This window comes from Rathayibacter sp. AY1C7 (assembly GCF_002931865.1).
In the GTDB taxonomy this organism is placed as follows: Bacteria; Actinomycetota; Actinomycetes; order Actinomycetales; family Microbacteriaceae; genus Rathayibacter.
Genome location: NZ_PSWB01000006.1, coordinates 1 through 57,671, shown reverse-complemented (window position 1 = coordinate 57,671; position 57,671 = coordinate 1). Strand labels below are relative to the sequence as shown.

The window sequence follows — 57,671 nt, the reverse complement described above, 5'->3', positions numbered from 1 at the left end:
TCGCTCATGATCAGTTCACGGGCCGTTCTGCCTGTTCTCTATGGTGTGATCGTGCGCTGCTCCGGCCCCTCCGGTCGAGGGGCCGAGCCGGTCGGATCGTGCGATGTACTGCTCCAGCTCGCTCGCGTCCACGCTCTCGCGTGTCCGGAACGCTCTTCCGAACGCGCGGCGCTTGACCGCGAGCTCGTAGCAGTCGGCTGTGTCGTGGAGCCACGCTCCCCGACCAGGACGGACGGCACGCGGGTCTACCGCGAGGACGTTCGAGTGGAGGACCAGCCTCAGAAGAGAGGCCCGGGGGGCGCGCAGACGGCAGCCGACGCACGTTCTGACGGCTTCCACTCTACTCCCTCCCCTCCGGGACCGCTCCCCCGCACGGCCGATGCTCGGGCATCACTCCCCGTCCATCACCGAATCGGGCTGGATGTCGATCTTCGCGCCGGTCAGCTTGGCGGCGAGGCGGGCGTTCTGGCCCTCCTTGCCGATGGCGAGCGAGAGCTGGTAGTCGGGGACGAGCGCGCGGACGGCCTTGAGGCTCTGGTCGATCACGAACGCGCTGGTCACCTTGGCGGGCGAGAGCGCGCTGGCGACGAAGGTCGGCAGGTCGGAGGAGTAGTCGACGATGTCGATCTTCTCGTTGTTGAGCTCGGCGGTCACCGCGCGCACGCGCTGGCCGAGCTCGCCGATGCAGGCGCCCTTGGCGTTCACGCCGGGCTCGGTCGCGCGCACCGCGATCTTGGTGCGGTGGCCGGCCTCGCGGGCGAGGGAGACGATCTCCACCACGCCGGACGCGATCTCGGGGACCTCGAGGGCGAACAGCTTGCGCACCAGCGACGGGTGGGTGCGGGACACCTGGACCGACGGGCCCTTGGGTCCGCGGCCGACGCTCGTGACGTAGACGCGGATGCGGCGTCCGTGGCTGTAGTCCTCGCCGGGCACCTGCTCCTCGGGCGAGAGGATCGCCTCGATGGAGCCGAGGTCGACGTGGATCATCCGCGGGTTGGGGCCCTGCTGGATGACGCCGGCGACGATGTCGCCCTCGCGGCCCTTGAACTCGCCGAGCACGTGCTCGTCGGCGATGTCGCGCAGGCGCTGGTTGATGACCTGCTTCGCGGCGAAGGCGGCGATGCGGCCGAAGTCGCGCGGGGAGTCCTCGGCCTCGCCCACGACGGCGCCCTCCTCGTCGAGCTCGGGCACGAAGACCGAGACGTGACCGGTCTTGCGGTCGAGGTGCACTCGCGCGTCGACGGCGGTGGCCTTGTCGGCATCGTCGGCCTGGCCGATGTGCTTGAGGTAGGCGGTCAGGATCGCCTGCTCGATGATCTGCACGAGTTCCTCGAAGGGGATCTCGCGCTCGCGCTCCATGAGTCGCAGAACGCTCAGGTCGATGTCCACGGGCGGGCCTTTCTCTCTATTCACTTGGATGCCGCGGTGGTGACCGCGGTCGTTCGCCTGCCGGGCTCTCACCCGGATCAGCCCTCAAGGGTACCCGACGCGGCCCGGGGTTCCACCCGCGGATCCTGCCGACGCACGGAGGGCCCCGCCTGCCACGGGAAGCGGTGGCGGGGCCCTCGGCGTGTCGGGTCTAGGCGCCCAGCCGGGCGAGCGCCTCGGCGACCGGGAGCTGCTCGCGCTCGCCGGACCGGCGGTCCCACAGCTCGACGATCCCGTCGGCCGCTCCTCGGCCCGCGATGACGATCACGGGCACCCCGATCAGCTCGGCGTCGCCGAACTTGACGCCGGGCGAGACCTTCGGGCGGTCGTCGATCAGCACGTCGCGGCCGGCGGCCTCGAGGGAGGCGCCGACCGACTCGGCGAGCTCGAGAGCCGCCGCGTCCTTGCCGGTCGCGATGACGTGCACGTCGAACGGCGCGACGTTCGCGGGCCAGAGCAGTCCTCGGTCGTCGTGGGTGGCCTCGGCGATGATGGCGAGGATGCGGGTCACGCCGATGCCGTAGGAGCCCATCGTGACGGTGACGAGCTTCCCGTTCTCGTCGAGCACCTTCAGCCCGAGGACGTCGGCGTACTTGCGGCCGAGCTGGAAGACGTGGCCGATCTCCATGCCGCGGGCGGTCTCGATCGGGCCCGAGCCGTCGGGCGCCTCGTCGCCGGTGCGGACGTCCGCGACCTCGACGGTGGCGTCGCCGTGGAAGTCGCGGCCGGCGACCAGGTCGAGGACGTGCTGCCCGGAGACGTTGGCCCCGGTGATCCAGGCGGTGCCGTCGACCACGCGCGGGTCTAGCAGGTAGCGGACGCCGGTCGCCGACTCCTCGCCCAGGACGGCTCCCTCGGCCGACCAGGGTCCGATGTAGCCCTTGACCAGTCCGGGGTGCTTCGCGAAGTCCTCCGCGGTGGCGGCCTCGACCTCGGCCGGGGCGAAGGCCACCTCGGCGCGCTTGAGGTCGACGTCGCGGTCGCCGGGCAGGCCGACGATCACGAGCTCGCGGGTGCCGTCGAGCGCGGTGAGCGCGAGGACGACGTTCTTCAGGGTGTCGGCGGCGGTCCAGGCGCGGCCGTCGGGGCGGGGCTGCGTCGCGTTCGCCAGGTCGACGAGGGTCTGGATGGTCGGGGTGTCGGGCGAGTCGAAGACGCGCGCCTCGGGCAGGCCCTCGACGGGCAGCGCCGCGGGAACGGGCGTGCGGTACGCCTCGACGTTCGCCGCGTACCCTCCCGCCGACCGGACGAAGGTGTCCTCGCCGACGGGGGTGGGGTGCAGGAACTCCTCGCTCCGGGAGCCGCCCATCGCTCCGGCGTCGGCCTGCACGATCACGTACTCCAGGCCCAGACGGGCGAAGATCCGCTCGTAGGCGTCGCGCTGGCGCTGGTAGCTCGCGTCGAGGCCGGCGTCGGTGTAGTCGAAGGAGTACGCGTCCTTCATCGTGAACTCGCGGCCGCGCAGGAGGCCCGCGCGGGGCCGCGCCTCGTCCCGGTACTTGTCCTGGATCTGGTAGATCGACAGGGGCAGGTCCTTGTAGGAGGAGTAGAGGTCCTTCACGAGCAGCGTGAAGAACTCCTCGTGCGTGGGAGCCAGCATGTAGTCGGCGTCCTTGCGGTCCTTCAGGCGGAACACGCCGTCGCCGTACTCGGTCCAGCGGCCCGAGAGCTCGTAGGGCTCGCGGGGCAGGAGCGCGGGGAAGTGCACCTCCTGGGCGCCGGCGGCCTCCATCTCCTCGTGGATGATCCGCTCGATGCGGCGCTTGACGCGCAGTCCCAGCGGCAGCCAGGCGAAGACGCCGGGCGCCTGACGGCGGATGTAGCCCGCGCGGACGAGGAGGCGGTGGCCCGCGACCTCGGCGTCGGCGGGATCCTCCCGGAGCGTGCGGACGAACAGATGCGAGAGACGGGTGACCACGAGGGACGATCCTATCCGCTGCGCTCCCCCGGCTCGCGAGGGCGCCGGGAGCCTCAGTCGGGGATCCGCGAGAAGACGACCGCTCCGCCCGTGCCGTCCAGCAGCACGTCGTCGGGGGTGCCGCCGATCGTCATCGGGCCGGAGAGGAGCGCCCGGAGCCGGATGGCCTCGGGGCTCGGCGTGTCGGAGCAGGTGTCGGAGCCGGTCACCTCGTCGCCGGGGATCAGCACGCCGTCGGCGATCCGGTAGGCGGCGCTGACCACGAGGCAGCCGGTGCCGACGACCAGGGTCGGCGCACCCCCGACGCTCTCGGAGCGGAGGCGGACGCGGGCGTCCTCGACCCAGGCCGTGTACGGGGTCTCCCCCTCGGCCGCGGTCAGCACCCAGCGGTCGCAGCCGAAGGGGTCCTGCGGGCTGCGGCTGTCGATGCATTCGCCGGCCTCGGAGGACGGGCCGCTGCGGAGCGCGGCGACACCGGAGGCGAGGAGCGCGGCGGCGACGACCACGAGCGCGAGGCGCAGTGCGGGGCGGACCACGTCGATCCGCCCCGCGCCGTCAGTTCGCGCCGACGGTGACGACCGGGGCTCCGGTCGAGGTGTCGTCGGCCGGCATCTCGGCGGCCAGGCGGTTGGCCTCCTCGATGAGGGTCTGGACGATCTCGGCCTCGGGGACGGTCTTGATGACCTCGCCCTTGACGAAGATCTGGCCCTTGCCGTTGCCGGAGGCGACGCCCAGGTCGGCCTCGCGGGCCTCGCCGGGTCCGTTGACGACGCAGCCCATGACGGCGACGCGCAGCGGGACGCTCATGCCCTCGAGGCCGGCGGTGACGTCGTTGGCGAGCGTGTAGACGTCGACCTGCGCGCGGCCGCAGCTGGGGCAGGAGACGATCTCGAGCTTGCGCTCGCGGAGGTTCAGCGACTGGAGGATCTGCAGGCCGACCTTGACCTCCTGCGCGGGCGGGGCCGAGAGGGACACGCGGATGGTGTCGCCGATGCCCTCGCCGAGGAGGATGCCGAAGGCGGTGGCGGACTTGATCGTCCCCTGGAACTCGGGGCCGGCCTCGGTGACGCCGAGGTGGAGGGGCCAGTCGCCGCGCTCGGCGAGCTGGCGGTAGGCCTTCACCATGACGACGGGGTCGTTGTGCTTGACCGAGATCTTGAAATCGTGGAAGTCGTGCTCCTCGAAGAGGCTGGCCTCCCAGACGGCGCTCTCGACGAGGGCCTCGGGGGTGGGCTTGCCGTACTTCTGCAGGATGCTCGGCTCGAGCGAGCCGGCGTTGACGCCGATGCGGATCGAGACGCCGGCGGCCTTCGCGGCGGCGGCGATCTTGCCGACCTGGTCGTCGAACTTGCGGATGTTGCCGGGGTTCACGCGGACCGCGGCGCAGCCGGCGTCGATCGCGGCGTAGACGTAGTTCGGCTGGAAGTGGATGTCGGCGATGACCGGGATCTGGCTCTTCTTGGCGATGATCGGCAGCGCCTCCGCGTCGTCGCGGCTCGGCACCGCGACGCGGACGATGTCGCAGCCGGACGCGGTGAGCTCGGCGATCTGCTGGAGGGTCGCGTTGATGTTCGTCGTCGGTGTGGTGCACATCGACTGGACGCTGACCTGCGCGTCACCGCCCACGAGCACCTTGCCCACCTTGATCTGGCGGGACTTGCGGCGGGGGGCGAGGGTCATGGGGACCTTGGGAAGACCCAGATTCACTGCTGGCACGCGCCCCATCGTACGCGCGCCGCGGGACCCCTCGTCCGCTCGCCGCACCTTCCCAGCCGCCGCCCCTCCTGCGCGCCTCGGAACCCGTCCACCGCACCTGCTCTCAGCCCGAGACCGCACGACGATCCGCGGTCGCCTCGCTCCCGAGCCGAACCGCCGATCCCGTCCGAGCGACCGGCCCCAGCCGCCCGCACCCCGCTCCACCCACGCCCCACCCCGAGAAGCCGACCGCGCCACGCCGGGCGAGGCCCGGCGTGGTATCCAACTCAGAACAGCGTGATCGGCTTGACGATGTCGGCGTAGATGAGGAGGGCGCTCATGCCGCCGAGGACGAGGACGACGACGTAGGTGAGCGGGAGCAGGCGGGCGATGTCGACGGGGCCGGGGTCGCGGCGTCCGAAGAGCTTGGCGATCCGGCGGCGCAGGCCCTCCCAGAGGGCGCCGGCGATGTGGCCGCCGTCCATGGGGAGCAGCGGCACCAGGTTGAAGACGAGGAGGGCGACGTTGAGCGAGGCGAGGACGCCGACCATCGTCTGCACCTTCGACACGACGGGGAGCTGGTCGGAGGCGGCGATCTCGCCCGCGATCCGGCCGACTCCGACGACGCTGATCGGGCCGTTGGCGTCGCGCGCCTCCGAGCCGAACGCCGCCTGGGCGACGTCGATGAGGCGCTGCGGCAGGTTGAGGATCACATGGGCGACGCTGGTGATGTTCGACCAGACCGTCTCGGGCACCGCGGTGACCGGCTGCTGCGCGAGGGCCGACGTGGGCGAGATGCCGATGAAGCCGACCGTCTGCGTCTCGATCGCACCGGAGGCGTCGGTGACGGGGGCGCCGTTCGCGTCGGTCACCGCGACCTCGTTCTCGGCGGGGGTGATCGTGAGGGTCAGCGGGGCGCCGTCGCGCTGGACGGACACGCTGAGCGGGACGCCCGCGGAGCGCTGGATGATCGGGGTCAGGTCGTTCCAGGTGCTCACCGGAGTGCCGTCGATCGCCGTGATCGTGTCGCCCGGCAGCAGGCCGGCCGCGGCTCCGGGTGCCAGCGGGTCGTCGGCGGTGCAGGTCGCGGTCGCGCGCTGCGACTCCGGGACCACGCACTGCGAGACCGCGGCGAGGGTGCTGGTGCTCTGCGGGATCCCGATGCCGCAGAGGAGGACGGTGAAGAGGACCGTGGCGATCACGAGGTTCATGAAGGGGCCGCCGGCCATGACGATCACGCGCTTCCACACGGGGAGCCGGTAGAACGCGCGGTGGTCCTCGCCGTCGCCGATCGTCTCGGCGCTGGCGGCGCGGGCCTCGTCGATCATCGTGGCGTAGGCGCCGCGCCGGGGCTCCTCGAGCTGGGCCTCGGAGGACGCCAGGCCGTTGAAGAAGCCGGTGCTCGACTCCGTGGGCCGGTCCCCCGGGTGCTTCGGCGGGTACATGCCGATCATGGCGATGTAGCCGCCGAGCGGGATCGCCTTGACGCCGTACTCCGTCTCGCCGCGGCGCCGGGAGAAGAGGGTCGGCCCGAACCCGATCATGTACTGCGTGACCTTGACCCCGAACAGCTTGGCGGGGAGGAGGTGCCCGACCTCGTGCAGGGCGATGGAGAGGGCGACGCCGACGGCGATGATGACGACGCCGAGGACGAAGAGCAGCACGGATTCCACCGACACACTGTAGGCCGGGCCCGCCCGTCCACGCTGGGGTGCGCCTGCATGGATCCGATGAACTCCGCGGCCGAGCGGATCAGCGGAGCGACGTCCGCCGACACGGGTCCGCGGAGACGGAGCCCGTCCGGATGACCCCTGGTCAGACTCCGGCGATCCGCTCGTCCGCCGTGCGGCGCGCCCACTCCTCCGCCGCGGCCAGCGACTCGCGGGTCAGCACGCCGTCGACGCTGTGCGCGTCGACCACCGCCTCCACCGTCTCGAGGATGTCGAGGTAGCCGATCCGCCCGGCGTGGAACGCCTGCACGGCCTGCTCGTTCGCCGCGTTGAACACGGCCGGGTAGGAGGCGCCCGCCTCCCCGACGCGCTTCGCGAGCCGGACCGAGGGGAACGCCTCCTCGTCCAGCGGCTCGAACGTCCAGGAGTGGGAGCGGGTCCAGTCGAGCGGGACGCCGACCCCGGCGACGCGATGCGGCCAGTCGAGGCCGAGCGAGATCGGGAGCCGCATGTCCGGCGGCGAGGCCTGGGCGACCGTCGAGCCGTCGACGTACTCGACCATCGAGTGGATCACCGACTGCGGGTGCACGGTGACGTCGATCCGGTCGTAGGGGACGTCGAAGAGCAGGTGCGCCTCGATCACCTCGAGCCCCTTGTTGACCAGGGTGGAGGAGTTGGTCGTGACGACCAGGCCCATGTCCCAGGTCGGGTGCGCGAGCGCCTGCGCCGGGGTGACGTCGCGGAGGGAGGCGCGGTCGCGTCCCCGGAACGGCCCGCCGGACGCGGTCAGCACGAGGCGGCGGACCTCGCGGTGCTCGCCCGCGAGGAGGGCCTGGGCGATCGCGGAGTGCTCGGAGTCGACCGGCACGATCTGGCCGGGACCGGCGAGCGAGGTGACGAGCTCGCCGCCGACGATCAGCGACTCCTTGTTGGCGAGGGCGAGCGTCCTGCCCTCCTCGAGCGCCGCGAGCGTCGGGCCGAGCCCCACCGAGCCGGTGATCCCGTTCAGCACGACGTCCGCGTCGACCGAGCGGATCAGCTGCTCGGCCTCCTCCGCGCCGAACGCCGTGTGCTCGACGCCGAACGCGGACGCCTGCTCGGCGACCGCCGCCCGGTTCGAGCCGGCGGCGAGGCCGACGACCTCGAACCGCTCGCGGTTCGCGCCGATGACGTCGAGAGCCTGCGTGCCGATGGACCCGGTCGAGCCGAGGATGATGACCCTGCGCATCCGCCCATCCTGGCACGGAGCACCCAGCGCCTCCCGGTCAGCTGATGGCGAGGATGTCGACCACGAAGACGAGGGTGTCGGTCCCGCTGATCCCCGCGTTCTGGTTGCCCTGGTCGCCGTAGCCCTTCGACGGCGGGATGGTGACCAGCACCTGCGAGCCGACGGTCTGGCCGACGACGGCCTCCTTGAAGCCCTCGATCACGTCGCCGGTGCCGAAGGCGGCGGGAGCGGGCTTCCCCCAGCTCTGGTCGAACACCTCGCCGGTGCCCCAGACCACGCCCTGGTACTGCACGATCAGCTGGTCGCCGTCGGCCACGGTCGCGCCGCTCCCCTTCTTGAGGACGGCGAGCTGCAGGTCGGCGGGCGGGTCGGTCGAGGGGATGGTGACGGTGGGCGCCCCGTCCTCGGCGAGCGCCACCGTCGGCAGGCCGTCGACCGGGGGCTGCGGCTCGCCGTCGGCGGCGGTCGGCACGATCTGCTCGACGTCGATCACCATGACGATCGAGTCGGTCGCGGCGATGCCGAACTGGCTCTGCCCGGCGTCGCCGAACGCGTCGGCCGGGGGAACGACGGCGACGACGCGCGAGCCGACGGTCGCGCAGTTGACGGCCTTCACGAGGCCGGCGAGGTACTGGTCGGTGTCGACCTCGAAGGCCGCGCGGCCACCGGACGCGTAGCTGCTCGCCGAGAACTCGGCACCGCTCGTCCCGTTGTAGAGCGTGTAGTCGACCAGCACGGTGTCGCCCTCGGCGACCTCCTCGCCGGTGCCCTCGATCGCGACCGAGCGCTCGGTGACGTCCACGCTGACCGGGCTGGGGAACACGGTGACCGGCTTGGTGGCGAAATCGCCGCTGGTCTGCACCGCGGCGGTCGCCTCGCCCTCGGTCGCGCAGCCGAGCGGGGTGGCGGAGGCGGACGGCGCTGCATCCGGCTCCCCGGGGGTGCAGGCCGCCAGGCTCAGGGAGGCGCCGAGGACGGCGAGGATCGCGAGGGTTCTGCGCACAGGGGCACCTTTCGTGACCGGCGGCGGCCGGTGGACGTTCGGGGATCGCCTCCATCCTGCACGGCGCGCCTCGCAACGCGCTGGGTGCGGGTCCTCGAACGGTCCCAGGCCTACCATCGGGGAATGCGTGAATTCTCGGTCCCCCAGTCCCGAGAGCTCGTCACCGAGCTCCCCGGCCCGCGCTCCGTCGCCCTCCAGGAGCGCCGCGTCGCCAGCGTCTCCCGCGGCGCCGGGACGCTCGCGAACATCTACATGGACCACGCGTCGGGCGCGGTCCTGGTCGACGTCGACGGCAACCGCCTGATCGACCTCGGCTGCGGCATCGGAGTGACCACCATCGGCCACGCGCACCCCGCGGTCGCCGCGGCGGCCGCCGCGCAGGCCGAGAAGCTGACGCACACCCTCTTCACCGTCACTCCGTACGAGAACTACGTCCGGGTCGCCGAGAAGCTCGCCGAGATCACCCCCGGGGACTTCGAGAAGCACTCGATCCTGGTGAACTCCGGCGCGGAGGCGGTCGAGAACGCCGTCAAGATCGCGCGGAAGTTCACCGGCCGCCGCGCCATCGCGACGCTCGACCACGCCTTCCACGGCCGCACCAACCTCACGATGGCGATGACCTACCGCCCCTGGCCGGAGCGCGCGGGCATGGGCCCCTTCCCGGGAGAGATCTACAGCCTCCCGATCAGCTACCCGTTCCGCGACCCCGAGGGCATGACGGGCGAGGAGGCGGCCGAGCGCACCATCGACTACATCACCACCCACATCGGCGCGCAGGAGCTGGCCGCGCTCTTCGTCGAGCCGATCCAGGGCGACGGCGGCATCATCATCCCGGCGCCGGGCTACTTCCGCCGCCTGTCCGAGTTCTGCACCGAGAACGGCATCGTCCTCGTCGCGGACGAGATCCAGGCCGGCATCGCCCGCACCGGCACCTGGTACTCCATCGAGCACCACGGCGTGGTCCCGGACCTCATCACGACGGCCAAGGGCATCGCCGGCGGCTTCCCGCTCGCCGCCGTCACCGGCCGCGCCGAGATCATGGACGCCGTGCAGCCCGGCGGCATCGGCGGCACGTTCGGCGGCAACCCCGTCTCCACCGCCGCGGCGCTCGCGACGTTCGAGGCGATCGAGTCCGAGGGCCTGCTGGAGGAGGCGCAGCGGGTCGAGCGCCTGCTGCAGGCGCGGATCGGCGACTGGGCCGAGCGCTTCGCGGTCGTGGGCGAGGTCCGCGGCAAGGGCGCCATGTGGGGCGTCGAGCTCGTCCACCCGGGCACGAAGAAGCAGTACCCGGAGGCGCTCACCGCGATCCTGAAGCACGCCACCACGAACGGCGTGATCGTCCTCGACGCGGGCAGCTGGGACAGCGTGCTGCGGATCATGCCGAGCGTGGTCATCAGCGAGGAGCTCATCGACGACGCTGCGACGGTCATCGAGGAGGCGCTCGCCCAGTTCGGCTGATCCGCCGCATGACCGGAGCGGCATGGACGCCCCGGTAGCTTCGTCGGAATGCGGATCGACGACGACCACGAGAGGCCGACTCCCCCGGGGATCGGCCTCTCCGCGCGTCTGGCGCGCCTGTCCATCGGCGGCGTCGGCCGGCTGGTCTACCGGCCGATCGTGGAGGGGCGCGACAACGTCCCGGCCGAGGGACGCGTGATCCTGGCGGCCAACCACCTCTCGTTCATCGACTCCCCGGTGCTGACGCTGCTCGCCCCGCGGCCGGTGCAGTTCCTGGCCAAGTCGGACTACTTCACGGGGACCGGCGTGCGGGGCGCCCTCTCGCGCGCGTTCTTCACGAGCGTCGGAGCCGTCGCGGTCGAGCGCGGCGCCGGCCAGGCCGCTCAGGAGGCGCTGGACCTCGGCCGGGCGATCCTCGAGCGGGACGAGGCGTTCGCCGTCTACCCCGAGGGCACCCGCTCCCGCGACGGGCGCCTCTACAAGGGCCGCACCGGAGTGGCGTGGCTCGCCCTCACCACGGGCGCGCCGGTGGTCCCCGTCGGCATGATCGGCACGCAGGAGCTCCAGCCGGTGGGCACGAGGGTGCCGCGCCTGCACCGGATCACGGTCCGCTTCGGGGCTCCGCTGGACCTCTCGCGGCACGGCTCCGCCGACTCCGGCCGCGCCCGACGCCACGCCACCGACGAGGTGATGGCGGCCGTCCACGCGCTCTCCGGGCAGGAGCTCGCCGGTGCGTACAACGAGTCGCCGCCGACGACCACGGTCGAGCGCATCCGCCGGGCGCTCCCGCACGAGCGCCGCTGAGCCTCAGCGCGCGGACGCCTCCGGCTCGTGGGAGACGGGGAAGTTCACCGAGTTGGCGATGAAGCAGAGCCGGGAGGCCTCGGCGTGCAGCGTCTGGGCGATCGCCACCATCGACTCCTCGGCGACAGTGACGCGGGGCCGGAGGGTCACCGAGGTGAAGCGGCCGCTCTCCCCCTCCTGCAGCATCGAGCCCACCGCGTCGTCCGTGTAGCCGGTGACGACGACTCCGTTCTTGACCGCCACGTGCAGGTAGGAGAGGAGGTGGCACTGCGCGAGCGCCGCGAGGAGCAGCTGCTCCGGGTTCCAGCGGTCGGCGTCGCCCCGGAAGGGCGTGTCGGCCGAGGCGAGGATGGGCGCCGGGCCCTCCGCCGTGACGGTCAGCTGGCGCCCGTACTCGCGGTAGCCGCTCGTGCCGGTGCCCCGGTCGCCCTCCCAGACGACGGACACCGCGTACTCGTGCTCGGACTTCATCGGGCTCCTCCTCGACGGCGGTGGATCAGGCCGGTCGCGCCGGTCTGGACCTCTGGACGCGGAACCCCCGCGGGTAGACTCCGAGGACCATGACAGACACGCTCGCCCCCCAGGTTCCCACGTCCGCAGTCCCCCAGGAGCGGCGCGTCGCGACCGAGATCCCCGGGCCGCGATCCCGGGCCCTGCACGAGCGCCGCCTCGCCGTCGTGCCCACCGGCGTCGGCACCGCGCTCCCCGTCTACATCGACCGCGCGCACGGCGCGATCCTGGTCGACGTCGACGGCAACAGCTTCATCGACCTCGGCGCCGGCATCGGCGTGACGACGATCGGGCACACCGACGACTCCGTCGTCGCGGCCGCCGCGGAGCAGCTCGCGCGCCTCACGCACACCCTCTTCACCGTCACTCCGTACGAGCCCTACATCCGCGTCGCGGAGCTGCTGGCCCAGCACACCCCCGGCGACTTCGCCAAGAAGACCGTCCTGGTCAACTCCGGTGCCGAGGCGGTCGAGAACGCCGTCAAGATCGCGCGCAAGCACACCGGCCGCCCCGGCGTCGCGGTGCTCGACCACGCGTACCACGGACGCACGAACCTCACGATGGCCATGAACTTCAAGGCGCTGCCCTACGGCCTGGGCTTCGGACCCTTCGCCAGCGACGTCCACCGTGCGCCGAGCTCGTACCCGTACCACGACGGCCTGTCGGGAGCCGAGGCCGCCCAGCGCGCGATCTCGTACCTCGAGAAGACCGTCGGCGCGTCCGCCCTGGCCTGCCTCGTCGCCGAGCCCATCCAGGGCGAGGGCGGCTTCATGGTCCCCGCCGACGGCTTCCTCCCGGCACTGCAGGAGTGGTGCACGGCCAACGGCATCGTCTTCGTCGCCGACGAGATCCAGTCGGGCATGGCCCGCACCGGCGCCTGGTTCGCCAGCGAGCACCTCGGCCTCGTCCCCGACCTCGTCCTCTCGGCCAAGGGCATCGCCGGCGGCCTGCCGCTCGCGGGCGTGACGGGTCGCGCCGAGATCATGGACTCGGCGCAGGCCGGCGGACTGGGCGGCACCTTCGGCGGGAACCCCGTCGCCGCCGCCGCCGCCGTCGCGGTCTTCGAGCGCATCGAGCGCGAGGGCCTCCTCGCCGAGGCCGACCGGATCGGCGCCCGCCTGGGCGCGGCGCTGCGAGGCCTGCAGGAGCGCTACGACATCATCGGCGACGTCCGCGGCATCGGCGCGATGATGGCGATGGAGCTCGTGCAGCCCGGCACCGCCGGCACCACGAAGGAGCCGAACGCCGTCGCGGTCCAGGCGATCATCGACTACGCCGCCCAGCACGGGGTCCTCGTGCTGAGCGCCGGCACCTACGGCAACGTGGTCCGCTTCCTGCCGAGCCTCGCCCTCACCGACGAGCTGCTCGACGACGCCGTGTCGGTCATCGCCGACGCGTTCGCCACCCTCTAGGCGCGATCCTCCGAAGGCCACCGCGGGCGCCGAGGAGCTCCCCGGTGGCCTTCGGCGTCTCCGGGAGCGCGGGACCGGTCGGCGCATCGGGCAGGATGGGGGGATGCCAGCAGGAACCTTCACCGTCGCCGAGTCCGTCGAGCTGGCCGTCGTCGAGCGATCCGGGTTCGTCGAGTCGCGCCACGCCGGCTCCGCCGTCCTCCTCGACTCCGAGGGCCGCGTCGCCCGCAGCCTCGGCACCCCGACGGCTCCCGTCTTCCCCCGCTCCTGCCTCAAGCCGTTCCAGGCCCTCGCGGTGATGACCGCCGGAGTCGAGCTGAACGGCGCGGAGGCGGTCATCGCCACCGCGAGCCACGCCGGCATCCCCCAGCACGTGGCGCTGGTGCAGAACCTGCTCTTCCGCGCCGGCCTGGACCACACCGCCCTGCAGTGCCCGGCCGACTGGCCCGGCGACTCCGGGACCCGCGCTCAGCTGCTGCGGGCGGGCGCGACTCCGGACCCGCTCTACATGAACTGCTCGGGCAAGCACGCGGCGATGCTGCTGGCCTGCGTGCAGAACGGCTGGAGCACCGAGGACTACCTCGAGCGGACGCACCCGCTGCAGCAGCACATCGTCGACACGATCGAGCGCCTCACCGGCGAGCGCGTCGTGGCCTCGGGGATCGACGGCTGCGGAGCTCCCGTGCACGCCCTTCCTCTGACCGCGCTGGCGAAGGGCGTCTCGCGGATCGTGTCCTCCTCCCCCGCCTCACCGTTCGGCCTCTACCGCCAGGCCGGCGTCCTCACGGCCGCGATCCTCGAGAACGCGTGGGCGATCGACGGCCCGGGCCGGGACAACACCGTCGTGATCGAGCGCCTGGGCCTGGTCGCCAAGCTCGGCGCCGAGGGCGTGCTCGTGATGGCCTCGCCCGACGGCACCACCGTCGCCCTGAAGATCCTCGACGGGAGCCTGCGCGCCGCGACCGTGGTCGCGCTGAAGCTCCTGGTCGAGGCGGACGCGGTGGACCGGACCGCGGCGAACGACGTGCTGGTGCGGCTGAACCCGGTCGTGTCGGGCGGCGGGCGCCCGGTCGGCGCGATCCGTGCCTCCTACGTCTGACCGCACCTCCCGGCACACCCTGAGCTACTGCTCGCGCGTGAGGCGCTTCGCCCGGGCCGCCGCGGAGACCTGCGTGATCACCACCACGAGGATCGCCAGGACGAACACCGCCGACGCGATGACGTTCGCCTCCGCCGGGATGCCGCGCGCCGCCGCGATGTAGATGTACTTCGGGAACGTGGTGACCGATCCGGAGTTGAAGTTCGTGATGATGAAGTCGTCGAAGCTCAGCGCGAACGAGAGCAGCGCCGCGGCGAGGATGCCGGGCAGCAGCAGCGGGAAGGTGATCCGCCAGAAGACCTGGTTCGGCGACGCGTAGAGGTCGCGTCCCGCCTCTTCCAGCTTCGGATCCAGGCTCGCCACCCGCGCCTTCACGGTGACCACGACGAAGCTGATGCAGAACATCGTGTGCGCCAGCACGATCGTGACCAGTCCCTTCTCGGCGCCCACGCTGAGGAACTGCGCGGCGAGGCCGGCTCCGAGCACCACCTCCGGAGTCGCCATGGGGAGGAACAGCAGCAGGCTGATCGCCGACCGGAACCGGAAGCGGAACCGCACGAGCGCGATGGCGATCATGGTGCCGAGCGCAGTGGCCAGCACGGTGGCGATCACACCGACCAGCAGGCTGTTCCCGAAGGCGGTCATCACCTCTTCACTGGTCCAGGCCGACACCCACTTGTCGAGGGTGAAACCGCGCCAGGCGAGGTTGCTCTTCCCCGAGTCGTTGAAGGAGAAGACGAAGGTGTACCCGATAGGGATGAGCAGGAAGAGCAGCGCCAGCGCCGTGTAGACGCCGAGCCCGAGGCCCCGGAAGCGGCGGCGGCCCCGGATCGGGGCGGGGGGCGGCGCGCCGAGCGCCTCCTGGGCGCTCGCGAGCGGACGGTCGGCCGTCGCGGTCACAGGAGGTCCTCCGTTCCACTGCGCTTCACGTAGAAGCCGACGATGACCAGGATCACGGCCATCAGCACGATCGAGAGCGCGGCGGCCGCCGGGTAGTTCTCGAGCGTGAGGAAGTTCGCCTCGATCGCGTTGCCCACCATCGAGGTCTGCGACGAGCCGAGGAAGTCCCGGCTCGCGTTGATGTAGTCGCCCGCCGCGGGGATGAACGTCAGCAGCGTGCCCGAGACGATGCCCGGCATCGACAGGGGGACGGTCACGCTCCAGAACACGGAGGCGGGGTGCGCGTAGAGATCCGACCCGGCCTCCAGGAAGCGCACGTCGAGGCGCTCGAGCGTCGTGTACAGCGGCATCGTCATGAACGGGATGAAGTTGTAGGTGATGCCGAAGATCACGGCGATCGGCGTCCCCGTGAGGTGGCCGTCGCTCGGCAGGACCGCCACGGCCTTGAGCGCCTGCACGAGCGGGCTCTCGTCCGCGAGGATCTGCTTCCACGCCAGCGTCCGGAGCAGGAAGCTGATGAAGAAGGGCGCGATCACCAGCGTGAGGAGCAGGTTCTGCAGCAGCGGCCAGGGCCGCGCCTTCACTCCGATGAAGTAGGCCAGCGGGTAGCTGATCACCAGCGCGAGCACCGTCGCGATCAGCGCGTAGCCGAAGGAGCGGAGCACGTGTGGCCAGTAGTCGCCCATCACCACGAGGTAGTTCTGCCAGGCGAAGCCGGGGGCGTACTCGCCGATGTCCCCGTCCGGCACCTCGGCCTGGAAGGACGTGAGCACGAGCGAGATCAGCGGCGCCAGGAAGAACAGCAGCATGTAGGCGATGCCCGGCAGCAGCAGGACCAGCGCGATCGTCGACCGCCGGCGGACCGGAGCGTCCTGAGGATCCGCCTGCCCCGTGGCGAAGGCGGCGAAGGCCATGCCTACGCTCCCCCGCTGCGACCGGCCAGGAGCCCCCGGCGCTGCACGGCGATGGCGCTGGTGGAGTCGTCCGCCTCGAAGCGCGGGACCGAGCCCGGTTCGTCCGCGAGTCCGAAGCCGTGCTCGGTGCTGAAGCCGACCCACACCTCCGCTCCCACGCCGACGACCGGCCCGAAGACCATGTTCTGCGCGAAGACGACCACCGGGCCCAGGCCCGGCATCCGGATCGTGTACTGGGTGCTGACCCCGCTGAAGGAGACGTCGACCACGCGGCCGGGCCCGAGCACGTTCCGGCCGGAGTCCGCCGGCGGCTCCTGCGTCAGCAGCAGGAGCTTCTCGGGGCGGACGCCGACCGTGATCTCCCCGCTCGTGCGGGCGCAGCGGGCGACGGGCACGACGATCCGGTGCCCGCCCGCGTCGACGGTGAGTGCGCGGTCGGTGCTGCCGACCACCTCACCCGTGAAGAGGTTGGACTGGCCGAGGAAGTTCGCGACGAACGCGGTGCGCGGGAGCTCGTAGAGCTCCTCCGGCGCGCCCATCTGCTCGATCCTGCCCTTGTTCATCACCGCGACGGTGTCGGCCATCGTCATGGCCTCCTCCTGGTCGTGCGTGACGTGGAGGAAGGTGAGGCCCACCTCCTCCTGGATCGACTTGAGCTCCAGCTGCATCTGCCGGCGGAGCTTGAGGTCGAGGGCGCCGAGCGGCTCGTCGAGCAGGAGCAGGGCGGGCCGGTTGACGAGGGCGCGTGCGAGGGCGACCCGCTGCTGCTGACCACCGGAGAGCTGCGCGGGGCGGCGCTGGGCGAGGTGGTCGAGCTCGACCAGGCGGAGCGCCTCGTGCGCCTTGCCGACGGGGTCGGCGATCCTCCGCCGCTTCAGGCCGAAGGCGACGTTCTCGAGGATCGACATGTGCGGGAACAGCGCGTACGACTGGAACACGGTGTTGACGGGCCGCTGGTACGTCTTCGTCTCGGTGACGTCCCGCCCGCCGATGAGGATCCGGCCGGCGGAGGGCTCCTCGAGCCCGGCGACCAGGCGCAGCGTCGTCGTCTTGCCGCAGCCCGAGGGGCCCAGCAGGGCGAAGAAGGAGCCCGCCGGGATGGTGAGGTCCAGGGAGTCGATGGCCGTGAAGCCCGGGTACTGCTTGCTGATCCCGACCAGCTGGAGGTCGGCGCCGCTCTCGGCGAAGGTCCCGATCGCCATCAGATGCCCAGGAGCACCTTCTGGAACTCGGCCTGGTACTCCTTCTCCTCCGCGGCGGTCAGGGTCCGGAACACGTGCGCCTGCGCGAGCGTGTCCTCGTCGGGGAAGATCAGCTGGTTCTCGGCCAGCTCCGGATCGATGCTCTCCATGACGTCCTTCGCTCCATCCACGGGGGTGATGTAGTTGACCCAGGCGGCCACCTCGGCGGCGACCTCGGGCTCGTAGTAGTAGTTCATCAGGGCCTCGGCGTTGGCCTTGCGCTCGGAGCCCATCGGGACCACGAAGGTGTCGTTCCAGAGCGCGCCGCCCGAGTCGGGGAAGGCGAACTCCCACTTGTCGCCGGCCTCGGCGTTGATCAGGGTGATGTCGCCGGACCAGCAGATCGCCGCGAGGGTGTCCTCGTTCTGCAGGTCGTTGAGGTACGCGTTCCCCTTGATGTTGCGGATCTGTCCGGCGTCGACCTGCCCGCGGAAGACGTCGATCGCGTTCATGTACTCGTCGTCGCCCCAGGAGCCGGCGATGTCCGTCCCCTGAGCGAGCATGATGAGCCCGATCGTGTCGCGCATCTCGCTCAGCACGCCGACGCGGCCGCGGAGCGACGGATCCCACAGCTCCTCGATGCTCGAGAGGCCCTTCGGCAGCTTCTCCCTGTTCCAGCAGATGCCCGAGAACCCCGCCTGGTACGGGAGGGAGAGCCGGCGGCCCGGATCGAAGTCGGGGTTCGCCAGCGAGTGGGTGAGGTTGGCGATGTTCGGGATGTTCGCGTGGTCGAGCTCCTGCACGTAGCCGCGGCGGACCAGGCGCGAGACCATCCACTCCGTCAGGCAGACCGTGTCGGCGCCGATGTACTGCCCGAGCGCGAGCTGGTCCTTCACCTTGCCGTAGTACGAGTTGTTGTCGTCGACGGCGACGTTGTAGGTCACCGCGATGCCCGTCTGCTCCTCGAAGCCCTGGAGCGTGGGGTGGTTCCCGTCGTCGTCCTCGTCCATGTAGGCGGGCCAGTTGTCCCACACCAGGCGCGGGTCGCCGGCCGATCCGTCGGCGGCGGCGGTCGGAGCGGCACGGGTCTGCGGGGCGCAGGCGGCCAGGGCGAGGGCACCCGCTCCGAGGCCGATCCCGCCGAGGACCGCCCGACGCGAGAGGACCGCCCGGCGCTCGCGCTCGTGCGAGCGTGCCGCGGCGACGGCCCGGCGGAGGACGGGATCCCTCGGGAGGGGACGGGTCATGGCGGGGGCTCCTGACTGCGTCGGGGCTCGTGCCTCGGGGGCCGAACGTGGGGAAATACTGGCACAGCGCTCATCCGCCTGTCACGGCGAACGGAGGAGAACGCTCATCCGGAAACATGATCGTCACGAATTCCGCACCCGGAGGCCGTGTCGACCGCCGATTCGGTCCCCGGAGGCCGTGCCGTCAGCGGGTGAGGGGCGGGCGTCCCGAGCCGCCGGCGGACCCGTCGACGCGCTCGACCGCCATCTCGACCGAGGAGAGCAGGATCCGGCTGCCGAGCTTCGCGCGGTAGCGGCGGCCGGCCTCGAGCGGGAGCGGCGCCTGGGTCGGCGCGACCAGCACGGACCCGTTGGCCGACCAGCGGTCCCTGACCCAGAGCCCGCCCTCGTCGAAGCCGAACTCGAGGTGGGTCTTGGAGAGGGATCGCGACGGATCCGGGATAGCGAGGATGTGCCGGAACGTCTCGTTGGGGTCCGGGAGCGGCTGGCGTCCGATCAGGCCGTTGCCGGTCACGATCGCGTGCTGCCCGGTCGCGAAGCTGAGGCGCACGAGCCCCTGCGAGGGCGGCGCCATCGGTGCGCCGGGGGCGGGACGCCGGTGCCGGCCGGGGGCCAGGCCCGGCAGCCAGGCACGGCGGGACGGGTCGAGGACCGTCGTGTCGCCGGAGGACGAGGGGCGGGACGAACCCGTCGTGGCATGCGCCGCCACCGACGAACCGCACTCGCCGCAGAGGATCGCCCCGGGAGCGAGGTTGGAGCCACACGTGCTGCAGATCACCGAGAACGCCCTTCCGCTCACCATCGTACCCAGCGCCGGCGCGGGGAGCCCCGAGCCGGCCGAACCCGACGCGAACCGGCAGGCGCAGGACCGTCGTACGGCCGTTCGGCGTGTGCGGGCGGTCCGGCGGCACCGCCACCGCGGCCGTCCCATGCCGGAGCGCTGCTCGTCAGACCGGTGCGCCGGCCTCCTCGTCGCCGGTGACCGCGAGGACGTCGACGACGATCACGGTGACGTTGTCGCGCCCGCCGTTGTCCAGCGCGGCGTCGACCAGGGCGTCGGCCGCCTCCTGAGCGGAGCCGGTGCCGCTGAGCAGGTGGCCGACGCCGGCATCGGTCAGCTCCTTCGTGAGTCCGTCCGAGCAGATCAGCAGACGCGATCCGGCGAGGACGGGCACGAGCCGGTAGTCGGGGACGGGCGCCTCGTGGAAGCCGACCGCGCGGGTGATCACGTTGCTGTGCGGATGCACGTCGGCCTCGTCGCGGGAGATCAGGCCCGCGTCGACCAGCTCCTGGACGATGGAGTGGTCCACGGTGAGCTGCACGAGGGTCCCGGCGACGCTCAGGTACACGCGCGAGTCGCCGATGTTGAAGACGGACCAGTAGGGCTCTCCCCCGACCACCGTGAGCGCGATCCCGGTGACCGTGGTCCCGGTGCCGACGTCGGCCGTGTGCGACTGCCGGGCGATGTCCCCGACCGCCTCCCGAAGCGCCCGGTCGATCTCCTCCGCTCCGACGGTCGCGCCGAGCGCCGCGGTGGACAGGCGCGACACGACCGCGTCGCTGGCGACCTCTCCTGCCGCGTGCCCGCCCATCCCGTCGGCGACAGCGAAGAGCGGGCTCTTGGCGAGGTAGCTGTCCTCGTTCGCGCTGCGCACGTGGCCGGTCTCGGTGCGCGCGGCCCAGCCGAGGGTCACTTCGGCCGAGGGCGCGTCGGAGCTCCAGGCGGAGACGGGGACGGTGACGGACGCGCGGCTGCGGCCGATCTGCGTCATCGCTGCTCCTCGCATCCCCGTGGCCCGCGCCCGTCCGGTCCGACGGCCCGTGACCGCCGGCTCCAGGGGTGCCCGGCCGCCTCCCGATGGTAGTCGCTGACGGCCCTCCGCCGAGCCGGCCGCCATCGCTGTCGCCCGATGTCCGTCGCGCAGACGGGACCACGCTTAGACCACCGGATCCGATGCCGGAGCGAGCTCCGACGTGCGGATCCACTTGCCCGGGCCCCCGTGGACTGCCAGAATCGCCGCATGGCCCCGTCTCGCCCACCCTCTCAGCGTCCTGTCCAGCTCGACGAGGTGTCGAAGGCGATCATCGAGCAGCTGCAGGCGGACGGTCGGCGCTCGTACGCCGAGATCGGCAAGGCCGTGGGCCTGAGCGAGGCGGCCGTCCGGCAGCGGGTGCAGAAGCTCACGGAGTCGGGCGTCATGCAGATCGTCGCGGTGACGGATCCGATGCAGCTCGGCTTCTACCGCCAGGCGATGATCGGTGTGCGCGTCACCGGCGACACCCGCGACGTCGCGGACCGGCTCGCCTCCATCCCCGCCGTCGACTACGTCGTGCTGACAGCCGGCTCCTTCGACATCCTCGCCGAGGTCGTGTGCGAGAACGACGACGATCTGATCGCCCTGCTCAACCAGGAGATCCGGTCGCTTCCCGGCGTGCTCTCGACCGAGACCTTCGTCTATCTGAAGCTCCACAAGCAGTTCTACAACTGGGGAACGCGGTAAAAGATGACCACCGAGACAGCCTTCTCGACCTCCGGCCTCGAGTCGGGCGATCCCGTCCGCGGGACCGACGCGCCAGGGGGGATCGACGACGCCTCCCTGCAGAAGAAGGCGAAGGACCACCTCTGGATGCACTTCACCCGTCAGTCGACGATGGACTCGGGCGCGGGCGTGCCGATCATCACTCGCGGCGAGGGACACCACATCTGGGACAGCACCGGGCGCAAGTACTTCGACGGCCTGTCCGGCCTCTTCGTCGTCAATGCGGGACACGGGCGGCGCCGACTGGCGGAGGCCGCGGCGAAGCAGGCGTCCGAGCTCTCCTTCTTCCCGCTCTGGTCCTACGCGACCCCCTCGGCGATCGAGCTGGCCGACCGGCTCGCCGACCACGCGCCGGGCGACCTGAACCGGGTCTTCTTCTCGACCGGCGGCGGCGAGGCTGTGGAGACGGCTTTCAAGCTCGCCAAGCACTACTGGAAGCTGCAGGGCAAGCCGGGCAAGCACAAGGTCGTCTCGCGCTCGGTCGCGTATCACGGCACTCCCCAGGGAGCGCTCGCGATCACGGGCATCCCCGGGATGAAGTCGATGTTCGAACCGCTGGTGCCGGGCGGCTTCCGTGTCCCCAACACCAACTTCTACCGGGCTCCCGAGCACGGCGACGACCTGGAGGCGTTCGGCCTGTGGGCGGCGAACCGCATCGAGGAGATGATCGAGTTCGAGGGGCCGGACACGGTGGCCGCCGTGTTCCTGGAGCCCGTGCAGAACTCGGGCGGCTGCTTCCCGCCCCCTCCCGGGTACTTCCAGAGGGTCCGCGAGATCTGCGACAAGCACGACGTGCTGCTGGTGTCCGATGAGGTGATCTGCGCGTTCGGCCGCATCGGGCACATGTTCGCCTGCGACGAGTACGGCTACGTGCCGGACATGATCACCTGCGCGAAGGGGATGACCAGCGGCTACTCCCCCATCGGCGCGACGATCGTCAGCGATCGGATCTACGAGCCCTTCCGCCACGGTCAGGTCGTCTTCCCGCACGGCTACACCTTCGGCGGCCACCCCGTCTCGGCCGCGGTCGCGCTCGAGAACCTCGACATCTTCGAGGAGGAGGGCTTGAACGAGCGCGTGCGAGAGAACTCGCCCGTCTTCCGGTCCACGCTCGAGAAGCTGCTCGACCTGCCGATCGTCGGCGACGTCCGGGGCGACGGCTACTTCTTCGGCATCGAGCTGGTGAAGGACAAGGCGACGAAGGAGACGTTCGACGAGGACGAGTCGGAGCGGCTGCTGCGCGGATTCCTCTCGAAGGGGCTCTTCGACGCGGGGCTGTACTGCCGGGCGGACGACCGCGGCGATCCCGTCGTCCAGCTCGCGCCGCCGCTCACCATCGGCCCGCGCGAGTTCGACGAGATCGAGCAGATCCTCCGGAGCGTGCTCACCGAGGCCTGGTCGCGGCTCTAGCGCCCTCACGCGGCGCGCTCCCGCCGATCGGCGGCGAGTGCGGCCGCGACCCGGCGCGCACCTGCGTGGTGCGGATCGAGAGCGACGGCCTCGTCGGCGCGCCGTCCGGCCTCGTCGGCACGGCCCTCACCGGCCAGGATCCGCGCGAGGAGGACGAGCACTCCGGCTCGCTCGCTCGCGGGTGCGACGACGGCGGCACGGCGGAGCAGCGGGGCGAGCGCTCCCGCCGCGCCGGGGTCACCGCTCCGCGCCGACCGCAGCACGCGGTCCGCACCGCGGCTGCGCTGCACGGCCACGACGAGCGCAGCCAGGCCCGCAGGCCGGACCTCGGGATCGGGACCGGTGAGAGCTCGCCGGACGAGGTCGTCGACGCCGTGCAACAGCACGTCGGGCAGTTCGGCCCGCGGGTGGCGGTCGAGGAGACGGTCGACCGCGGCGGCCACCGCTCGCGGGTCGTCCCGGTCGCCGGCCTCGAGCCCGTCGTCGCGGCCGGACGACGGGAGCACGGCGACGCGGAGGGCGAGGCCGGGGAGCCGGCGCGCACGCTCCTCGAGGGCGGCGACGAGTCCCTCGCACGACTCCGGACCCGCCTCGCCGGGATGCACCAGCGCGAGTGCTCGCTGCACCCGCCCGAACCGGCCGAGCGCACCGAGGCTGGCCCGCGCGATCAGGGACGGATCCGCCCCCGATAGCTCGAAGCGGAGCGAGCCGCTCGGCGCGCCGGCCCGGAACGGGACGAGCACGAGGCTCGCCTCGGCCGCACCCCGCCGGGACCCGTGAGCGGCGTGGAACAGGGCGGCGTCGTCGGGTGAGGCCGGGACACGCGAGGCGGGAGCGGGGTGGAGGAGGAGCGCTGAGGAGGTCATGCTGCGATCCTGCCGACCCTCGCACCCGCCGGGAGCGACGGCCCTCGGGATCATCGGAAGGATCTCGAGATCGCCGCCTGTGGAGGGAGAGGTCCCATCGACACCGAATCGCCGGCGCACGGATGGCGCCCTCCGGCCCCCAGGAATCCCTCCACAGGAACCGATCGGCCGAGTTCTGCACCGGTGTCCGATTCCCGCCGGTCGGTGGGGAGTCCCGCGGATACTCTCGACGCATGAGAACGACTCCCCTTCACGTCCGACGGACGACGAGCCCCCTCGGCCGCATCGAGGTGGGCAGCGACGGCGATGCGATCGTCTCGCTCGCCATCGAGCAGGCCGGTCTGCTCCCGCACGAGCACCTCCCGGAGTCGGACCTCCCGGTGCTCCTGCGGGCCGTCGAGCAGCTGGACGAGTACTTCGACGGGACCCGCCGCTCTTTCGATCTGCCGGTCGCTCTGCGCGGCACGCCCTTCCAGCTCGAGATCTGGCAGCGGCTCCAGGCTCTGGGCTTCGGGGAGATCACCTCCTACGGCGCACTGGGCACGGCCGCCGGTCGCCCCCGGGCGGGCCGGCCGATCGGCGGAGCGGTAGGTGCGAACCCGGTGCCGATCATCGTGGGCTGCCACCGCGTCCTCGCGAGCGACGGACGGATCACCGGCTTCAGCGCGGGCGAGGGCGTCGCCACGAAAGCCTGGCTTCTCGATCACGAGGGGATCCCCCACCGATGAGCACGGCCGACGGACTCGTCGAGGGAGAGGACGGCCTGGTCCGCTGCGCCTGGAGCGGCGCGGATCCGGAGTACCGCCGCTATCACGACGAGGAATGGGGCACCCCGCTGCACGGAGATCGCCTGCTGTTCGAGAAGATCTCCCTCGAGGCGTTCCAGTCCGGCCTCTCCTGGATCACGATCCTCCGCAAGCGGCCGAGGTTCCGCGAGGCCTTCGACGGCTTCGATCCGGCCCGGGTCGCCCGGTACGACGACACCGATGTCGAGCGGCTGATGGAGGACAGCGGCATCATCCGGAACCGCGCGAAGATCATCGCCACCCGGGACAACGCCCGGGCCGTGCTCGCGCTCCTCGAGCAGAGAGGCGAGGGCGCGCTCGACGAGCTCGTGTGGTCCTTCCACGATCCGGACGTCGAGGACCGGGTGGTCCGAGCCGCCGACGTCCCTGCGACGACGCCCGGGTCGACGGCGCTCGCGCGAGCGCTGAAGGCCGCGGGGCTCCGCTTCGTCGGACCGACCACCGCGTACGCGCTGATGCAGTCGGCCGGAGTCGTCGACGATCACCTCACCGGCTGCTGGCGCCGACGCTGACGCCTACGACTCCGGCACGACGAGGTCGAGCTCTCCCGTGTGCCGGTTCTCGGCGAGCAGGAACCCGCGCCCGGCCGCCCACGCCGAGAGCTCGCCGAGTGACTCCGTCGCCACCCGGTCCTCCGCCAGCGCCCTGACGAAGCGCCCCTTGCCCTGCTTGTTGAAGTGGTTCAGCGACCGGAGGGCGCCGTCGGCCCCGCGCGAGCGGACGCGGACGAAGAACCGCCCCTCGCCCGCGGGAACCGGTCCGAGCGCCGCGTACGCCTCGCTCCGCAGATCGAGGACGAGCCCGTCGAGCGCGCTCAGCACCCGCCCGGCCTCCGCTGCCCACCAGCGCTTGAGCGGCCTCCCCGGGACACGGGAGTCGTGGGACAGACGGTAGGCAGGGATCAGGTCGAGGGCGCGGATCGGCCCCCAGAGCGCGGACTGCACGATCGCCGTCCGACCGAGCACCTCCCGTGCACCGGGATCGAGGCTGCGCGCGTCGAGCGCATCGAAGAGCACCCCGTCGAAGCGGTCGACCGCGGGGAGGCCTGCCGCGGTCGCGAGCGCCGCGTTGCGATCGATCTCGCCGAGCTGACGCGGACCGAGCTTCAGCGCCCGGGCCGAGAGCTCGCGGTCCCCGGCCAGCGCGATCAGCGCCTCCGCCAGCTCGCGCCGCTTCGGGTGGAGCTCGGGGAAGGCGAGCGACTCGAGCACGAACGGCTCGTCGCCGCCGTCGCGCTTCGTCTCGGACGGTGGCAGCAGGACGTGCACAGGACTCCTTCGGAGAAGAGGGACGGGCGGCACGACGAAGGGGCCGGACGATCGCGATGATCGTCCGGCCCCTCCGTGCCGCGTTGAGCGGCGGTGTACTAGACCAGCGATGCCTGACGGGCGACCACGGTTACCACGTCGTTCTCGACGGACAGGAAGCCGTCGTCGGCCTGCGCGGTGAGACGCGTTCCGTCCAGGGCCGTGACGCGCACCTCGCCGGTGGCGAGGATCGCGAGCATCGGCTCGTGGCCGGCGAGGATGCCGATCTCGCCCTCGACGGTGCGAGCCGTGAGCTGCTTCGCCTCTCCGGACCACACCTCGGCGTTCGCGGACACGACGCTGACCTTCAGGGTCCCGGCCATGATCAGCCGTTCTCCTTCTGGATCTGGGTCCACTTCTCCTCGACGTCCGAGATCGAGCCGACGTTGAAGAACGCCTGCTCGGCCACGTGGTCGAACTCGCCCTTGGTGATCGCGTCGAACGACTCGATCGTGTCCTTCAGCGGGACGGTCGAGCCCTCGACACCCGTGAACTTCTTCGCCATGTAGGTGTTCTGCGAGAGGAACTGCTGGATCCGGCGCGCACGCGACACCGTGATCTTGTCCTCCTCCGACAGCTCGTCGACACCGAGGATCGCGATGATCTCCTGCAGCTCCTTGTTCTTCTGCAGGATCTGCTTCACGTTCGTCGCCACGCGGTAGTGGTCGGCGCCCAGGTAGCGGGGGTCGAGGATGCGCGAGGTGGACGTGAGCGGGTCGACTGCCGGGTAGAGGCCCTTCGACGCGATCTCGCGGGAGAGCTCTGTGGTCGCGTCGAGGTGAGCGAAGGTGGTCGCCGGCGCCGGGTCCGTGTAGTCGTCGGCGGGGACGTAGATCGCCTGCAGCGAGGTGATCGAGTGTCCGCGCGTCGAGGTGATGCGCTCCTGGAGCACACCCATCTCGTCGGCGAGGTTCGGCTGGTAGCCCACCGCGGAGGGCATGCGGCCCAGGAGGGTCGACACCTCCGAGCCGGCCTGCGTGAAGCGGAAGATGTTGTCGATGAAGAGCAGCACGTCCTGCTTCTGCACATCGCGGAAGTACTCCGCCATGGTCAGTGCCGACAGGGCGACGCGCAGACGCGTTCCCGGCGGCTCGTCCATCTGGCCGAAGACGAGCGCGGTCTTGTCGAAGACGCCCGCCTCCTCCATCTCGGCGATGAGGTCGTTGCCCTCACGGGTGCGCTCGCCGACGCCGGCGAACACGGACACTCCACCGTGGTCCTGCGCGACGCGCTGGATCATCTCCTGGATGAGGACGGTCTTGCCGACGCCCGCGCCGCCGAACAGGCCGATCTTGCCGCCCTGCACGTACGGAGTGAGCAGGTCGATGACCTTGATGCCGGTCTCGAACAGCTCGGTCTTGGACTCGAGCTGATCGAACTGCGGGGGCTTGCGGTGGATGGGCCAGCGCTCGGTGATCTCGAACGACTCGCCGTTGATCTTCCCGTCGGCGTCGGCGTTGAGCACCTCGCCGATCACGTTGAAGACCTTGCCCTTGGTCACGTCGCCGACCGGGACCGAGATCGGCAGGCCGGTGTCGTGGACCTCCTGGCCGCGGACGAGTCCGTCGGTGGGGTTCAGGGAGATGGCCCGGACGAGGTCGTCGCCCAGGTGCTGCGCGACCTCGAAGGTCAGCTTGCTCGAGACGCCCTCGACCTCGACGTGCGTGTAGAGCGCGTTGTAGACCTCGGGGATCGCGTCGTGGGGGAACTCGATGTCAACGACGGGGCCGGTGACGCGGGCGATGCGGCCGATGGCCCCGCCCGACGTCCCGGTCGCCGCCTCAGGTGCGGTCAGTGTCATTGCTACTTCCTTCTGTGGTCTCACCGCTCCCGGAGGGCGGAGTCGAAACTGTGTGGAGCGGAGCCCTCTTACTTGGAGGAGGACAGGGCGTCGGCGCCGCCGACGATCTCGGCGATCTGCTGCGTGATCTCGGTCTGGCGGGCGTTGTTGGCGAGACGCGTGTAGGTCTTGATCAGCGTGTCCGCGTTGTCGCTCGCCGACTTCATGGCCTTCTGGCGTGCCGCGTGCTCCGAGGCCGCCGACTGCAGCATCGCGTTGAAGATGCGGCTCTCGACGTACACGGGCAGGAGGCGGTCGAGGACCGTCTCGGGGTCGGGCTCGAACTCGTAGAGCGGGTACAGCTCGCTGTTCTGCTCCTCGGCGCCCTCGACGACCTCGAGCGGCAGCAGCCGGACGACGGTCGGCTGCTGGGTGACCATGCTGACGAAGCGGTTGTAGACGAGGTGGATCTCGTCCACGCCGCCCTCCTCGTCATCGAGGTTGTACGACTCGACGACCGCGTCCGCGATCTCCTTCGCCGTCTCGAACACGGGCTGGTCGGTGCCGCCCGTCCAGACGCGGACGCTGGCCCGCTTCCGGAACGAGAAGTACGCGTTCGCCTTGCGGCCGACCAGGTAGAAGACGACCTCCTTGCCCTCGCTGCGCAGCAGCGCGGCCAGATCCTCGGCCTCCTTGAGCACGCTCGAGGAGAACGCGCCGGCGAGGCCGCGGTCGGAGGTGAAGATCACGATCGCGGCCGTGTCCAGCTTCTCGCGCTCGGTCGTGAGCGGGTGCTCCACGTTCGAGTAGGTCGCGACAGCGGACACGGCGCGCGTGATCGCGTTCGAGTACGGCGCCGCGGCAGCGACGCGGTTCTGCGCCTTCTGGATGCGCGAGGCCGAGATCAGCTCCATGGCCCGAGTGATCTTCTTGGTCGTCTGGGCCGAGCGGATCTTCGACCGGTAGACCCGGAGTTGCGCTCCCATGTGTCTCCTGTTGTTCTAAAAGTGGCGAATCGTCGGGGTGCCGCTGGTCAGCGACGGCCCTTGACGATCTTCTCCTGGCCGACCTCGTCGGCCGCGATGGCCTGGTGCTCCTCGCGCCCGACCGAGGCGAGCGGCTTGCCCTCACCGGTCTGGAACTCCAGCTTGAAGCCGTCGACGGCACGGTTGAGCTCGGCGACGGTGTCGTCGGAGAGCACGTTGGTGTCGCGGAGGGTGTTCAGCACCTGGGTGTTGCGGCCCAGGTAGTCCAGGAGCTCGCGCTCGAAGCGCAGCACGTCGGAGACCGGGACCTCGTCGAGCTTGCCGTTCGTTCCGGCCCAGATCGAGACGACCTGCTCCTCGACGGGGTACGGCGAGTACTGCGGCTGCTTGAGCAGCTCGGTCAGGCGGGCGCCGCGGGCGAGCTGACGGCGCGAGGCGGCGTCGAGGTCGGAGGCGAACATCGCGAAGGCCTCGAGCGAGCGGTACTGCGCCAGCTCGAGCTTCAGCGTGCCGGAGACCTTCTTGATCGACTTGACCTGCGCGTCGCCGCCGACCCGCGAGACCGAGATGCCCACGTCGACCGCGGGACGCTGGTTGGCGTTGAAGAGGTCGGACTGGAGGAAGATCTGGCCGTCGGTGATCGAGATCACGTTGGTCGGGATGTAGGCCGAGACGTCGTTCGCCTTGGTCTCGATGATCGGGAGACCGGTCATCGAGCCGGCGCCGAGCTCGTCGGACAGCTTCGCGCAGCGCTCCAGCAGACGGGAGTGCAGGTAGAAGACGTCACCCGGGTACGCCTCGCGTCCCGGCGGGCGGCGCAGGAGGAGCGACACGGCGCGGTAGGCCTCGGCCTGCTTCGACAGGTCGTCGAAGATGATCAGGACGTGCTTGCCGCCGTACATCCAGTGCTGGCCGATGGCCGAGCCGGTGTAGGGGGCGAGGTACTTGAAGCCGGCGGGGTCGGAGGCGGGGGACGCGACGATGGTCGTGTACTCCATCGCTCCGGCGTCCTCGAGCGCGCCCTTCACCGAGGCGATGGTCGAGCCCTTCTGGCCGATGGCGACGTAGATGCAACGGACCTGCTTGTTCGTGTCGCCCGACTCCCAGTTGGCCTTCTGGTTGATGATCGTGTCGATCGCGATGGCCGTCTTGCCGGTCTGGCGGTCCCCGATGATGAGCTGGCGCTGGCCACGGCCGACCGGGATCATCGCGTCGATGGCCTTGATGCCGGTCTGCAGCGGCTCGTGGACCGACTTGCGCGACATGACGCCGGGAGCCTGGAGCTCGAGGGCGCGGCGGCCCTCGGAGGCGATCTCGCCGAGTCCGTCGATCGGGTTGCCGAGCGGGTCGACGACGCGGCCGAGGTAGCCGTCGCCGACGGGGACCGAGAGGACCTCGCCGGTGCGGGTGACCTCCATGCCCTCCTCGATGCCGGAGAACTCGCCGAGGACGACGACGCCGATCTCGTTCTCGTCGAGGTTCTGGGCCAGGCCCAGGACGCCGTTGGAGAAGCGGATGAGCTCGTTGGCCATGACGCCGGGGAGGCCCTCGACGTGGGCGATGCCGTCGGCGGCGTCGATGACGTAGCCGACCTCGGTGGTGGAGGCCTTGCCCGGCTCGTACGACGAGACGAAGTCCTTCAGCGCGTCGCGGATCTCATCCGGGCTGATGGTGATATCTGCCATGGGAATTCCTATTCGTTGGGTCCGTGCGAGCCGAAGAGGTCGTCGGGGCCTGACCTGGATGGTGCGGGGGTCGAGGGCAGTGCCCTCTGAGGATACGTGCGCCCGTCAGGACGCGAGCTGGAGCTTCAGGTCGGACAGCCGTGCGGAGACGGTTCCGTCGATGACCTCGTCGCCGACGTGCAGGCGCATCCCGCCCAGGAGGGAGGGATCGACCACGACGTTGACGGAGACCGGTCGGCTGTACTGGCGCGTGAGCGCCGAGCGGAGCCGGTCGAGCTGCTCGGGGGCGATCGGTGCGGCGACCGAGACCGTGGCGAGGATGAACCCGCCCTGGTCGGCGACCACGCCGGCTGCGAAGCGGACGAGCTCCGGGATGCGTCGACCGCGCGGGAGCGCGATCAGCTGTCGGAGGATCGCCAGCGTCTCGGCCGCGGCCTTGCCCTCGAGGAGGCGCTGCACGAGCGCGACCTTCGAGTCGGCGGCGGCGAGCTTGCTGCCGAGCGCGAGCTCGAGCTGGGCGTCGGAGGCGACGACCTCGCCGAAGGAGTGGAGCTCCTTCTCGAGGTTGACGCCCTCCGGAGCGGACGACGCGATCGCGCGGACCCCGACCTCCTCGACCCCGGCGACCATGTCGCTCGGGCTCGACCAGCGGTGGCCGACGATCACGGTGAGCAGGCGCTTGGCCGGCTCGCCGAAGGGACCGAACACGCGGGCGACGAGAGCCTGCTTGCTGCTCGAGTCGGCGCTCGGGTCGGCCAGGGCCGCGCGCAGCTGCGCCTGGCCGTCGATGACCCGTGCGGCCTCGAAGAGCTGCTGGGCCGTGTCGAGGGACGCCTGACCGGCGAGGGCGGAGAGCTCCGCCTTCGCCGATGCGAGTGCCTGCCTGGACGCGCTGCCCATCAGTTGTTCGCCTTCTCCGAGGCCTCGAGGTCGGCGAGGAAGCGGTCCACGATCGCGGACGCCTTCGCGTCGTCGTTGAGGCTCTCGCCGATCACGCCGGAGGCGAGGTCGATGGCGAGGGTTCCGACTTCGGAGCGGAGCGAGACCACGGCGGCCTGACGGTCCGCCTCGATCTGGGCGTGCGCGTTGTGGAGGATGCGCTCGGCCTCGACCTGCGCCTGCTCCTTCTTCGCCGCCACGATCGCGTTGCCGTCGGCGTTCGCCTTCTCGCGGATCACTCCGGCCTCGGCGCGGGCCTCGGCCAGCTGGGCGGTGTACTTCTCGAGGGCGGCCTCAGCCTGTCGCTGGGCCTCGTCGGCCTTCGCGATGTTCCCCTCGATCGCGGCGGAGCGCGCGTCGAGCATCTTCTGCAGGCGCGGCAGGACCAGCCTCCAGAAGAAGAACAGCAGGATGAGGAAGATCACCCCCGACCAGAAGAAGTCGTAGAACTCCGGGATCAGAATGACCGCGGGGACGTCACCTTCTTCCGCAGCGATGTTCACAGCGGTGCTGAACACGACTACGCCGCGAAGATGAAGTAGGTGGCGAGGCCGATGAGCGCGAGCACCTCGGTGAACGCGATGCCGAGGAACATCGTGGTCTGGAGGCGGCCGGCCATCTCGGGCTGGCGCGCCATGGCCTCGACGGTCTTGCCCGCGACGATGCCGACACCGATGCCGGGGCCGATCGCTGCGAGGCCGTAACCGACCGTCGCGATGTTGCCGGTGAGTTCGGCGAGAACGGTGACTGAGTCCACGAGTGGGTCCTTTCAGTGGGGTGATCGTGAGAACGGGCGGGAGCCCGTGAGTAGTGGGGTCAGTGCTCCTCGGCGACGGCCAACTGGATGTAGACCGCAGCGAGGAGGGTGAAGATGTAGGCCTGCAGCACGGCGACGAGGAGCTCGAAGAGCGTGAACGCACCGCCGAAGGCGAAGGTCACGACGCCGAAGAGCTTGAAGCCCGGGTCGATCTGGGAGCTGAAGAGGAAGAACTGCGTGGCCGAGAAGCACAGCACCAGCAGGAGGTGGCCGACGATCATGTTCATCACGAGCCGCAGTGCGAGCGAGAGCGGACGGATGATGAACGTCTGCAGCAGCTCGATCGGCGTGAGGATGAAGTAGATCAGGAACGGCGCTCCGGGCGGGAACAGGGCGTTCTTGAAGAAGCCCATCCCCCGGTCCTTGATGCCCGCGTAGATGAACGTCACGTAGGCGACCAGGCCGAGGAAGAGCGGCATGCCCACCACGGAGGTCCCCGCGATGTTCAGGAACGGGACGATGCCGGTCAGGTTCATCGAGATGATCGCGAAGAAAATCGTCACGAGGATCGGGAGGAACCGGCGCGCGTCCTTCTCGCCGAGGATGTCCTTGGCGATGGTGACGCGGACGAAGTCGAACGCGAGCTCGACGACGTTCTGGAAGCGGCCGGGGACGAGGCGCAGCTTGCGCGTCCCGAGCCAGAAGAACAGCATCAGTGCGATGACCGCGATGAAGCGGACCAGCATGACGCGGTTGATCTCGAAAGGGGTTCCCTCGAAGAGGAAACCGGGCGGGAAGAACTCGGAGATCGACGGGGTGTGGAAGTCACTCTCACCGGTCGAGGACGAGACCAACAGGGTCACAGCGTTAGCAAACAGCGCTAGCTCCTGGAATTCGGGGCGTGGCACGTTGCAGCCGACCGAATCGAATCATTCGGACGCAACGCTCTCGCGACGACGAAAGGTGGGGTTTTCCGCTCGGACGGCGATCGTGCTCGACGACCGCCATCAACGATGAGACGATCTGAGGACACGTTCGCCTGCGGGATTCGTCCCTACTGTAGCAACAGAACGGCCTGAGAGCCGAATCGTGGTCCTCTCAGGAACCGTTCGGCTTGTCCTCATCGAGCGATGTCGCTGACGTTCGGCATGCGCGAGCGCGAGACGACCAGGACGTCGATCACCAGGGACCCCAGGACGGCGACGATGATCGTGACGAACATCGCGGTGCTGTTCAGCCACGGCTGATCGCGCAGGACCAGGGCGGCGATCACGAACAGCACGAACTTGGCGAGCCACGTGCCGAGGACGACGGCGAAGAACCCGCCGATGTCGAGGCGGTTGGCGACGAGGATGCTCGCGGCGGTGAGGAGCACCATCACGCCGCCGACGATCGCGCCGAGGAGGGCTCCGATCGCGCCCTCTCCCCCGGCGGCGATCCCGCCGACGACGGTGCCGAGAACGGCCAGGGCGAGCACGAAGAGGCCGCCCACGACCAGCGCGCGGCGCAGGACTGGGACGGACGCGGGCTGCGGACGGGGGGTGGCCGGGGAGGCTCCGGTCATGATGCTTCCTTCCGCGCCGTGGTCGGCGCTGTCGTGTCCCGGTCGATCGGGAGTCCGGCCGGCGGACGGAGCAGCTCCGTCGAGGACGCGCGGTCGAGGGGGTCGAGGACGGGTGAGGCCTCCGCGGACTGCGCCGCCGCCTCGAGCCGCTTGCGGCGGCTGAGCGGGGCGAGCGTGACGACGGTGCAGACCAGCAGACCGACTCCGAGGAAGACGAGCGGGACCCACAGCACGTCGACCACGAACATCAGCAGGCAGCTGACGGCGACGACGGCGGTCCACGCGTAGAAGATCAGCACGGCGTGCAGGTGGGAGTGCCCCATGTCGAGCAGGCGGTGGTGCAGGTGCTTCCGGTCGGCGCTGAACGGCGACTTTCCCGCGCGCAGGCGCCTGATCACAGCGAGGCCGAAGTCCATCAGCGGCACCACGAGGATCGCGAACGGCAGGATGATCGGGATGAACGCGGGCAGGAGCTCCTTCGCCGCGAGCTGGGCCGGGTCGATCTGGCCGGTGACCGCGATCGCGGAGGTGGCCATCAGCATCCCGATCAGCAGTGCGCCGCTGTCGCCCATGAACATCCGCGCCGGACGCCAGTTGATGGGGAGGAATCCGGCGCAGGCGCCGACGAGCAGGACCGCGATGAGCGAGGCCAGGTTGAAGTAGTCGGTGGGCGAGGTCTGCTGCACCAGCAGGTAGCTGTAGAGGAAGAAGACCCCGTTGGCGATCAGGGCGACGCCCGCCACGAGGCCGTCGAGGCCGTCGATGAAGTTGAGAGCGTTGGTGACCAGGACGATCGCGAGCACGGTGATGATCAGCGACATCCACGGCGAGCCGACGGTCAGGCCGCCGATCGGCAGGGAGACGATCTGCACGCCCTTCCAGGCGATCAGGCCGGCGGCGATCAGCTGACCGGCCAGCTTCGTGGTCCAGTCCAGGTCCCAGATGTCGTCGGCGACGCCGATGAGGACGATGAGCAGGCTCGCGCCGAGGATCGCGAGGATCGGCTCGGGATTGGCGAACACGAGCCGGAAGTAGGGCAGCTGGGAGGCGATGCCGAAGCCGACGAGGATCCCGAGGAACATCGCGATGCCGCCCAGGCGGGGGGTCGGCCGCGTGTGCATGTCCCTGACGCGGATCTTCGGGTAGAGCCGGTACTTCAGGCTCAGCTTCCAGATGACCCACGACAGCGCTCCGGTCACGAGCGCGACCGCGAGCGAGACGAGGGCGAAGGTGATCACCGGTTACTCACCCGGAGCGGAGTCGGTGCGGGCGGCGCCGGTGCCGGTCGTCGGCGCGTTCGTGCTCGACGAGCCAGGGTCCGTCGCATCGGCGGAATCGACGGGCGCAGAATCGCCGGGAGCGGAGTCGTCCTGCAGGCGGGCGCCGGAGGCCCAGTCGGGGCGCGCGGTCGGGGTCCGCTCGAAGGCGTACGGGTCGCTGCCGGTCGCGGTCTCGGCGGGCTCCTGCTGGTACCCGGCCTGCGCCGCGCCGGCCGTGGAGGCGTCGGGCTCCGACGTCTCGGCACGAGGCGCGTCCGGATCCGGCAGCAGGTCTCCGACGACCTCGCGGATCCGCTCGGCCGACACGACGCCCTGGCGCAGGATGCGCAGGGTGCCGCCCTCGAAGCTCAGCGCTGTCGCGTCGACGATCGTCGAGGACTCGCTGGCGCCCGCGGGGCGGTCGCTGTAGCGCGATCCGGCGGCGCCGGCGTCGAGATAGACGTCGACGGAGTCGCCGAGCTGGTCGAACGCCTCCTGTGCGGTCGTGGCCGAGGGCTGCCCCGTGCGATTGGCGGAGGAGACCGCCAGCGGGCCGGTCTCGGCGAGGAGCTCGATCGTCACCGGGTTGTCCGGCATGCGCAGCGCCACGGTCCCGCGCGTCTCGCCCAGGTCCCAGACGAGTGAGGGCTGGGCGTGCAGGACGACGGTGAGCCCGCCGGGCCAGAACTCGCGCGCGAGGTCGCGCACCGCCTCCGGCACGTTCTCGGCGAGGGCGTCGAGGGCGGCCACGTCCCCGATCAGGACGGGCGGCGGCGACTGCCTCGTCCGTCCCTTCGCGTCGAGCAGGCGCTGGACCGCGGCGGCGTCGAACGCGTTGGCCGCGACGCCGTAGACGGTGTCGGTGGGGATCACCACGAGCTCGCCGCGGCCGATGGCCGTCCGCGCGAGACGGGTGCCGGTCAGGAGGTCCGTGTCGACGGAGCAGTCGTAGATGCGTGCCATAACGGGTCGATGATACCGGCGCGGTCCGTGTCCGGACCGGCTGCGGCGCGGCGGTCGCGTCAGCGCCGCCCGAGGCCGGGGCTCGGCGGCCGTCGCAGCGGCGCCCGACCCGCGCCGGCCGAGGCCGCCGGAGCGCTTCCGTGAGGCACTCGGCCCGGCGTGGCGGGCGCCTCCGCCGACAGGACGCCCACGAGCGCCACGGAGACGGCGAGCGTCGCGAGCGAGTGCTGATCGCCGAACCAGGTGGTGTTGTCGGCCATCCCGTGCAGGAACGTCCAGAGGACGGCGACGGCGAGCGCCCCGACGGCGACGGCCTCGTTCCGGGCGACCCGGAGGAGCAGGCGCACGACGGCGACGGCGGCGAGGAGGAGGAACGCGAGGACGGGGAGCGCGATCAGGAGCCCGCCGTTGGTCCACGCGGTGACGAGGAGGTTGTGAGGCGGGCGCGGCTCGCTGTGCTGGGTGAACTGCGACCCGCGCGCCAGCCACAGCTCCTGCCATCCGCCGTACCCCAGCCCCAGCAGCCAGTTGTCGGGGAACGCACTCGCAGCCAGGCGCAGGAAGTCGCCGCGGGCCCCGAGCGTGAGCAGGCCCGCCTCCGCCAGCTGAGGGAAGGACACGGCGACGGCGTACACGGCCGTGATCCCGGAGGGGATGGTGATCATCCAAGCGACCGGACCGAGGCTGCGTCCCTTGAGTCCGCGGATCGCGGCGACCAGCAGGGGCAGGACGATCGCGAGGACGATCGCGGTCTTGGACAGCGTGAAGAGGGCGCCGACCAGCCCGGCGACGGCGACGAGCAGGAGGAGCCTCCCCCGCTGCCGTCTCCAGACGGCGAAGGCCAGCGCGCCGGTCGTGGCCATGTACATCGAGGCGATGTTGCCGTTGAGGAAGAACCCTCCCGACTTCTCCTGCAGGACGTTGTTGAAGGACGTCGTGAAGATGTCCCGCACGTAGATGTCGGAGAACAGCACCGCGTCCGGCCACCGGAGGTAGGCGGTCTCCTGCACGGGATCGAGCTGGAAGAGGATCGTGAGCGTCACCTGGAGGAGGAACACGGGCGCCGCCCAGTTGAGGGCGCGGCCGACGACACGCCAGGCGCCGTCGCCGAGCCCGCGGACGGCCAGGTACGGAGTGAGGAAGGAGACGACGGAGACCACGTCGCGCAGCGCGGCCGCGCGTGCTCCGGAGTAGGTGAGCGCGAAGAGGGTGCCGGCGATCACGAGGAGGACCACGACCACGAACCGGTCGATCCGCCCGCCGCGCAGCCGAGCCACGGAGTACGGGAGGAAGAGCAGGCTCCAGGCGACCGGAGCGGTGACGGGGCCCAGGGTGTAGAGCTGCACGACGCTCAGCGCCAGGAGCACCGCGAGGAAGACGAGGACGATCCGCTCGTGCCGCCGCTGAGCGGGATCCGCCGGCGCGCGCGACGGCCGCCCGCGGGTCTCCGGAGCGTCGGTGACGCGGGTCGCGGCGATGACGGAGGGACGAGAGGCGGTCGGGCGGCGGAGGAGGGCGTCGTCGGCGTGGCGGCCCATGTCAGAGCCGTTCCGCGGAGGTGCCGGTGGCGGCCTCCGTCTGGCGGAGCGGAGGAGCGGCGCGCCGATTCCGGGACGACGGGCCGACCTCTCGCGGCGGGAGGGTCGTCCGCGGGCGCCGGTCCGGGGCGGGAGGCGGATCGAGCAGCACGGGAGAGGCGGTGGCGTCGGCGGACGCGGGCGGGAGAGGGGATGCAGGTGGCATGTCGCGCCGACACTAATCGCGCGGCACGAGCCTCGACGGGCTTGGCGCGGAACGTCGATCCGCGTGCGCGCGGCGGCCCCGCCTCAGTCGCGGGGGTGTGCCAGCAGCTCGTCCGCGCGGCGGGCGATGCCCGGCCAGCCGAAGTCCGCCGCTCGGCGCCGCGACGCCGCAGCGACCTCCGCGCGTCGCCGGGGATCGCGCAGCGAGGCGATGAGGGCGGGGAGCTCCGCGAGGACGGCGTCCGCGACCTCCTCCTCCGTGCCCGGCGGGACGAGGACGGATCCGTCGACCACTCCGTCGGAGGTGCGCAGGATCTCGGGGAGGCCTCCGCGCTCGACCGTCACGACGGGGATCCCCCGCGAGAGCGCCTCCACCACCACCATCCCGAACGGCTCGTCCCAGCGGCAGGGGTAGAGCAGGAGCGCCGAGGAGCCGAACAGCTCCAGCAGGTCCTCGTGCCGGAGGAACGGGAGCCGGCGCACGACGCCGGGCAGGGTGGCGACTGCCTCGTCGAGCGCTCGGACGTACGGGGTGGGCGTCGCGTCGTCCCCGAGGCCCGATGCGCCGGCGATGACCAGCCGCAGATCGGCGCCGTGCTCGCTCCGCATCCGCCTCACGATCTCGACGGCCTCGCGGGCTCCCTTCTCGGCCACCAGCCTCCCGGCGAAGACCGCCTCCGCAGTACCGCCGAGCGGCGCCGGCGGGACCTCGGGCGGAGGGACGACCCCGTTGTACAGGACGGCTGTGGCGATCAGGCCGTACCGGTCGACCGCTCGGGCGCGCAGGAACTCGCTGCAGAAGATCCACTCGTCGACCGCGTCGAGGTAGCGCCGGGCCGCGGCGGGATCGGGCGGCAGGTGATCGAGCAGGTCGTTGTGCAGGTGTGCGACGATCCGCCCCCGGTAACCCAGGCGGCGCAGGCGCACGGCGTAGCGGGGGCGGTTGTGGATCCAGACCGTCGGGACACGGCGCAGCGACGGAGCGAGCACCAGCAGCCAGAAGCGGCCACCGAAGGACAGCCGACGCAGCTCGGCGCCCGGGTCGCTGTCGCGCCGACGCGCCAGGAGGAGTGCCGCGCGCCGCTGGACCGCGTAGATCCGCCGGTACAGGCGGTGCGGCCGGACGTCCACGCCCGGTGACGCCGACGACCACGGCGCGTGCACGGCGATCCGGAGCGAGGACCGGGACACCGTCTCGCGGACCCAGGTCGCCACGGCTCCCCCGCTGCCGTCGAAGCGCTCCTCGGCGGCCAGCACCACGGCGACCTCGACCGGGGCGGCGGAGCCGAGCCGGAGCCGGGCGGGCAGTCGCGACAGGACGAGCGATCGCGCCTCGGCGATGTCGCGCCCCGGCGCCAGGAGGGCGGTCGCTCCCAGCACGAGGCCCGCGAGCGCCAGCTCCACCGGGAGCAACCGCAGGGGCGCGCCCTCGGGGAGCAGGCGGAGCAGGAGCAGCACGATCGCCATCGGTGCGGCGAGCAGCGGCCCCGCGGCGCACGCGCGCAGGAACGCGCCGAGGCGCACTCCGAGCACCACCCGCAGCACGGCGCAGGTGACGGCGAAGCCGAGAGCGCTCGAGAGCAGCAGCCCGCCGATCAAGCCGTCGAGTCCGAACAGCACTCCCCCGCCGACGATCATCGGGATCGTGATCGCGGTCTTCGCGATGTTCACGACCAGCCCGAACCGCACCCGGTCCATCGCCATCAGGATGAAGCCGACCGGGTTGCCGATGGCCCGCACCGCGCCCACCACCGTCAGCGCGCTCGTCATGCCCGCGATCCAGCCCCAGCCGGGTCCGTAGAACAGCCGCACGATCTCCTCGGAGCGCAGCGCCACCAGCATCAGCGGCGGGATGCTCGCCATGCTGAGCACCGCGGTGACGCGGAGGTGGTTCCGCGCGACGCGCTCGCGGTCGTGCTGGATCGAGGAGAACACCGGGAACATCACCCGCGTCACGATCGGGTTGACCCTCGCGGGGAGGTTCACGGCGAGGTTGTATCCCAGGGTGTACCCGCCCAGCTGGGCCGGTCCGAGCAGGCGGCCGATCGCGAGCGAGCCGGCGTTCGAGCCCAGGTAGTTGACGATGCCGTCGAGGGTCTGGAAGACGCCGAAGGAGAGGAAGCGGGCGGTCTCGCGGATCCGGAACCGGAACCGCAGCCGGAACCAGCGGCGGGCCTGCACGAGGGCGAGCACGGAGCGCAGAGCCGCGGTCGCGACGAGCCCCCACGCGTAGGAGAGCGCCCCCGCGCCCGAGACCGCGAGGCAGACCGTCACGGCGAAGCCGCCGACGAGAGCGATCGTCTCGGACACGGCGACCGCTCGGAACCGGATCCCCTTCTCGAGCACCGCTCTCGGCACCTGCCCGGCTGCGCTGCCCACGAACACGAGCGAGGCGACGGTGAGGACCGGCGCCGCGGCGGCGGACCCGAGCAGGGAGGCGATCGGTGCGGCACCCAGGAGGACGGCGACGGTGACCAGGAGCCCGACGGAGAGGTTGAGCCAGAAGACCGACGAGAGCTCGAAGCTGGTCGCCCGCCGGCGCTGGATGATCGCCTGGGCGACCCCCATGCCGAGGAAGATGTCGACGAACGCGTTGAGCAGGGCGACGATCGCGATGATCCCCATCTCGGAGGGGTCCAGCAGTCTCGCCAGGAGCGCGAACTGCCCGAGCTGCACGACGAGCGCGACGGCGAACGAGACCGCCGTCCAGGCGGTCGCGTCGACGGTGCTCCGGCGCAGGCTCACCTTTCCCGCCCGGCGGAGGCCGGACGGAGGCCAGGTCGCGGATCGTCGGCGCGGTGCTCGGCGCGGCTCATCCGCGATCTCCGTCCGTCGTCGACGCTGACCGCCCGGCCGTCCGGTCGTAGAGGTCCTCTAGGTCGCGGATCCGCTCGGCGAGGTCGAACGAGGCGAGCACGCGCTCCCGCCCGGCCGCGCCCATCCGCGTCGCGCGGTCCGGGTCCCGGAGCAGGGCGGCGAGCGCCCCGGTCAGGCCGGGCACGTCCCCCTCCGGGACGAGCAGCCCGGTGACGCCGTCCTGGACCGCCTCCGGGACGCCGCCGTGGCGGTACGAGACGACGGGGACGCCTGCGAGCGCGGCCTCGAGGAAGACCATGCCGAAGCCCTCGGAGTCGCCTGTCGCCGCGGTCCGCGACGGTGCGCAGAAGACCGCGGCGCCGGCGAGGATGCGGGCGACCTCGGCGGGGGGCAGGGAGCCGGTGAAGGTCACCTGCAGGCCCAGCCGCGCCGCCTGCTCGACGAGCGCCTCCCGCAGGTGGCCGTCGCCGACGACGGTCAGGGGGACGTCCCGGATCGGTCCGGGGAGGGCGGCGAACGCCTCGAGCAGATCCGGAACGCCCTTCTTGTCGGTGAGGCGTCCGACGAAGACGATTCCCGCGCGCTCCGCAGCCGGTGCGGCCTCGGGGCGGGAGGTCGGGACGCCGATGTAGCCCACTCCGGTGCGCCGCGGGTCCGCCCCCAGGCGCAGGAGCCCGTCGGTGATGAAGCGGGACACGCCGATCACCGCGTGCGCGGTACGGAAGACGGTGCGGGCCTCGAGGGCGCGGTGAGCTCGGGCGAGGGGTCGGAGCAGGCGCGGAGCTCCGGTCGCGAGCGGCCAGCTGGTCACGTCGTAGCCGTGCCCCGTCACGACGAGCGGAAGGCGCCTCCTCCGTGCGTACCGGGCGATGGAGACGGCGTCGATGAGGAAGTGTGCATGGATGAGGGCGGGCCGGTGCTCATCGACGATCGCGTCGAGCCGTCGTGACACTCCGAGCCATCGCAGGAGGAGGGACCGCCGCCCGCGAGGGGTGATCGGATCGTGCAGGACGATGTCCGTGCGGTCGTGGAGGACGCCCGAGCCGGTGCGCTCGAGGCCCACTCCGAGGGCGCGCCAGCGCTCGAGTCCGTGCATCTGATTGCGGACGAACGTCTCGGAGTCCTGCAGCCACGCGCGCTTCCAGACCAGGACCAGCGGCCTCTCGCCGGCGACGCCGCCCGCGTGCTCAGCGGACGGCACGGCGCACCCGGTAGCGGAGGGCCGCGACCACGCTCGGCAGCACCCGCACGGCGTCGCCCAGATAGCGCCGCCAGAGCCTGCCGGGCTCCCGGCTGAGCCGGTGCGCCCACTCGAGGCCGAGGCGCTGCACCACGAGCGGCGCCCGCGGGATCTCGCCGGCGAGGAAGTCCACGGCGGCGCCGACGCCGAGGCACACCGCTCCCGTGCCGCCGACGACGAGCAGGCGCTCGCGAACCTCCTCCTGCTTGGGGGAGCCGAGGCAGAGCGCGACGATGCGGACGTTGGCCGTGCGCAGAGTCGAGGAGAGGCGGGCGAGGTAGGCGTCGTCCGCGAGCTCGGCCGGCTCCGGCGAGACGACGACCGGAACCTGGAGCCCGGCGAAGCGCTGCTGCAGCTCGGCGGCTGCGCGATCGCCGACTCCGGGGCGTCCGCCGATGAGAGCGACCGGCGCACCCTCGAGCGCCGCGCGGCGGCAGACCTCGGTGAAGAGGTCGATGCCCGTCACGCGGCTCGCCGTGCGGTGGCCGTACGAGCGGGCCAGCCAGACCAGAGGCGCCCCGTCGAGCACCACGAGGGACGCCCGGCCGTAGTACCGCCGGAACTCGCCGGAGTGCTTCCAGCGCACGAAGTGGTCGGTGTTCGGCGTGACGACCAGCTCGTCGCGGCCGCTCCGGGACAGCTCGAGCACGGCCTCCGCCGCCTCGTCGAGCGTGGTGATGCTGGCCGGCATCCGCTCGATGCGGCCGGTGATGTAGGAGGTCATGCCGGTGCTCCTCGGGGGTCGGTGCGGGAGGGAGGGAACGGAGCTGGTGTGCGGAAGGGGCCGGTCGCGGCCGCCTGCACGGGGACGGTCACGTCGTCCACCGGGTGCTCCTCCGATCGGAGAGCCGGCGGCGGGTGTCGTGCACGGCGTAGAGGATCCGGCTGAGCGCCGTGAAGGCGGCGGGGACGTGCTTGAGCACCAGCCCCAGGACGAGCAGCCGCGGCGACCGCGCGGAGCGGAGCACGCGGACGTCGCGCAGCGCCTCGGACCCGAGCCGGACGCCGGTCTCGACGAGCGCCGCGTCGGAGTTCTGGCGGATCGGGGTGAGCGCGACGGGGACGGCGTAGAACCAGGTCGTGAACCAGTCCGACAGCGGGCGCGGCACATCCTCGAACGTTCGGGCGAGCGCCGCGCGCATCTCCTCGGCGCAGACCAGGAGGTTCCGGAGGTCCGGGTCGCGCCGACGGGTGATCGAGGACGCCGTGTAGACGTAGGAGTAGAGGATCTCCGGCACGAAGAGCACCCGTTCCGACGCCTGGACCGCCCGCAGCACGCCGACGAAGTCGGACTGGGAGCTCAAGCGCGGGAAGAGCTCCTCCTGCAGGACGGCGCGGCGGAAGAGCTTGTTCCAGAGGAAGCCGTGCAGGCGCCCGGACGCCATCCGCTCGAGAGCGAGTTCGGACGAGACCAGTTCGCGTCGGTCGAGACCGTCGATCACGCGTCCGGAGGTCGACTGCCGGGTGCGGTAGAGCGCCCGGCAGACGACGACGTCGGCCGCCGTCCGCTCGGCCTCGGCGGTGAGGGTCCGGAGGATCTCCGTGTCCCACTCGTCGTCGACGTCCACGAACCAGACGAACTCGGAGTCGATGCCGTCGAGGGCGCGGTTCCGGGCGGCAGCGACGCCGCCGTTCTGCTCGAGGAGCAGGACCCGGGCGTCCTCGCGTCCCTCGGCCCACTTCTCGAGCACCTCCGCCGTGCCGTCCGAGGACGCGTCGTCGACGAGGACGACCCGCGTCCCCGGTCCGAGAGTGAGTGCGAGCCGCGCGAGGAAGCCGTCGAGCCGGGCGATCGCGTTGTAGCAGGGAGCCACGACGGTCACCGAGTGCACGCCCCCGCTCACCGTCGGCCCCCGAGCTCGCGGTAGGCGGCGACGACGGGTCCGAAGACGGCGTCGGGCGAGGCGGCCTCGTCCACCCACGCCTTCGCGCGGTCGGCCTGCATCAGGAGCCCCTCGGGTCGCTCCAGAGCGGCGGCGACGAGCTCGGCGATCCGCTCCCCGTCGGCGTCGGCGGGGAGCAGGAGGCCCCGACCGTCGGCGAGCAACTCACCCACACCGCCGACGTCGGTCGCCACGACCGGGCGACGGCGTGCCATCGCTTCCAGCATCACGAGCGAAGTCCCCTCCCACCGCGAGGTCGACAGGAGGAGGTGCGCCGCGTCCAGCGCTCCGGTCACGTCCGCCGACGGACCGGCGAAGTCGACCACTCCGGCCCCCCGGGCTCGCTCGCGCAGCACCGGCAGCATCGGACCGTCGCCGAGCCAGGTGCCGGTGACGGGCCGGACCCGGGCGAGGGCCTCGACTGCCGCGAGGAAGCGGATCGGGTCCTTCTGCTCCGCGAGCCGCCCGATGCCGAGGACGCGGACGACCGGCTCGGCGAGTTCCGGCGCGAGCGCGGGCTCCGCGGTGACGTTCGCCGGGGCGTTGCCGGTGACCACGACGCGCTCCTGCGGGCGGCCGTAGCCCTCGACGACCATCCGCCCCACGGAGGCGGAGACGGCGAACACCCGCCGGGAGCGGAAGGAGAGCGCTCGACGGTCGATCCCGGGCAGCTCGGTGTGCGCGTGCTCGACCACGGGGACACCGAGCGCGGCGCCGACGAGGAGGGCCAGCAGAGCCTCGCGGCGCTGGTGGGCGTGCAGGACGTGCGGGCGGAACCGGCGGACGGCGAGTGCGATCTCGCGCAGATCGGCCGCGAAGCCCTGTCCGGGTCTCGGCACCACGAAGACGGGCGACTCCTGCGCGGCGCGGTCGCTGAGCGGCCCGGGACGCCCCCAGTAGGCGGTCTCGCAGCCGTGCTCGCGGCTCCACGCACCCAGGGAGAGGGCCACACGCTGCGCGCCCCCGTCCTCGAAGGAGTCGAGGACGTGCAGGATCCGCAGGGATCGGGAACGGGCGGCCCTCATGAGAGTGCCCCGTCGGGAACCGCGCCCGGGAAGCGGACGTCGAGTTCGGCCAGGACGGCGTCGACGTCGCGGCCCATCGTCCCGGGGTCGACGTCGTAGTGATCGGCGAGGAGGTCGACGACCTCGTCCCGGGGCCGGCGCTGCCGGATCGCGGCCTCGAAGACCGAGGCGGCGCTCAGCGAGAGCACGATCGGGGGCACCGACGGGCGGGACAGGTCGAGCACGTAGACCTGACGGTCCGTGCGCTCGACGGCGAAGCGCTGCGCCGGCGGCGCGCTGCCACCCTGCGCCTCGGCGGAGGCCTCCACCGGATGCACGGCGCTCGCCGCGGGGTCGGACGAGGCCGGGAGGTCGCTCACCGGCGCCGTGGCCACCGCGATCGCCTCGAACGAGGACGCCGGGCCCTGCTCCTCGCTGCGGCCGCTCAGCGCCACCCGGGCGAAACCGGTGAGGGCGGAGGGGAGGCCTCGGAGCGCCCGCAGGGTCCGCTCCCCCCGGAGCCGGAGCCGACGCCGGACCGTCGTCGCCTCGGGATGGCTCGCCTCGAGATCCGCGCGGGTGGGGAAGGCGGCTCTCAGCAGCAGGCCTCCCTTCAGGCGCCAGGGAGCGGACGCCACGGCGTGCAGCCAGTTGAAGGTGTGCCGGTCGGAGCTTCGGCGCACGTCCCAGAGAGTCTGGGCCTGCCGGTAGCGCTCCTCGGGCTCGGCGGGGACTCCCCAGGAGGTGAGGAGCTCCGTCATCGGCGTCTGCGCGCCGAGCTCGACGGCCGCGTCGCGGATCGCCTCGCGCTCCTCGCTCGGAAGGCCGGCGCCGTGCGCCTTCAGAACCGTCAGCGCCGTGGTCGCCGAGGCGGAGCGCGCGCTGCGCAGCTGGTGCAGGGCGTGCAGCACGAGGTGGTGCGCGCGCCCGGGGATCCGCAGGGTCTCGTCGCTCAGCGGCAGATCCTCGGCGGCCGCCCAGAGGCGGTCGAAGACGATCCGCTCCTCCTCGAAGGCACCCGGGAAGGAGCGGTGGACGTCGACGTCGCACGGCCACGAGGGGTGGACGAGCGTGATCGAGTGGTCGACGAAGAGGGTCCAGCTGAGAGCCTCGGCGCGGCGGCGCCAGCCCATCGAGGCGAGCAGCTTGAGAGCCTCGTCGAAGCGCTCGGGGTCGCCCCAGAGGTCGACGTCGGCCGAAGTCATCGGCGCGCGAATCCCCTGGCGGTGCAGACCCTCGCCCTTCACCACGAGGCTGCGGACGCCGTGCGTCCGCAGGGTGTACTGCACCAGCACGGCGGCCAGGCGCAGGGCGACGGCGTTCGGCAGCATCGCGTCGGCGGAGGCGCCGACAGCCGGGACCGGTTCAGGCGACACGGACGCGTCCCTCCGCGAGGGCGAGGATCTCCTCGGCCGCGACGGACCACGGGCGCTCCCGCGCGAGCTCGGCGGCCCCCCGGGAGAGAGCCGTCCACTCGCGTCGGAGCCGGTGGAGGGCGTCCTCGTACTCCTCGCGCGTCGCGTCGTCGGAGAGGACCACGCCCGCCCCCGCCGCGCAGAGATCGGCCAGGACGCTCGACTCGATCGCGAGGACCGGCAGCCCGCTCGCCAGCGCGTCGAGTCCGGCGGCCGCGCCGGTCGTCGACGGCGTCAGATGGGCGTACGCGTGGGAGTGGCGGAGCACCTCGACGACGCCGTCGCGGTCCTGCTCGCCGACGGAGCGCAGCCCCGATGCGAGGTCGTCGGCGATCCCGCCGCCGTCGTCGATCACGGTGACGTACTCGGTGCCGTCCAGCCGGGCGAGGAGATCGAGCCGCTCGGCGCCCCGGTCGAGACCGGAGGCTCCCACGGCGGCGAAGCGGAGGGGCCCGTCGGGGGCGGACGGTGTCGGGAACGACGCGTCCGGCAGGCCCAGGGGCACGACCGTTCCCGCGAGGGCGGACGCGAGCCGCTCCGTCGGGGTGACGACGACAGCACCGTGGCGCTCCTCCTCGAACCGGAGGCGCAGGAGCGCCGGGAGGTCGTCGGCCAGGAGGACGGTCGTCGGAGCGAGCCCGGCGAGCTCCACGGCCGTCCCCGGGAGAGCCACCACGACATCGGGCCGCTCCGGGGCGAGCAGTCGGCGGGCCCGGCGCGTGACGACGGCGAGCCCGACGGACCCGGCGCCCCTCCGGCCGGCGGGCTCGAGGAAGCGGGCGAGCACGCTGGTGCGGAGCTCCGCCCCGCTGAACCCCTCCGGGTCACCGGTCACCACGACCACGCGGTGTCCCTGGCGGCGCCAGGCGCGCTCGAGCGGAGCCACGTGCCAGGCATCGAGGGCGACGATCCCGATGGTCAGCACGGGCGGACTCCCCCCGTCAGGGGGAATCGGCGGCAGGGACCGGGAGACGTAAGGAGCGCGGAGTCCCGCTGGTCGATGACCTCGTGCACAGGGCGGTACCTCTCTCCGTCGCGGCAGGCGGAGCCGCGGACGTCGGAGAAGTTATCCCCGTGCCCGGCGGCTTCCGAGTGGGAGGCGCGATACGGACGCGGAGGCGGCGTGCGCGCCGCTCACGGAGTCGGATCGCGTCGGCAGCGGTCGCTCGACCGTCAGTCCCCGCCACGGGTTCCGCGCCCGCTGCACCGGCATGCGGAGGCACCGAGGCGCCGCCGATAGAGTCGGCTCCGTGACCCTCTCCCCGCAGATCTTCACGCTCCCCTCGGCGGTGCAGCGGACCCCCGCCGCCGCTCCTCACCCGGGGCTGCTCCGATGAGGGGCATCGTCCTCGCGGGTGGTTCGGGGTCGCGGTTGTGGCCGATCACCAAGGGCATCTCGAAGCAGCTGATGCCGATCTACGACAAGCCGATGATCTACTACCCGCTGTCGACGCTGATGATGGCCGGGATCGACGAGGTCCTCGTGATCACGACCCCCGAGTACAACGACCAGTTCCGCGCACTGCTGGGCGACGGGTCGAGCCTGGGCATGCGGATCGAGTACGCCGTGCAGCCCTCCCCCGACGGGCTCGCGCAGGCGTTCCTGATCGGCGAGGAGTTCATCGGCGACGAGTCCGTCGCCCTGGTCCTGGGCGACAACATCTTCCACGGCACCGCCCTGGGCACCGCCCTCGCGGCGAACACCACGATCGAGGGCGCCGTCATCTTCGCCTACCAGGTCGCCGACCCGCGCGCCTACGGAGTCGTCGAGTTCGACGAGCACTTCCGAGCCGTCTCCATCGAGGAGAAGCCCGAGCAGCCGCGGAGCAACTACGCCGTGCCCGGCCTCTACTTCTACGACAACGACGTCGTGGCGATCGCGAAGACGATCACGCCCTCGGCCCGCGGCGAGCTCGAGATCTCGACGATCAACGAGCGCTACCTCGAGGCGGGGCGGCTGAACGTCCAGGTGCTCGACCGGGGAACGGCCTGGCTCGACACCGGGACCTTCGATTCCATGATCGAGGCGACGGAGTTCGTGCGCGTGATCGAGCAGAGGCAGGGGTTCAAGATCGGCTGCATCGAGGAGATCGCCTGGCGCAACTCCTGGATCGACGACGCCCGCCTCGCCGAGCTCGCCGCACCGCTGGTCAAGAGCGGATACGGCGCCTACCTCCACCGCCTGCTCAGCCTCGAAGGCGTGAACGCGGGCCGCTGAGCCCGGCCTCCCCCGACCTTCGTTACCTCCAGGAGAACCCGTGCGGATCCTCGTCACCGGCGGTGCCGGCTTCATCGGCAGCAACTTCGTCCACCTCACCCTGCGCGAGCGTCCCGACGCGCGGATCACCGTGCTCGACAAGCTCACCTACGCGGGCAGCCGCGACTCCCTCGCCCCCGTCGCCGACCGAGTGCGGCTGGTCGAGGGCGACGTCGCCGACGCCGAGCTGGTGGACCGGCTGGTCGCCGACGCGGATCTGGTGGTCCATTTCGCCGCGGAGTCGCACAACGACAACTCCCTGCACGACCCGACGCCCTTCCTCGCGACGAACGTCATCGGCACCTTCGCGCTCCTGCAGGCGGTGCGCCGGCACGACGTGCGGTACCACCACATCTCGACGGACGAGGTGTACGGCGACCTCGAGCTCGAGGACCCCGCGCGCTTCACCGAGCACACCCCCTACAACCCCTCCAGCCCCTACTCCTCGACCAAAGCCGCCAGCGACCTCCTCGTGCGCGCCTGGGTGCGCTCCTTCGGCGTGCGCGCCACGATCTCCAACTGCTCCAACAACTACGGCCCCTACCAGCACGTCGAGAAGTTCATCCCCCGCCAGATCACCAACGCCATCGACGGCATCCGCCCCAAGCTCTACGGCACCGGCGCCAACGTCCGCGACTGGATCCACGTCGACGACCACAACACCGGCGTCTGGGCCATCATCGACCGCGGCGAGATCGGCGAGACCTACCTCATCGGCGCCGACGGCGAGAAGAGCAACCTCGACGTCGTCACCCGCATCCTCACCGCCTTCGGACAACCCGAGGACGCCTTCGACCACGTCACCGACCGCGCCGGACACGACCTCCGCTACGCCATCGACTCCACCCGCCTGCGCACCGAACTCGACTGGCGCCCCCGCTACACCGACTTCGACGCCGGACTCGCCGCCACCATCGACTGGTACCGCGCCAACGAGGACTGGTGGCGCCCCGCAAAGGCCTCCACCGAGGAGAAGTACGCGGTGCGGACAGCGTGACCGGACCGTACTCGAGGTCGGCCGCTGCGCGGAACCGGGGACCAGTGGCCTCGGCCGGATCGCCCTGCCTCCGTCACCGGAATCGGCGCGCCGCCGGACTCCGGGGGACGGGGCGTGCCGCTTGCTGATCGTCGCCGCCGCCCTCGCTCTGCTGTTCCTGGTCGTCACCTTCCCGCGGCGCGCCGTCGGTCTCCGCGGCTACGCCGTCGGCCTCTCGATCTTCGTCCTCGGCCTCGGCGCGAGCACCTCCGCTCCGGACGCCGTCCGCTACGCCTCGACGGGCGTCGCCGCGGTGTTCCTCATCCTGGCCTGGGCGTTCGGCGAGCGGACGCGGCCGAGGAAGCGCACGCGGCTCCTCCTGCTCGCCTGGTTCGTGTGGACGACCGGGGTGAGCCTCCTGATCTCCTCGAGCTCCCCGGCGACCGTCCTCGCCCTCATCGCGGTGCCGCTGCTGCTGTTCCCAGTCGTATCCCGCCTCGGCGAGCAGGACCTGGTGCCGCTGCTGCGCTGGACGGCGCTCACCGTCCTCGTGCAGGTCGCCGTCGGCATCGCCGAGCTCACCGTCCTGCCCGAGCCGGTCTGGGGCTACCGCAACCTCACCACGGCGGGTCTTCCCGTCATCCGGTACAACCCGTTCCTCCCCGGCCTGATCCGGATCCAGGGCACGACCGGCCACCCGATCATCTTCTCGCTCATCGTGATGTTCGGCTTCTTCCTGATCCTCGCTCTCGGGTCGAAGCTGTCCCGAACGGTCCGGCTCGTCTCGCTCGCTGCTGCGGTCGCCGGCCTCGTCCTCTCGGGGACGCGCAGTGCGTTCGTCGCAGCGGCCATCGGCTTCGTCGTCTACCTCTTCTTCGCTCCCAACACCCGGACGCGGGTGAAGAACGTCCTGATCGTCATCGGGGCGGGAGTCGCGATCTTCCTCGGCGACTTCGGGCTCTCGGCCGTCGCAACTCAGGCGGCCACCTCGGACTCCTTCGGCCACCGCCTCGAAGGGTGGGCGAGCGCGGATCAGCTCCTGCACCGCGGCTCTCCCACCGGAGCGATCGGCAGCGGCTTCTTCTCGGAGCTGAGCATCTTCGCGCAGGGCCTGCTGCAGCAGGACGGCTTCCTGGTCATCGACAACCACTTCATCTGGACGCTCGCGATCAGCGGTGGCATCGGGCTCGCCCTCATGGTGCTGGCCATGGGGGGCGCATGGATCGGCTCCGACCGCCTCGGGCGGGCCCAGGTCGCCGTGATGCTCGCGATGGCCTTCTCCTTCGACCTGATGACGTGGGTCGTCTCAGTGAGCATCTTCGTGATCTCGCTGACGCTGCCGCCGGACCTGATCGCGCTCGCCCGCCCGGCTCCGCCCCGCGAAGCGGAACCGCCTCCGACGCGGCGGGGGACGCCGAGACCTCAGCGCGGAGGGGACCGCACCCGCGTGAGGACCCTCCCCCGCTCCTCGCGGTGACAGCATGCTCCCCCTTGCCCGACCAGACCGCACCAGACCAGCCGATCGGAGCTCACATGCCTGAGATCATCGACACCGAGACCTTCGTCATCGGCGATTCGACGAAGACGAACTCCCTGGGCCGTGCGCTGAGCATGGCGCTCACCGCGGCTGAGCTCGGACGCGTGCGGGTTCTCGCCTTCGAGGACGGGGAGCTCTGGGCCGGAGCGAGACAGTTCCCTGCGGAGGTCGTTCCTTTCGGTCGGAGGGATCTGGCGCGCATCGAGCGGGACGTCCGCGCGTCAGCGTCGGAGCGGAGGACCATCGTCTGGTTCTCGAAGGGGACGGACCCCCTGCCGCGTCTGGCTCGGCGCCTCTCCCGCATCCCGAACACCGTCGTGGTCGCGGATTTCGACGACGACGACGTCTCGATCATGGAGGCCTTCCGATCCGAGTCCCTCCTCAACCGGGCGAAGGCGAATCCGCTGCGCCGGAAGGCTCCGTCCCGGCTCCGCCGGAGCCAGGCCAGGATCGCGCGCGACGCCGGCCTCGTCACCTTCTCGAGCGCGGGACTCCGCGGGGTGTACGCCGAGCGCTTCGATCTCGGTGACGCGTCCGCGGTCATCCCCCACACCCGGGTGTCGACGACGCGAGATCGGCCGCGCGGGCCCTCCACCGACGGCCGTCTGACTCTGGGCTTCATCGGGACCGTCCGCAGCTACAAGGGCGCGGACACTCTGAACGCCCTGCTGCGGGCCGATCCGGACGTCGGCATCGTCACCTTCGCCCAGTCATGGACGCCGCCCTCCGATGTGGCGGCGCAGTGGGTCATGCGGCCTCCAACGACACCGCTGTCCGAGATCTACGCGGACGTGGACGTGCTCGTCCTCCCCATGGACATCCGCAGCCCGGCAGCGCTCTACCAGCTCCCCGCGAAGCTCGTGGACGCGGCCGTGTTCGGGACTGCCGTGGCGGCGACGCCGACCCCGCCGATCGAGGAGTTCGCGGCCGGAGCCTTCCTGCCGGTCACCGACTGGTCGGATCCCGTCGGCGTCCTCGCAGCGATCAGAACCGCCGACAAGGAGCAGCTGGGAGCAGCGCTCCAGGCGAGGTTCACCACTCTTCTCTCCCCCGAAGCAACAGCCGACACTCTCGACACCGCTGTCCAGAAGGCACTGATCAGAAAGAGCACCCACCGTGCATGAACGACCGGCAGCCGTCCAGGTCCCCCTTCTCTCCGTGAAGGTCACTCCGATGACCGCTGCGCGAGTCGCCGACCTCGTGTCGAGCGAGCCCTCCGGGCCGACGCTGATCCTCAACCACAATCTGCACAGCAGCTACCTCCACCTCAAGCACGCCTGGTTCCGCAGGTTCTACGAGCGCAGCGACATCGCGGTGATCGACGGGTGGCCCGTCCTGGCCCTGGCCTCCCTGAAGCGCCGGGTCACGACCGAGGAGCGCATCGGGTCGACCGATTGGATCCACGCGCTCTGGTCCGACACGCGCTCGCCCGGCCGCCGGGTCTTCATCCTCGGCGGCACCGAGGAGATCAACGCCGCGGCCGTCAGCGCCTGGAGCAGGGCGCGTGCCGTCGACGACGTGGCCGGGACGTCCGGGTATTTCGCACGGGAGGACGAGGAGTCGGTGGTCGACGCGATCCGCAGCCACGCGCCGACCCTCCTCATCGTCGGCCTCGGGATGCCGAAGCAGGAGCGATTCCTGGACGAGCACTGGGACGACCTTCCCGACGCGTACATCGCCACCGTGGGCGGGGCCGTCGACTACATCGCGGGCGCTGTCGAGCTGAGTCCGCGCTGGCTCGGCTCGGTCGGCCTGGAGTGGGCGTGGAGGTTCCTGCACGATCCGCGGCGCCTCTGCACCCGGTACTTCGTGGAGCCGTTCGCGCTGGCCGGACTGATCCTCCGCAACACGCTCCGCGGAGCGGGGACCCGATGAGCCTCACCACCCGCGACGTGACCACCGTCGTCCCGACCCTCGGCAGGCCTGCGCTCGCCCGCGCTCTGCAGTCGGTGCGCGGACAGACGGGCGCTGGAGGCCGGACGGTCGTCGTCCTCGACGACCCCTCCCGCGAGCACCACGTGCGGAGTCTTCTCGAGGACGAGGTCCTCCTGGTGACGGCGGGCAGAACCGGCGGGGCGAACGCCCGCAGCACCGGAGCCCGAGCGGCCGAGACCTCGCACGTCGCGTTCCTCGACGACGACGACTGGTGGGAGCCGGAGAAGCTCGCTCACCAGGTGAAGGCGCTCTCCGAGTCCTCGGCCGATCTCTGCTACACCGCCACCTACTTCCACGAGTCGGGCGACGGCGTGCGCCGGCTGCCGACGCGCGAGCTCGCGGCGGGTCAGTCCGTCGCGTCCTATCTCGTCGCCCGTCCGAGCCTCAAGCACGGCACGGGGTACATCCAGACGAGCTCCCTGCTCGCGAGCAGGCGCCTCCTGGACGAGCACCCGTGGGACCCCTCGATGAAGAAGCACCAGGACTGGGACCTCGTCGCGCGGTGGGCTGCGGCCGACGCGCGGATGACCTACGTCCCCCTCGCTCTCGTGCACGTCCAGCAGGGTTCCGCCGCCTCGATCTCGAAGACGGCGGACTGGCGCGCGAGTGCCGCCTGGCTCGCCCGCCACGGCGACGCCCTGGACTCCCGCGCCTACGGAGACTTCGTCGCCACGCAGATGCTGCGGGGCGCCCTCAGCGCCCGCGATCCGCGCGGAGTCGCCGCCTCGGTCGCGGAGCTGTCCCGCCGCCGACCCCACGTCGCCGCGATGATCGTGGGTCTCCACGGTCTCGTGGAGAAGTAGATGCGGGGAGCCGCTCCGAACGGTCCGCGGCGCTCGAAGCCGATCCTTCGCCTCCTCGGTTTCGTCCTGATCCCTCTGATCAGCGCCCTGAGCCCGCTGATCGTCATCCCCTCCATCACCAGCTCCTTCGGAGCGACGGCGTGGGCGTCCGTCGCCGTCGCCCAGTCCATCGGGTCCGCCGCAGCGGTCGTCGTCGAACTCGGCTGGGGCCTGAACGGCCCCCAGCGGATCGCCCGGATGGGGCGGCGGGCTCGATCGCAGACCTATGCTCTGGCCACGGCGACGAAAGTCCTCGTCTTCCTGCCGCTGGTCGTCCCCGTGGTGATCGTCACCGGCCTGCTCGCGCCGGCGGATCCGGTCGCGGCCGCGTGGATCGCCGTCGCAATCGCACTGAGCACGCTGTCGCCGGCGTGGTTCTTCATCGGCGCAGGCCAGCCGCGGAACATCCTGCTTTTCGACGCTCTGCCCAGACTGGCCGCCAACGGGCTCACCGTGCTCCTGATCAGTGCCGCGGGAGCGCCGCTGGCGGTCTACCCGCTGCTACTCGCCGTCGGTACGATCGTGCCTCCGGTCCTCGGCTGGTCCGCTGCAGGGAGCCGACTCGGGTTCCTGCGCTCTCTGGGCCCGCGCCGGATCCTCCGTGCCGTCCGCGCGCAGAACGTCGCCCTCCAGGGACGACTGGCCAGCGCGGCCTACATCGCCCTGCCGGTGGCGATCGTCGGAGCGGCCTCGCCGGGAGCTCTCGTCGTCTTCTCCGCCGCGGAGCGGCTCCAGCGCCTGGTGCTGGCGCTGCTCGCCGCCTTTCCCAACGCGCTGCAGGCATGGGTCGGGGCGCCCGGATCCGATACCGACCGCTTCCGCCGCATCGCGCGCGCCGTCGGCGCCAACGCCGTCCTCGGGCTCGTCGCCGGAACCGGCTTCGCCTTCTTCGGGGGCTTCGCGTCGCAGATCCTGTTCAGCGGCGAGATCACCCTCCCGCTCCCCATCACCGCTCTCTGCGGAGGGGTCATCGCCATCACCTGCGTGTCGCGGGCTACCGGCGGTCTCGGCCTGGTCGCTCTCCGTCGCCTGAAGGCGCTGCGCAACAGCGCGCTCGTCGGAGCGGCGACGGGGCCGGTGCTCATCTGGCTGCTGTCCCGGACGTTCGGCGCGCCCGGGGGTCTGGCCGCCGAGGTCGTCACCGAGCTCACCGTCCTCATCGTCCAGATCGTCTTCCTGCTCCGCACTCGGAAGCGCTGAGCCCGCACCCCGGAGCGGACGATCCGCGTCTCCTCCTACCCTTTCGAGGGTCACCGGCCTCGAGGCTTCGTCAGTCCGGCCCGATCGCTCCTCACCGTGGATACCGTCGCAAGCGCACCGCATCGGCAATCCCGGGAGGACGCGCCATCATGCTCGACGCCCCTGAAGCGACTCCCCTGCACGACCGCTCTCACCGACGGCCGAACCGGTCCTCCTCCTCGCGCCGGCGGTTCCTCCGCTTCGGCAAGGCGCTCGCGGTATCCTCGGTCATCGCTCTGCTGGCCGTTCTCGGCGCGGTGTCACCGGCCGGCAGCGCAGCCGCCGCGGGCAGCGGCCCCACGGCCACCGACGTCACGACGGCGCACCCGAGGCTCGAGCTCGACCAGCAGTCGGTCGTCGATCTGCGAGCGTCGGTGTCGTCCGATCCCGCCGTCACCGCCGTATGGAACCGCGTCCGCGCGGAGGCCGACCGGATGCTCACTGAACCGGTTCTGAAGCGGAGCTCTCCGGACGGCATCCGCATCCTGGAGACGTCGCAGACCCTCGTCCAGCGCGCCCGGACTCTGGGCATCAGCTATTTGGTGACCGGGTCCCCCGTGTACGCGGACCGGCTCTGGCTCGATCTCGACGCGGCATCGAAGTTCGCCGATTGGAATCCGGATCACTTCCTCGACACCGCCGAGATGACGCAGGGGATGGCCATCGGCTACGACTGGCTCTACGCCCGCTGGACACCCTCCCAGCGGAGCACACTGAGCTCCGCCATCCAACGGCTCGGCCTCCAGCCGTCCGTGCCCGTCTACTCCGCGCCGGCGAACACCTCCGGCCCCTACGCGTACGGCGGCAATTGGGCCGTCGTCACCAACAACTGGAACATCGTGGCGAACGGAGGGATGATCGCCGGTGCAGTCGCGACGGCGCAGGACAATGCGGGCCTCTCCGATCGGATCCTCGACTACGCGACCCCCAGTCTCCGCCGGGGCCTCGCGCAGTTCGGGCCCGACGGCGGGTACGCCGAGGGGCCGACGTACTGGGAGTACGCGACGCGGTATCTCGCCTCTGCGTTGAGCACACTCGATGTCGCAACCGGGACGGACTGGGGCCTGGCAGCCTCGCCCGGCGTCAGCACGACGGGCTACTTCCCCGTGCAGATGCTCGGGGCGTCGAAGGAGATGTACGACTTCGGCGACAGCGACTCGACGCAGCTCAACCCGCCGTCGCAGCTGTACCTGGCGAAGAAGTTCGACAACGCCGACTTCCTCTCCGTCGGCGGCAAGCAGACCGGCAGCGATGCGCAGCGGCTCATCTGGTACCAAGCCGCCACGACCGCCGCGGCCGGCCCCGGGGCGTCGAGGGACTCCTTCTCCGCAGCCGCCGGCGTGAGCACGATGAGATCGTCCTGGGACGCGGACGGCACCTCCGTCGGCTTCCGCTCGGCCAGCAGCCCCACGAGCGGGCACCAGCACCAGGACTCCGGCTCCTTCATCCTCGACGCTCTGGGCGAGAGGTGGTCCTCCGACCTCGGACGGGACGACTACAGCCTCGCCGGCTACTTCGAGGGCGAGTCGAGGTGGACCTATTACCGCAACAGGCAGGAGGCGCACAGCACCCTCCTCGTCGACCCCTTCAGAAGCTCGACCGCCTACGCGACCGGGCGGTCGACGATGATCCGCTCGGACGCCAACGCCTCCTCGTCGCTGGCGGTCAGCGACCTGTCCGCCCTTCTCCCGGGCGGCACCACCTGGCAGCGGGGCGTGAAGCTCTTCGACGGACGCGACCAGTTCCTCGTGCAGGACGAGCTCGAGCGGTCCGGCCCCGTCGAGGCGCTCTGGTCCATGAACACCGAGGCCCTGATCGACGTCTCGGACGACGGCCGCAGCGCCACCCTCTACCGCGACGGCCAAAGGATGCTGGCCCGCATCGTCACCGACGACTCCTTCCGGTTCTCCGTCATGGACGCCGCTCCCCTGGCCACCTCACCGCGACCGGCCGGTCAGAGCTCGAACCTCGCCGACAGGAAGCTGACCATCGCGGCCTCCGGGACCGACAGCGTCCAGATCGCCGTGCAGTTCTCCCCGCTCCACGGCGACGCCCCCGTGGCAGCGGCAGCCCCGGTCGTCGGCCTGTCATCGTGGTCACTGGATGCGGTCGGGACGAGCCGGGCCACCGGCGTGACGGTGGGCGGCACCCCCCTCCCGTCCTTCGCGGGCGACGACGTCGCCTACACAGCAGCAGTCGACCCGACCGGCCCGGTGCCGGTGGTCGCCGCGCAGGCCGCGGCCGGATCGGTCGTCACCTCGACCTCGCCCGCCGCCGTTCCCGGCTGGGCCTCGACCACCATCACAGAGCCCGGCAGGACTCCGACCACCTACCGCGTCCTCCTCACACCGGGGCCGATCCGGATCGAGAGCGCGGTCGCCTCCCGGACGACGGCGGGGTCACCGGAGGTGACTTTCGACGGGACCGAGGGAACGTACTGGTCCACGTGGGGCGACAACTCGATCACGTGGCAGCTCGCGCGCGCCACGGCGGTCGAGCGCCTCGACCTCTCCTGGGTCGCCAACTCCAGTCGACTGTCGAAGTTCGATCTCCTCAGCTCCCCCGACGGCCGGACGTGGACCGCTCGTACCTCCGGGTCCTACCTCGGGACCGGCGGATGGGCCTCCGTCGCTGCGGCGATGCCCTCCGATACCCGGTTCGTCCGCCTGGTCGGTCACGGGGACGGCACGAAGGACGTCTGGACGGCGCTGCGGGAGGTCAGGATCTACAGCTTCACCGAGGACGCGCACGTGCACGTGCCGGACAAGAGCCTCTCGTTCGCGACGGCCGCGATCTCCGCGTCCGAGGTGCAGGCCGGCGCAACGGCCGCGGCCTCGGCGACGGGTACCGGGCCGGACGGGCGGACGCTCCCCGCGTCCTCGGTGAGGCTCACCTGGGGCTCCTCCGATCCCGCCGTCGCCTCCGTCGACCGGTCGGGTTCGGTCACCGGGCGCACCGCGGGGACCGCCGTGATCGGCGTGCTCGTCGAATCGGGCGGCGTCATCCGCTCGGCGAGCGTTCCGGTGACGGTGGTCGACAGGACGAAGGTCCGTCTCTACCCGACCGCCGACTCCTACGTCCAGGGCGGAGCATCAGCGGGCACCAACTACGGCGCCATCACCGGAATGCTCGTCAAGACCAGCGCCTCCACCACCACCGACCAGAGCTACACCCGCGTCGGCTACCTCCGCTTCGACCTCAGCTCCCTCCAGGGCCGCACCGTCACCGGCGCCACCCTCACCACCACCGCCGCCATCACCGACAACGGATCCCCCGTCCTCCTCGACTTCCACGACACCCCCACCACCTGGACCGAGAAGGGACTCACCTTCACCAACCGCCCCACCCTCGGCCCCATCCTCGGCAGCACCCTCGTCGACACCACCAAGACCACCCGCACCACCGACCTCACCGACGCCCTCGCCGCCAAAGCCGCAGCCTCCACCCCCACC

52 protein-coding genes are annotated in these 57,671 nt (G+C 71.3%); 16 read left to right on the top strand and 36 right to left on the bottom strand.

Going from position 1 to position 57,671, the window contains the following annotated elements:
• Positions 1-15 precede the first annotated feature (15 nt).
• The 8 genes from C5C69_RS04850 to C5C69_RS04815 all read right to left on the bottom strand — a co-directional run bounded on the left by C5C69_RS04850 (position 16) and on the right by C5C69_RS04815 (position 8,945).
• Positions 16-339 (bottom strand): YlxR family protein, encoded by a 324-nt coding sequence (locus tag C5C69_RS04850; RefSeq protein ID WP_104225593.1) that lies wholly within the window; start codon positions 337-339, stop codon positions 16-18.
• A 51-nt stretch (positions 340-390) separates the two neighbouring features.
• Positions 391-1,392, bottom strand: coding sequence for a transcription termination factor NusA (gene nusA / locus C5C69_RS04845; protein ID WP_104225180.1), 1,002 nt, complete (start codon positions 1,390-1,392; stop codon positions 391-393).
• Positions 1,393-1,582: 190 nt separating this feature from the next.
• The gene (locus C5C69_RS04840; RefSeq protein ID WP_104225179.1) at positions 1,583-3,349 is read right to left on the bottom strand and encodes a proline--tRNA ligase; all 1,767 of its coding nucleotides are present in this window, start codon (positions 3,347-3,349) and stop codon (positions 1,583-1,585) included.
• Between the two features lie 53 nt (positions 3,350-3,402).
• Entirely contained in the window at positions 3,403-3,885 is a 483-nt protein-coding gene (locus C5C69_RS04835) for a hypothetical protein (RefSeq protein WP_104233797.1), read from the bottom strand.
• A 19-nt stretch (positions 3,886-3,904) separates the two neighbouring features.
• Positions 3,905-5,065: a flavodoxin-dependent (E)-4-hydroxy-3-methylbut-2-enyl-diphosphate synthase gene (ispG, locus tag C5C69_RS04830; RefSeq protein WP_173244694.1), complete on the bottom strand. Its 1,161-nt coding sequence runs from the start codon at positions 5,063-5,065 to the stop codon at positions 3,905-3,907.
• A gap of 266 nt (positions 5,066-5,331) precedes the next feature.
• Positions 5,332-6,717: an RIP metalloprotease gene (locus tag C5C69_RS04825; RefSeq protein WP_258062217.1), complete on the bottom strand. Its 1,386-nt coding sequence runs from the start codon at positions 6,715-6,717 to the stop codon at positions 5,332-5,334.
• A 142-nt stretch (positions 6,718-6,859) separates the two neighbouring features.
• Positions 6,860-7,942 (bottom strand): 1-deoxy-D-xylulose-5-phosphate reductoisomerase, encoded by a 1,083-nt coding sequence (locus tag C5C69_RS04820; RefSeq protein ID WP_104232689.1) that lies wholly within the window; start codon positions 7,940-7,942, stop codon positions 6,860-6,862.
• Between the two features lie 37 nt (positions 7,943-7,979).
• On the bottom strand, positions 7,980-8,945 hold the full coding sequence (locus C5C69_RS04815; protein ID WP_181067725.1) for an FKBP-type peptidyl-prolyl cis-trans isomerase: 966 nt from the start codon (positions 8,943-8,945) through the stop codon (positions 7,980-7,982).
• 123 nt (positions 8,946-9,068) lie between these two features.
• On the opposite strand from C5C69_RS04815, the gene C5C69_RS04810 reads away from it, so the two are divergent.
• Positions 9,069-10,403 (top strand): aminotransferase class III-fold pyridoxal phosphate-dependent enzyme, encoded by a 1,335-nt coding sequence (locus C5C69_RS04810; RefSeq protein WP_104232691.1) that lies wholly within the window; start codon positions 9,069-9,071, stop codon positions 10,401-10,403.
• 48 nt (positions 10,404-10,451) lie between these two features.
• Positions 10,452-11,207, top strand: coding sequence for a 1-acyl-sn-glycerol-3-phosphate acyltransferase (locus C5C69_RS04805; RefSeq protein ID WP_104223042.1), 756 nt, complete (start codon positions 10,452-10,454; stop codon positions 11,205-11,207).
• A 3-nt stretch (positions 11,208-11,210) separates the two neighbouring features.
• Here the strand turns inward: C5C69_RS04805 and C5C69_RS04800 are convergent, their stop codons facing one another.
• Positions 11,211-11,678, bottom strand: coding sequence for an OsmC family protein (locus C5C69_RS04800; RefSeq protein ID WP_104232692.1), 468 nt, complete (start codon positions 11,676-11,678; stop codon positions 11,211-11,213).
• 89 nt (positions 11,679-11,767) lie between these two features.
• On the opposite strand from C5C69_RS04800, the gene gabT reads away from it, so the two are divergent.
• Both gabT and C5C69_RS04790 read left to right on the top strand, forming a co-directional pair.
• Positions 11,768-13,129, top strand: coding sequence for a 4-aminobutyrate--2-oxoglutarate transaminase (gene gabT / locus C5C69_RS04795; RefSeq protein ID WP_104223040.1), 1,362 nt, complete (start codon positions 11,768-11,770; stop codon positions 13,127-13,129).
• 103 nt (positions 13,130-13,232) lie between these two features.
• Positions 13,233-14,228: an asparaginase gene (locus tag C5C69_RS04790; RefSeq protein ID WP_104223039.1), complete on the top strand. Its 996-nt coding sequence runs from the start codon at positions 13,233-13,235 to the stop codon at positions 14,226-14,228.
• 24 nt (positions 14,229-14,252) lie between these two features.
• On the opposite strand, the gene C5C69_RS04785 is transcribed toward C5C69_RS04790, so the two are convergent.
• The 6 genes from C5C69_RS04785 to C5C69_RS04760 form a co-directional block, all read right to left on the bottom strand.
• Positions 14,253-15,059, bottom strand: a complete 807-nt coding sequence (locus C5C69_RS04785; protein WP_181067749.1) for an ABC transporter permease — start codon at positions 15,057-15,059, stop codon at positions 14,253-14,255.
• A 65-nt stretch (positions 15,060-15,124) separates the two neighbouring features.
• Positions 15,125-16,042 carry an ABC transporter permease gene (locus C5C69_RS04780; RefSeq protein ID WP_104232694.1) on the bottom strand — a complete coding sequence of 306 codons (918 nt, stop codon included), beginning with the start codon at positions 16,040-16,042 and terminating at the stop codon, positions 15,125-15,127.
• A gap of 2 nt (positions 16,043-16,044) precedes the next feature.
• Entirely contained in the window at positions 16,045-17,244 is a 1,200-nt protein-coding gene (locus tag C5C69_RS04775; protein ID WP_104232695.1) for an ABC transporter ATP-binding protein, read from the bottom strand.
• Positions 17,244-18,470: a PotD/PotF family extracellular solute-binding protein gene (locus C5C69_RS04770; RefSeq protein ID WP_104232696.1), complete on the bottom strand. Its 1,227-nt coding sequence runs from the start codon at positions 18,468-18,470 to the stop codon at positions 17,244-17,246. The genes C5C69_RS04775 and C5C69_RS04770 overlap by 1 nt, the downstream gene beginning before the upstream one ends.
• Positions 18,471-18,654: 184 nt before the next feature.
• Positions 18,655-19,179: a hypothetical protein gene (locus C5C69_RS04765; protein ID WP_104232697.1), complete on the bottom strand. Its 525-nt coding sequence runs from the start codon at positions 19,177-19,179 to the stop codon at positions 18,655-18,657.
• A gap of 238 nt (positions 19,180-19,417) precedes the next feature.
• On the bottom strand, positions 19,418-20,242 hold the full coding sequence (locus C5C69_RS04760; RefSeq protein ID WP_104225583.1) for a PP2C family serine/threonine-protein phosphatase: 825 nt from the start codon (positions 20,240-20,242) through the stop codon (positions 19,418-19,420).
• Between the two features lie 249 nt (positions 20,243-20,491).
• On the opposite strand from C5C69_RS04760, the gene C5C69_RS04755 reads away from it, so the two are divergent.
• Together C5C69_RS04755 and C5C69_RS04750 are read left to right on the top strand one after the other, a co-directional pair.
• Positions 20,492-20,971 (top strand): Lrp/AsnC family transcriptional regulator, encoded by a 480-nt coding sequence (locus tag C5C69_RS04755; RefSeq protein ID WP_104223032.1) that lies wholly within the window; start codon positions 20,492-20,494, stop codon positions 20,969-20,971.
• Between the two features lie 3 nt (positions 20,972-20,974).
• A complete protein-coding gene (locus tag C5C69_RS04750; protein ID WP_104223031.1) occupies positions 20,975-22,420 on the top strand; it encodes an aspartate aminotransferase family protein in 1,446 nt (481 codons plus the stop codon).
• A 5-nt stretch (positions 22,421-22,425) separates the two neighbouring features.
• Here C5C69_RS04750 and C5C69_RS04745 read toward each other — a convergent pair whose 3' ends face one another.
• Positions 22,426-23,286: a hypothetical protein gene (locus C5C69_RS04745; protein ID WP_104232698.1), complete on the bottom strand. Its 861-nt coding sequence runs from the start codon at positions 23,284-23,286 to the stop codon at positions 22,426-22,428.
• 233 nt (positions 23,287-23,519) lie between these two features.
• Here C5C69_RS04745 and C5C69_RS04740 point away from each other — a divergent pair, with 233 nt between their 5' ends.
• Positions 23,520-24,014 carry a methylated-DNA--[protein]-cysteine S-methyltransferase gene (locus C5C69_RS04740; RefSeq protein ID WP_104223029.1) on the top strand — a complete coding sequence of 165 codons (495 nt, stop codon included), beginning with the start codon at positions 23,520-23,522 and terminating at the stop codon, positions 24,012-24,014.
• On the top strand, positions 24,011-24,604 hold the full coding sequence (locus C5C69_RS04735; RefSeq protein ID WP_104232699.1) for a DNA-3-methyladenine glycosylase I: 594 nt from the start codon (positions 24,011-24,013) through the stop codon (positions 24,602-24,604). The genes C5C69_RS04740 and C5C69_RS04735 overlap by 4 nt, the downstream gene beginning before the upstream one ends.
• A gap of 3 nt (positions 24,605-24,607) precedes the next feature.
• On the opposite strand, the gene C5C69_RS04730 is transcribed toward C5C69_RS04735, so the two are convergent.
• From C5C69_RS04730 to C5C69_RS04635, 20 genes are all read right to left on the bottom strand, one after another.
• Complete coding sequence (locus C5C69_RS04730; RefSeq protein WP_104232700.1) at positions 24,608-25,360, bottom strand: YaaA family protein; 753 nt, start codon at positions 25,358-25,360, stop codon at positions 24,608-24,610.
• A gap of 98 nt (positions 25,361-25,458) precedes the next feature.
• Complete coding sequence (locus tag C5C69_RS04725; RefSeq protein ID WP_104223026.1) at positions 25,459-25,722, bottom strand: F0F1 ATP synthase subunit epsilon; 264 nt, start codon at positions 25,720-25,722, stop codon at positions 25,459-25,461.
• 2 nt (positions 25,723-25,724) lie between these two features.
• Positions 25,725-27,200: a F0F1 ATP synthase subunit beta gene (gene atpD / locus C5C69_RS04720; RefSeq protein ID WP_104223025.1), complete on the bottom strand. Its 1,476-nt coding sequence runs from the start codon at positions 27,198-27,200 to the stop codon at positions 25,725-25,727.
• 68 nt (positions 27,201-27,268) lie between these two features.
• The gene (locus C5C69_RS04715; protein WP_104232701.1) at positions 27,269-28,165 is read right to left on the bottom strand and encodes a F0F1 ATP synthase subunit gamma; all 897 of its coding nucleotides are present in this window, start codon (positions 28,163-28,165) and stop codon (positions 27,269-27,271) included.
• A 47-nt stretch (positions 28,166-28,212) separates the two neighbouring features.
• Positions 28,213-29,850 carry a F0F1 ATP synthase subunit alpha gene (gene atpA / locus C5C69_RS04710; RefSeq protein ID WP_104232702.1) on the bottom strand — a complete coding sequence of 546 codons (1,638 nt, stop codon included), beginning with the start codon at positions 29,848-29,850 and terminating at the stop codon, positions 28,213-28,215.
• Between the two features lie 105 nt (positions 29,851-29,955).
• The gene (locus C5C69_RS04705) at positions 29,956-30,750 is read right to left on the bottom strand and encodes a F0F1 ATP synthase subunit delta (protein ID WP_104257415.1); all 795 of its coding nucleotides are present in this window, start codon (positions 30,748-30,750) and stop codon (positions 29,956-29,958) included.
• The gene (locus C5C69_RS04700) at positions 30,750-31,307 is read right to left on the bottom strand and encodes a F0F1 ATP synthase subunit B (RefSeq protein WP_244229449.1); all 558 of its coding nucleotides are present in this window, start codon (positions 31,305-31,307) and stop codon (positions 30,750-30,752) included. The genes C5C69_RS04705 and C5C69_RS04700 overlap by 1 nt, the downstream gene beginning before the upstream one ends.
• A gap of 2 nt (positions 31,308-31,309) precedes the next feature.
• A complete protein-coding gene (locus C5C69_RS04695) occupies positions 31,310-31,546 on the bottom strand; it encodes an ATP synthase F0 subunit C (protein WP_055794702.1) in 237 nt (78 codons plus the stop codon).
• 59 nt (positions 31,547-31,605) lie between these two features.
• The gene (atpB, locus tag C5C69_RS04690) at positions 31,606-32,409 is read right to left on the bottom strand and encodes a F0F1 ATP synthase subunit A (protein WP_068254016.1); all 804 of its coding nucleotides are present in this window, start codon (positions 32,407-32,409) and stop codon (positions 31,606-31,608) included.
• Positions 32,410-32,666: 257 nt separating this feature from the next.
• Positions 32,667-33,110: a hypothetical protein gene (locus C5C69_RS04685; protein ID WP_104223021.1), complete on the bottom strand. Its 444-nt coding sequence runs from the start codon at positions 33,108-33,110 to the stop codon at positions 32,667-32,669.
• Positions 33,107-34,348, bottom strand: a complete 1,242-nt coding sequence (locus C5C69_RS04680; protein WP_181065442.1) for an MraY family glycosyltransferase — start codon at positions 34,346-34,348, stop codon at positions 33,107-33,109. The genes C5C69_RS04685 and C5C69_RS04680 overlap by 4 nt, the downstream gene beginning before the upstream one ends.
• Positions 34,349-34,351: 3 nt before the next feature.
• Positions 34,352-35,332: an L-threonylcarbamoyladenylate synthase gene (locus C5C69_RS04675; RefSeq protein WP_104232704.1), complete on the bottom strand. Its 981-nt coding sequence runs from the start codon at positions 35,330-35,332 to the stop codon at positions 34,352-34,354.
• A 59-nt stretch (positions 35,333-35,391) separates the two neighbouring features.
• On the bottom strand, positions 35,392-36,870 hold the full coding sequence (locus C5C69_RS04670; protein WP_104232705.1) for a hypothetical protein: 1,479 nt from the start codon (positions 36,868-36,870) through the stop codon (positions 35,392-35,394).
• A gap of 288 nt (positions 36,871-37,158) precedes the next feature.
• A complete protein-coding gene (locus tag C5C69_RS04665) occupies positions 37,159-39,819 on the bottom strand; it encodes an MOP flippase family protein (RefSeq protein ID WP_104232706.1) in 2,661 nt (886 codons plus the stop codon).
• 67 nt (positions 39,820-39,886) lie between these two features.
• On the bottom strand, positions 39,887-41,092 hold the full coding sequence (locus C5C69_RS04660) for a glycosyltransferase (protein WP_104232707.1): 1,206 nt from the start codon (positions 41,090-41,092) through the stop codon (positions 39,887-39,889).
• Positions 41,079-41,855, bottom strand: coding sequence for a WecB/TagA/CpsF family glycosyltransferase (locus C5C69_RS04655; protein ID WP_181067727.1), 777 nt, complete (start codon positions 41,853-41,855; stop codon positions 41,079-41,081). The genes C5C69_RS04660 and C5C69_RS04655 overlap by 14 nt, the downstream gene beginning before the upstream one ends.
• 88 nt (positions 41,856-41,943) lie before the next feature.
• Positions 41,944-42,963, bottom strand: coding sequence for a glycosyltransferase family 2 protein (locus C5C69_RS04650; RefSeq protein WP_181067729.1), 1,020 nt, complete (start codon positions 42,961-42,963; stop codon positions 41,944-41,946).
• Between the two features lie 8 nt (positions 42,964-42,971).
• Positions 42,972-44,039: a glycosyltransferase family 4 protein gene (locus tag C5C69_RS04645; protein WP_104257414.1), complete on the bottom strand. Its 1,068-nt coding sequence runs from the start codon at positions 44,037-44,039 to the stop codon at positions 42,972-42,974.
• Complete coding sequence (locus C5C69_RS04640) at positions 44,036-45,394, bottom strand: PqqD family peptide modification chaperone (protein WP_104257413.1); 1,359 nt, start codon at positions 45,392-45,394, stop codon at positions 44,036-44,038. Before C5C69_RS04640 ends, C5C69_RS04645 begins: the two co-directional genes overlap by 4 nt.
• Positions 45,384-46,358 (bottom strand): hypothetical protein, encoded by a 975-nt coding sequence (locus tag C5C69_RS04635; protein ID WP_104257412.1) that lies wholly within the window; start codon positions 46,356-46,358, stop codon positions 45,384-45,386. Before C5C69_RS04635 ends, C5C69_RS04640 begins: the two co-directional genes overlap by 11 nt.
• A 408-nt stretch (positions 46,359-46,766) precedes the next feature.
• Between C5C69_RS04635 and rfbA the strand changes: the two genes are divergently transcribed.
• The 8 genes from rfbA to C5C69_RS04595 all read left to right on the top strand — a co-directional run.
• Positions 46,767-47,651, top strand: coding sequence for a glucose-1-phosphate thymidylyltransferase RfbA (gene rfbA, locus C5C69_RS04630; RefSeq protein ID WP_104223010.1), 885 nt, complete (start codon positions 46,767-46,769; stop codon positions 47,649-47,651).
• 40 nt (positions 47,652-47,691) lie between these two features.
• Complete coding sequence (gene rfbB, locus C5C69_RS04625) at positions 47,692-48,687, top strand: dTDP-glucose 4,6-dehydratase (protein WP_104257411.1); 996 nt, start codon at positions 47,692-47,694, stop codon at positions 48,685-48,687.
• A 121-nt stretch (positions 48,688-48,808) separates the two neighbouring features.
• On the top strand, positions 48,809-50,143 hold the full coding sequence (locus tag C5C69_RS04620; RefSeq protein ID WP_104257410.1) for an O-antigen ligase: 1,335 nt from the start codon (positions 48,809-48,811) through the stop codon (positions 50,141-50,143).
• Positions 50,144-50,199: 56 nt separating this feature from the next.
• A complete protein-coding gene (locus tag C5C69_RS04615) occupies positions 50,200-51,327 on the top strand; it encodes a hypothetical protein (RefSeq protein WP_104232718.1) in 1,128 nt (375 codons plus the stop codon).
• 49 nt (positions 51,328-51,376) lie between these two features.
• Complete coding sequence (locus tag C5C69_RS04610; protein ID WP_146083591.1) at positions 51,377-52,078, top strand: WecB/TagA/CpsF family glycosyltransferase; 702 nt, start codon at positions 51,377-51,379, stop codon at positions 52,076-52,078.
• Positions 52,075-52,941 (top strand): glycosyltransferase family 2 protein, encoded by an 867-nt coding sequence (locus C5C69_RS04605; protein WP_104257408.1) that lies wholly within the window; start codon positions 52,075-52,077, stop codon positions 52,939-52,941. The genes C5C69_RS04610 and C5C69_RS04605 overlap by 4 nt, the downstream gene beginning before the upstream one ends.
• The gene (locus C5C69_RS16885) at positions 52,942-54,180 is read left to right on the top strand and encodes a hypothetical protein (protein ID WP_104257407.1); all 1,239 of its coding nucleotides are present in this window, start codon (positions 52,942-52,944) and stop codon (positions 54,178-54,180) included. It abuts the gene before it with no gap.
• 149 nt (positions 54,181-54,329) lie between these two features.
• Positions 54,330-57,671 (top strand): heparinase II/III family protein (locus C5C69_RS04595; protein ID WP_104257406.1); only part of this gene is annotated, 3,342 nt, incomplete at its 3' end.

Excerpts from the sequence above, each read along its gene's own strand:
- C5C69_RS04775 (WP_104232695.1), bottom strand. The coding sequence starts at position 17,244 with ATGGCGATCGGGACCTTCGCCGAGAGCGGCGCCGACCTCCAGCTGGTC.
- C5C69_RS04610 (WP_146083591.1), top strand. The coding sequence starts at position 51,377 with ATGACCGCTGCGCGAGTCGCCGACCTCGTGTCGAGCGAGCCCTCCGGG.
- C5C69_RS04685 (WP_104223021.1), bottom strand. The coding sequence starts at position 33,110 with ATGACCGGAGCCTCCCCGGCCACCCCCCGTCCGCAGCCCGCGTCCGTC.
- C5C69_RS04750 (WP_104223031.1), top strand. The coding sequence starts at position 20,975 with ATGACCACCGAGACAGCCTTCTCGACCTCCGGCCTCGAGTCGGGCGAT.
- C5C69_RS04820 (WP_104232689.1), bottom strand. The coding sequence starts at position 7,942 with ATGCGCAGGGTCATCATCCTCGGCTCGACCGGGTCCATCGGCACGCAG.
- C5C69_RS04655 (WP_181067727.1), bottom strand. The coding sequence starts at position 41,855 with ATGACCTCCTACATCACCGGCCGCATCGAGCGGATGCCGGCCAGCATC.
- C5C69_RS04735 (WP_104232699.1), top strand. The coding sequence starts at position 24,011 with ATGAGCACGGCCGACGGACTCGTCGAGGGAGAGGACGGCCTGGTCCGC.
- C5C69_RS04615 (WP_104232718.1), top strand. The coding sequence starts at position 50,200 with ATGCCTGAGATCATCGACACCGAGACCTTCGTCATCGGCGATTCGACG.
- rfbA (WP_104223010.1), top strand. The coding sequence starts at position 46,767 with ATGAGGGGCATCGTCCTCGCGGGTGGTTCGGGGTCGCGGTTGTGGCCG.
- C5C69_RS04675 (WP_104232704.1), bottom strand. The coding sequence starts at position 35,332 with ATGGCACGCATCTACGACTGCTCCGTCGACACGGACCTCCTGACCGGC.
- C5C69_RS04645 (WP_104257414.1), bottom strand. The coding sequence starts at position 44,039 with ATGAGGGCCGCCCGTTCCCGATCCCTGCGGATCCTGCACGTCCTCGAC.
- C5C69_RS04780 (WP_104232694.1), bottom strand. The coding sequence starts at position 16,042 with ATGGCCTTCGCCGCCTTCGCCACGGGGCAGGCGGATCCTCAGGACGCT.
- atpA (WP_104232702.1), bottom strand. The coding sequence starts at position 29,850 with ATGGCAGATATCACCATCAGCCCGGATGAGATCCGCGACGCGCTGAAG.
- C5C69_RS04745 (WP_104232698.1), bottom strand. The coding sequence starts at position 23,286 with ATGACCTCCTCAGCGCTCCTCCTCCACCCCGCTCCCGCCTCGCGTGTC.
- C5C69_RS16885 (WP_104257407.1), top strand. The coding sequence starts at position 52,942 with ATGCGGGGAGCCGCTCCGAACGGTCCGCGGCGCTCGAAGCCGATCCTT.
- C5C69_RS04715 (WP_104232701.1), bottom strand. The coding sequence starts at position 28,165 with ATGGGAGCGCAACTCCGGGTCTACCGGTCGAAGATCCGCTCGGCCCAG.
- C5C69_RS04760 (WP_104225583.1), bottom strand. The coding sequence starts at position 20,242 with ATGACGCAGATCGGCCGCAGCCGCGCGTCCGTCACCGTCCCCGTCTCC.
- C5C69_RS04810 (WP_104232691.1), top strand. The coding sequence starts at position 9,069 with ATGCGTGAATTCTCGGTCCCCCAGTCCCGAGAGCTCGTCACCGAGCTC.
- C5C69_RS04725 (WP_104223026.1), bottom strand. The coding sequence starts at position 25,722 with ATGGCCGGGACCCTGAAGGTCAGCGTCGTGTCCGCGAACGCCGAGGTG.
- C5C69_RS04755 (WP_104223032.1), top strand. The coding sequence starts at position 20,492 with ATGGCCCCGTCTCGCCCACCCTCTCAGCGTCCTGTCCAGCTCGACGAG.
- gabT (WP_104223040.1), top strand. The coding sequence starts at position 11,768 with ATGACAGACACGCTCGCCCCCCAGGTTCCCACGTCCGCAGTCCCCCAG.
- C5C69_RS04800 (WP_104232692.1), bottom strand. The coding sequence starts at position 11,678 with ATGAAGTCCGAGCACGAGTACGCGGTGTCCGTCGTCTGGGAGGGCGAC.
- C5C69_RS04805 (WP_104223042.1), top strand. The coding sequence starts at position 10,452 with ATGCGGATCGACGACGACCACGAGAGGCCGACTCCCCCGGGGATCGGC.
- C5C69_RS04670 (WP_104232705.1), bottom strand. The coding sequence starts at position 36,870 with ATGGGCCGCCACGCCGACGACGCCCTCCTCCGCCGCCCGACCGCCTCT.
- C5C69_RS04705 (WP_104257415.1), bottom strand. The coding sequence starts at position 30,750 with ATGGGCAGCGCGTCCAGGCAGGCACTCGCATCGGCGAAGGCGGAGCTC.
- C5C69_RS04740 (WP_104223029.1), top strand. The coding sequence starts at position 23,520 with ATGAGAACGACTCCCCTTCACGTCCGACGGACGACGAGCCCCCTCGGC.
- C5C69_RS04605 (WP_104257408.1), top strand. The coding sequence starts at position 52,075 with ATGAGCCTCACCACCCGCGACGTGACCACCGTCGTCCCGACCCTCGGC.
- C5C69_RS04790 (WP_104223039.1), top strand. The coding sequence starts at position 13,233 with ATGCCAGCAGGAACCTTCACCGTCGCCGAGTCCGTCGAGCTGGCCGTC.
- C5C69_RS04770 (WP_104232696.1), bottom strand. The coding sequence starts at position 18,470 with ATGACCCGTCCCCTCCCGAGGGATCCCGTCCTCCGCCGGGCCGTCGCC.
- atpD (WP_104223025.1), bottom strand. The coding sequence starts at position 27,200 with ATGACACTGACCGCACCTGAGGCGGCGACCGGGACGTCGGGCGGGGCC.